The following is a 57671-nucleotide window of genomic DNA, read 5'->3' as shown; positions in this document are numbered from 1 at the left end:
CCTGCTGCAACAACGCCTGGCGATCATCCTGGACCTGGGGGCTGCCCAGGGCCGCCAGCAAGTCGGCCTGTTGCTCCAGGGCCACTGCGCGGTTGGGCGCGCTGCGCCGTGACAGCAGTTGCACCAGCGCGGCATTCGGCGCGGGCAGGCCTTCGGCGCCGGAGCTGGTCATGATCAGGGTCAGGCTTTCCACGCGCTGCGGCGCCATGGCCGCCAGGTGCTGGGCGATCATCCCGCCCATGCTGGCGCCCAGCACATGGAACTGGCGGATCTGTAGCGCATCCATCAACCCCAGGGCATCGTCGGCCATATCGGTCAGGGTGTAGGGCGCGGCCACCGGCAGGCCCAGTTTGTAGCGCAACACTTCAAAGGTCAGGTTGGCGCTGGCCGGGGCCTGGCGCCAGGTGGACAGACCGACGTCGCGGTTGTCGTAGCGAATCACCCGAAAACCTTGTTGGCACAGGGCGACCACCACTTCGTCCGGCCAATGGATCAACTGCCCGCCCAAGCCCATCACCAGCAGCAACGCCGGATCGGAAGCACGGCCAATGCTCTGGTACGCCAGGCTCACCGTGGCCAGGTCGACCCGCTCAGTCGGGACATTGACATCACATCGAGACGCCGCAAACGACGGCAGGCCGAACAAGAGAGCGGCCAGTAAAAACAACACGCGCATGGAAAACACCGAAACACAGAACCCCAGTAGAGCGCGAGTCTGATGAAGTTTGTTCAAGCGCGCTGCCACAGTTACGTGACAGTTTGATGAAGAGTGCCCAGCGGTCATGGTCGACAGCCCGCTCAACATGAGACAAACTCACGCTACCCGAACTTGTCACAAATTTTCTTCATGGAGAGCCCGTGCTCGAAATCCGCCACCTCAAGACCCTACACGCCCTGCGCGAAGCCGACAGCCTGGTAGAAGCCGCCGAGCGCCTGCACCTGACCCAGTCGGCGTTGTCCCACCAGTTCAAGGAGCTGGAAGAGCGCCTGGGCATGCCGCTGTTTGTGCGCAAGACCAAGCCGGTGCGCTTCACCAGCGCCGGCCTGCGCCTGCTGCAACTGGCGGATGCCACCCTGCCGCTGCTGCGCGGTGCCGAACGGGATATTGCGCGCCTGGCCGGGGGCACCGCCGGGCGCCTGCATATGGCGATCGAATGCCACAGCTGCTTCCAGTGGCTGATGCCAACCATCGACCAGTTCCGCGATGCCTGGCCGGAAGTCGAGCTGGACCTGGCCTCGGGGTTTGCCTTCGCCCCGCTGCCAGCCCTGGCCCGTGGCGACCTGGACCTGGTGGTGACCTCCGACCCGCTGGAGCTGGCGGGCATCACCTATGTGCCGTTGTTCACCTACGAAGCCATGCTCGCCGTGGCCAACCAGCACGCCCTGGCGCACAAGCCGTATATCGTGCCCGAGGATTTGCTCAGCGAAACCCTGATCACCTACCCGGTGGAGCGCGACCGCCTGGACATCTTCACCCGTTTCCTGGAACCGGCCGACGTCGAGCCGGCCCAGGTGCGCACCGCGGAACTGACGGTGATGATGATGCAGTTGGTGGCCAGCGGACGCGGCGTGTGTGGCATGCCCCACTGGGCGCTGCATGAGTACAGCTCGCGGGGTTATGTGAAGGCCAAGCGGCTGGGGGAGAAGGGGCTGTTCGCCACGCTGTACGCCGGGATCCGTGCGGATATGCTGGATGCGCCGTACATGCGTGACTTTTTGCTGACCGCCAAGGACACGTCGTTTTCCACCCTGGATGGGGTCAGCGCGGTCCGCTGAGTGTTTACGCGCTGCGCCGTTGCTCCAGCATCAGGCGCACCGCCAGGGCGGCCAGCACAAACCCCATGAAATAACGCTGCACCGCCAGCCACGTGGGGTTGTGGATAAACCAGGCGGCAATGCTCGCGGCGCCCAGCGAGATCAGCAGGTTGACCACAAAGCTGACACTGATCTGGGTAAAGCCCAGCATCAGGCTCTGGGTAAAGATCGAACCGTGTTCCGGGGTGATGAACTGCGGGAACACCGACAGGTAGAACACCGCGATTTTCGGGTTCAGCGCACTGGTCAAAAAGCCCATGGTCACCAGCTTGCGCGGCGAATCGGCAGGCAGTTGCTGGGCCTCGAACGGCGAACGGGCGCCTGGCTTCACCGCCTGCCAGGCCAGCCACAACAGGTACAGCGCGCCTGCCCATTTCAGCACTTCATAGGCCATCGGCACCGTAAGAAACACGGCGGTCAAACCCGCGGCGGCGGCGAACAAATGCACAAAGAACCCCGCGACCACACCCAACAGCGACGTCACCCCGGCCTTGCGGCCCTGGCAGATCGAACGGGAAATCAGGTAGATCATGTTCGGGCCGGGTGTGAGTACCAGCAATAGCGAGGCGGCGGCAAAAATCAGCAAGTCATTGAGGGGGATCACGGGTCAGTCCTTGGCGCCCGACAGCTCAGGCAGTAGTGGTCAGCGATGAGCGATAGAACGGCAGGATCAGGTCGCGTGTCAAGGGCGCCAATGCCAGGCCGCCGTCGCCCATCGGGTCGATCCAGCGCACTTCCTCGATCTCGGCGGCGGGGGTCACCGGCACGTCGATATGCACCTCAAACAGCTCGGCCGCCACGGTAAACCCCGGCTCATTGGCCGCCGGTGCCGAGAAGTGGCCAAGGTAGTGCGCCGCCGCCGGCTCGATACGCAACCCCAGCTCTTCGTACAGCTCGCGCGCCAGGGCCTGCGCCGGTTGCTCGCCCGCATCGATCTTGCCGCCCGGCTGCATGAAGGCCTGGGTGCCGCGCTTGCGCACCAGCAGGGTCTGGCCGTCGCTGCCGATCAACAGGGCAGCGGCGATACGGATGGTCTTGGACATGAAGTCAACGCCTTGGAGTAAAGGGCGCAAAGGATCACATGCCCCCGCACTGCGCCGCAATGCCCGCTGGCCCTATAGCGAGGGCGCGGGTTCCTCGGGCTCCTTGATGAACACGCTGTACTTGGCGCCCTCCATGGCTTCAAAGGCGATCAGCTTGTCCACCAGCGGCAGGTTAAGCACCTTGCCGGCGTTGAGCAGCAGCATGCCATTGTCGGCGTTGAGGTTGCGCGCCAGGACCATGCCGGCGGCCAGCTCACGGGTGCCCAGGACCTTGACGCTCGGGTCGCCCAGGGTCACGTCACTGAGGAACGCGGCACAGGCCTGGACAAAGTCTTCCACCATGTCCGGGTCATACAGGCGGCCCGCGTATTTGCGGATATACAGCAGCGCTTCGTCGCTGTTCATGTTGCGCTCAAGGATCAAGCCGCGCTGCAACTCGATAAAGTCCACCGCCAGCTTCAATAGCCGTGAGCCAAAGGGAATCCCGTCCCCCTTGAGGTGGTCGGGAAAGCCACTGCCGTCCCAGCGTTCCTGGTGGTGACGGATGATGCGCGCCGCATCTTTCATCGGTTCCAGGGTCATCAGCAGCGATTCGCTCTGGGTCGGGTAAGTGCGATACAGCTCGCGGTCGGTGCTGTGCAGCAGGTCAGAGGGGGCGATCATCATGCGGTCGGCCCAACTCAACTTGCCGACGTTGTAGAGCGCCGCAGCCATGGTCAGGTCGCGCACACTGGACTCATCCATCGACTGGGCCTTGCAGTAGACCCGGATCAGCTCGATCAGCGGGCGGTTGGTCTGCTTTTCCTTGGGCAGGCGCAGGTTGGCCAGCAGGGAAAACACCTCGGTGCCGGTCACATAGCTGCGCTTGAGCTCATCGTAGGCCAGGTCCAACATGTCAGCGGTCTGCTGCAGCTCGCTGGTGCGCGAGAGCACGCGTTTTTCCAGGGTGGCATTGAGCGCCTTGAGCTGATCGTTCTGTTCGCGGGTCAGGTGCTCCAGGCGCAGCCTTTCGCGCTCGGAAAACTGATGCTCCAGGGACTGGCGCAAAACCAGGAGCATCTCTTCATCGTTCCACGGCTTGCTGATGTAGCGGTGGATCTGCCCCTCGTTGATGGCCTTGATGATCATCGTCAGGTCGGCGTAGCCCGTCAGCAGGATGCGCGAGGTTGCCGGGTACAGGCGGTGGGTTTCGGCCAGCAACGTCGCACCGTCCATGGCGGGCATCCGGGCGTCGGTCATTACCAGGTCGATGGGCTGGGCCGCCATGATCTCCAGGGCCTGGGCACCGCTGCCGGCCAGCACCACCTCATAGGGCTGGCCGCGCAGCAGGCGGCGCAGGCTGTTGAGGATCGACTCTTCGTCATCGACCAGCAACACCGTGGGTTTATAGGCGGAAGGGGTAGCGAGTTGCTCATCCATGGCGACACCTGCTCAAACTTGAACTAGATTGAACCCCTGCACCTTGCCGTGGACTGCAGGCGGCGCTTGCCCAGGCAATCAGCGCACGAGGTCAAAGGGTGAACTGCGGCTGATTTGACGCCAACTGACCGACTATTTCAAGGGAGTAGGCTACCCTTGAAGATAAAGTAATTGGCTCACTCAACCCCGCCATTGAGGAAAGGACGCCTTATGTGCCCATCCATGCTGTTGCGCCTAAGTGAGTGGCAGTCATGAGCCCCCAGGGCGAACGTGCGAACCGCCGCATCCTGATCGTCGACGATACCGCGTCGATCCATCAGGACTTCCGCAAGATCCTCTGTGCCGAGACCATTGCCGACCAGACGCTGGAAAGCATCGAACAAAGCCTGTTCGGCACTTCGCCTACTCTGCACCAGAGCTATTCCCTGGATTCCGCCTACCAGGGCCAGGAAGCCCTGGCCCTGGTACACCAGGCGCTGGCCGACAACACGCCGTACGCCCTGGCCTTTATCGACATGCGCATGCCGCCGGGGTGGGATGGCCTGGAAACCATCGAACAGTTGTGGAACATCGACCCCAACCTGCAGATCGCCTTGTGTACGGCCTACTCTGACTACTCCTTTGAAGCGATTGAAGCGCGCCTGAAGTTCAACGATCAGTTGCTGATCCTGAAAAAGCCTTTCGACCACCTGGAAATCCGCCAGATGGCCAGTGCCCTGACCTGGAAATGGCAATTGGCACAGGATGCACTGCTCAAGGTGTTGAGCCTGGAGCGCACGATCGAGGAGCGGGTCCAGGAGCTCCTCAAGGTCTCGCACCTGCTGCAATACGATGCCCTCACCAGCCTGCCCAACAGCACACTGCTGGGCGACCGACTGACCCAGGCCATTGCCCTGGGCAGGCGCCACGATACGCAACTGGCCGTCATGTTCATTGGCCTGGACCGCTTCAAGCGCATCAACAATGCCTTGGGCCACCCGGTGGGCGACGAGGTGCTGCAACAGGTCAGCCAGGACCTGGTGGCCACGGTCCGTGCGTCCGACTCGGTGTTCCGCTACGGCTCGGATGAGTTCGTGATGATCCTCAACGACATTCATCACCCCCAGCAAACCCAGGGCATTGCCGAGAAAGTCCTCACGGCCGTGGGGCGTACCCGCCATATCGCCGGCCATGACCTGCGTGTCACCGCCAGCCTTGGCATCAGCATTTACCCCAATGACAGTTTCAACGCCGTGGACCTGATCAAGAAGGCGGAAACCGCCATGAACAACGTCAAGGAGCACGGGCCTGACAGCTTCAGCTTCTTTATCGAAGACATGAACCTGATCGCGCGCCAGCAACAAACCCTGGAGGCCGCGATTCGCCTGGCCCTGGAGCACGACGAGTTTGTCTTGCACTACCAGCCGAAACTGGACTTGAAAAGCGGGCGGATTGTCGGTGCCGAAGCCCTGATCCGCTGGTATCAACCTGACCATGGCTGGATCTACCCATCCGCCTTTATCCCGATGGCCGAAGACAGTGGCCTGATCGTGCCCTTGAGCCAGTGGGTATTGCGCCAGGCCTGCGCACAGGCCCGACGCTGGCAGGCCCAGGGCTTGGCGCCCATTTGTGTTTCGGTGAATATTTCGGCTATCGATTTCCGCCAGCGCGATTTTGTCCCCAACCTCGCCGCCACCCTTGAGCAGACGGGCCTGGCGCCCGCCCTGCTGGAGCTGGAGATCACCGAAAGCGTACTGATGCAGAACGTCGAGGAGACCGTGACAACCCTGCGCGAGATCAAAAAAATGGGCGTGCGGCTGGCCATCGATGACTTTGGCACCGGTTATTCCAGCCTCAGTTACCTGCGGCGCTTTCCCGTCGATGTGCTAAAAATCGATCAATCGTTTATTCGCGGCATGGCCGAGAGTTCCCAGGACCTGCAATTGATCAGTGCCATTATCAGCCTGGGCAAGAGCCTGGACCTGAATATCATTGCCGAAGGCGTGGAGACTCTGGAGCAGTTGGAGTTCCTCAAAACCAGGAACTGCGAGGAGGGCCAGGGCTACCTGTTCAGCAAAGCCGTGGCGGCCGAGGATTTTGCCCTGCTGCTGGAACCCGGCCGAAGTCATCTGATGCCGGATCAATAATCCTCTGCTCACAAGGAATTCAAGTTGAGCAATACACCATCGCGTTACCCGCTGGCATGGGGCACAAGCCTTGTGCTCGGCATCTGGCTGGGCAGCTCAGCGGCACTGGCCGCCCCCCTCGATGAGGCGCTCAAGCCCCTGCCCGAGGTGCCCGCACTGGACGCGGCGCAGGTCGAGTTGGGGCGTCGGCTGTTCAATGAAACGCGTCTTTCGATCAATAACACGCTGTCTTGCGCCAGTTGCCATCGCCTGGATAAAGGCGGCGCCGATGACAAACCCTTCTCCCTGGGCTTCGACGGCAAGCCCGTGGCCCTCAACACACCCACGGTGTTCAACGCCACCTTGAACTTCAAACAGTTCTGGAACGCCCGGGTGGACACCCTGGAGGCCCAGATCGAACAAGTGGTGATCAGCCCCGTGGAAATGGGCAACACCTGGCAAAACGTCGTCACAACCTTGGCCGCCGTGCCTGAATACCAGCACGCCTTCACCCAGGCCTATGCCGATGGCGTCACGGCCAGCAACGTGCAGAGCGCCCTGGCAACGTATGAGCGCTCCCTGCTCACACCCAACTCACGCTTCGACCAGTACCTGCTGGGCAATACCGATATCCTCAGCTACGACGAAAAACAGGGCTACCTGCGCTTCAAGGAATACGGTTGTATTGCCTGCCATCAAGGGGTCAACATCGGGGGCAACATGTACCAGAAGTTCGGCGTGATGGGGGACTACTTCAAGGACCGCGGCAACCCGGTGGAAGCTGACCTGGGGCGCTACCTCCTGACCCAGGATGAAGAGGACCGCCATGTGTTCAAGGTGCCGAGCCTGCGTAATGTCGCCGTCACCGCCCCGTACTTTCACGACGCCTCGGCCAAGACCCTGGAAGAGGCCGTTGCCGTGATGTTCAAGTATCAGTTGGGACGCATCCCCACCAGCGAGGACAAGACCCTGATCGTGCAGTTTCTCAAGACGTTGACCGGCGAGTGGGCAGGCAAACCGCTATGAAGCTGACCCGCCGCTCCAGCCTGGCCCTGCTGGGCGCCATCACCCTCGTGCTGGCCTCGATCCTGGTGTTCTTGTACGTCAAGTCTTCGTCGGACCTGAGCAGCAACTACACACAATCGCGCGACTTGATCCGCCATATCAAGCAATTGAACGCGCAATGGGACAGCGAGGTACTCAAGGCACGGATTGCCCTGACCCACAATTATGACCCGCTGGTTGCCCCCCTCAACGAAATGAACAGCCTCTGGGCCACCCTGACGCAGCAGGAGTCGCTGCACGCCCATGCCGACCCCACCCACTGGCAGGCGCTGCAAAGCACCTATCAGGCAGCGGTTCAGGAAAAGGCGCGGCTGGTGGACCAGTTCAAGGCCCATAACGCGGTTTTGCGCAACTCACTGGCCTTCCTGCCAAACGCCGAAGACGATATCCAGGCGCAATTCGGCCTGCTGGACGACCAACTTCGACTGCAGTTGCAAGACATTGCCACCGACACCTACGACCTGTTGCTCAGCAGTCTTGAGTTCGCCCTGGTAGCCAGTGATGACAAGGCAGCGGATATTCTGGTCGGGTTGAACAAACTGGCGGTCAACAAGGAACACCTGCCACCAGATTTCCAGGGCCCGATCGAAATTCTCAGCAGCCACATCTCCCTGATCATGCGCGAGCAGCCGGTGGTCAACAGTTTGCTGGAACGCATCGCCGTGATCCCGCTGGCCGAGCAGTTGGATGAGCTGACCACCCAACTCAACCAGGACCAACAGGCCGTCGACCTTATCGACCAGAAGTACCACCGCTACCTACTGGTCTTTTCGGCCTTGCTGATGCTGGTACTGGTGTACCTGGCCGTGCACCTGTTGCGCAGCTTCGCCGAGATCAACCGGGTCAACCGGGCCTTGCAGGCCTCCAACGAAAGCCTCGAACAACGGGTCGAAGCGCGTACCCGGGAACTCAAGGACGCCCAGAGCGAGCTGCTCGACAGCGCCCGCCAGGCCGGCATGGCGGAAATTGCCACCAACGTGCTGCACAACGTCGGCAACGTGCTCAACAGCGTGAACGTCTCCGCCGACCTGGTCACCCGCAAGCTGCGGGCCAGCAAGGCCCTGGGGCTGGGCAAGGCCATGCAGTTGATCAACGAGCACCCCCATGACCTGGGCACCTTCCTCACAGAAGATGACAAGGGCAAATTACTGCCGGGGTATTTGAATCAGTTGGTCGACGCCATTGCTATCGAGCAGCAAGGCCTGGCCGATGAACTGGGGCAACTGACCAAGAGCGTCGACCACATCAAGGAGATCGTGTCTACCCAGCAATCCTATGCCGGGGCCTCCAAGCTGCTGGAGCCGGTGCATATCAGCGCCCTGGTCGAAGACGCGCTGCGCATGAACTCCGGCGCCTTGAACCGCCACCACGTCACGGTGGTCAAGGACTTTCACCCGGTCCCCGAGGTCATGGCCGACAAACACCGCTTGCTGCTGATCCTGGTGAACCTGATCAGCAACGCCAAGTACGCCATGTCCAACCTCAGCGATCGGCCACGCCAGATAACCCTGACGGTCCAGGCCGTGGCAGACGACACCTTGCAGATCAGCGTCAAGGACGACGGCGAAGGCATCCCAGCAGAGAACATGACGCGGATCTTTACCCACGGTTTCACCACCCGCAAGGAAGGCCATGGCTTCGGCCTGCACAGCTGTGCCCTGGCGGCCATCGAAATGAATGGCCACCTGACCGTACACAGCGATGGGCCCGGCCTGGGCGCCGTGTTTACCCTGCAAATCCCTCTTGAGCGTGCCGAGACCTGACCATGAATCAACCCCCGAACCGGCGCATCCTGCTGATTGACGACACCCCCTCGATCCACGACGACTTTCGCAAGATCCTCATGCCGCCTATGGAACAGAACGCGGCACTGGACGACATGGAAAGCGCCCTGTTTGGCGAGGCCGCCAAACCCCAGGCCCCACCGTTTGAGCTGGACTCGGCCTATGGTGGCCAGGAGGGCCTGCAACAACTGTGTACCGCTATGGAACAAGCCCGGCCCTATGCCCTGGCCTTTGTCGACATGCGCATGCCCCAGGGCTGGGACGGCGCACAGACCATGGAAGAACTCTGGAAAGTCGACCCGGACCTGCAAGTGGTGGTGTGCACCGCCTACTCGGACTATTCCTGGGAAGAACTGCTGTCGCGCCTCAAGGGCCACGACCGGCTGCTGATCCTGAAAAAGCCCTTCGACAATATCGAAGTCCAACAGATGGCCAACACCCTGGCGGCCAAATGGGACATGGCCCGCCGCGCCCGCCTGAAAACCATCAACCTCGAACAGCTGGTCGAACAGCGCACCCAGGCACTGACCCTGGCCAGCCAGGCCCTGCAACTGGAAATCGACGAACGCAAGCAGCTGGAAAGCCAGTTGATCCAATCGGAAAAACTCGCCTCCCTGGGGCAGATGGCTGCCGGGGTGGCGCACGAAATCAATAACCCGGTCGGCTTCGTCACCTCCAACCTTGGCACGCTGGAGGGTTACTTCAAGCAATTGCAGTGCATGCTCGACGCCTATCAACAGGCTGAGGCGGCCCTGGCGCCCGGTGGCGGCCTTGAACAACTAAGCGCCTTGCGCAAAGAGTTGGACCTGGAGTTTCTCAAGGAAGATATCCCGATCCTGATCCGCGAATCCAAGGATGGCATCGGTCGGGTGACGCAGATCGTCAAGGACCTGAAGAACTTCTCCCGGGTCGATAACGACGAAAGCTGGCAATGGACGAACCTGCAGCAAGGGATCGACTCGACCCTGAACATCGTGGCCAGCGAGCTCAAACACAAGGCGGATGTGATCAAGCACTACCAGCCCTTGCCCGAAATCGAATGCCTGGCCTCGCAAATCAACCAGGTGGTGATGAACCTGGTGATCAACGCCGCCCAGGCCATGGGGCCGGAGCGCGGCACGATCACCCTGAGCAATGGGGTCGAGGGCGATCAGGTCTGGCTGGAGGTTTCAGACAACGGCTGCGGGATCGCCCCCCACAGCCTGCAGAAAATCTTCGACCCGTTTTTCACCACCAAGCCGGTGGGCGAAGGCACGGGCCTGGGGCTGTCGCTGTCCTATGGCATCGTCAAGAAACACCATGGGGATATTTCGGTGAGGAGTGAAGTGGGCAGCGGCACCACCTTCCGGGTGGTGCTGCCGATCCGCCAGACCGCAGCGTGACAGCCCTGGCGGTTCAGGCTTGAGCGGGCTTGGGACTGGAACCAAACGAGGCAAACCGTTTGTTGAACCCGGCAATCCGCCCTTCGACCTGGGTCTTGCGCTGCTGGCCGGTGTAGATCGGGTGGGAAGCGCTGGACACGTCCAGGGCCATGTAGGGGTAAGTGTTGCCATCGCTGTGTCGGTGGGTGCGGTCTGTGTCGACAGTGGAGCCGATCAGGAAAAACACATCGGCGGCAGTATCGTGGAACAGCACGGTGCGGTAGTCGGGATGGATACCAGCTTTCATGGGGCCTCCGGGGCGTTTTGGCAGAATCAATACGTTATACAGTAACGCAAATAATGCACCTAAACGAGAACGTATTGCAATACCCGTCGGGGCTTGGGCTCTATGCGGTTGCCCCGGCAAGGAACTCGCCCGTAAGCTTGGGCTCAGTGTGAACCGTGAACACCCTAAAGAAATAGAACCTTGTAGGAGCCGGCTCCTACAGGTCATAGAGAGTCCGAACCCAAGGAAACCGTATGAGCCTGTCGTTGCTTAGCCGTTATGCATTCTTTGCCGTGTGTGTCATTTTCACCCTCGCCAGCCTCCCCTTTATCCAACACGAATGGCTCTGGCCGATAACCCTGGTGACCGGCGTGCTCAGCCTGATCGGCGTGTTCGACCTGCTGCAAAGCCCCCACGCGGTGCGCCGCAACTACCCGATCCTGGGCAATATCCGCTACCTGGTGGAAGGCATCCGCCCGGAAATCCGCCAGTACCTGCTGGAGTCCGACAGCGACGCCCTGCCCTTCTCCCGGGCCCAGCGCTCGCTGGTGTATTCGCGGGCCAAGAATGAAAGCGCCGACAAACCCTTCGGCACCCTGATCGACGTGTACCAGTCCGGCTTCGAGTTTATCGGCCACTCCATGCGCCCGGCCCCGTTGAGCGACCCCAGCGCCTTTCGCGTGATGGTCGGCGGCCCGCAGTGCACCCAGCCGTATTCGGCGTCGGTGTTCAATATCTCGGCCATGAGTTTCGGCTCGTTGAGCGCCAATGCCATCCGCGCCCTCAACCAGGGCGCCAAGCTCGGCAACTTCGCCCACGACACCGGCGAAGGCAGCATCAGCGCCTACCACCGGGAACACGGCGGCGACCTGACCTGGGAGCTGGGCAGCGGCTACTTCGGCTGCCGCACCCGCGACGGCCGTTTCGACCCGCAACGCTTTGCGGTGCAGGCGCAAAATCCGCAAGTACGGATGATTGAAATCAAGATGAGCCAGGGCGCCAAGCCCGGCCACGGCGGGATCCTGCCCAAGCACAAGGTGACCCAGGAAATCGCCGAGACCCGCGGCATTCTGATGGGCGAAGATTGCATCTCGCCGTCACGCCACAGCGCGTTTTCCACGCCGATTGAACTGATGCAATTCATCGCGCAGCTGCGTGAACTGTCCGGTGGCAAACCGGTGGGCTTCAAGTTCTGCCTGGGCCATCCGTGGGAGTTCATGGGCATTGCCAAGGCCATGCTGGAAACCGGGATCCTGCCGGACTTTATTGTGGTCGACGGCAAGGAAGGTGGCACCGGCGCTGCGCCCGTGGAGTTCACCGACCATATCGGCGTGCCCCTGCGCGAAGGCCTGCTGTTTGTGCACAACACCCTGGTGGGCCTGAACCTGCGCGACAAGATCAAGCTCGGCGCCAGCGGCAAGATCGTCAGCGCCTTCGATATCGCCAGCGTGCTGGCCATCGGCGCCGACTGGGCCAACTCGGCCCGGGGCTTTATGTTCGCCATCGGCTGCATCCAGTCGCAAAGCTGCCACACCAACAAATGCCCGACCGGCGTGGCCACCCAGGACCCCTTGCGCCAACGCGCGCTGGTGGTGCCGGACAAAGCCCAGCGCGTGTTCAACTTCCACCGCAACACCCTCAAGGCCCTGGCGGAAATGCTCGCGGCGGCCGGCCTGGATCATCCATCGCAACTGTCGGCCAAACACCTGGTGCGGCGCATGTCGGCCACCGAGATCAAGCTGTTCTCGCAGTTGCATGTGTTCTTAAAGCCTGGGGAATTGTTGACCGGCGAAGTGAACGGCGAGTTCTATTCGCGCATGTGGCAGATGGCCCGGGCCGACAGTTTCGAGCCCCATGAAGTAGACGCCGCCTAAAAGGATCGCTGTGATGTTGAAGGTAATCGCTGAAGACTTTATCCAACCCGAACACCTGGACACCGTGCGCCCCTGGTACGCCGAGCTGGTGGAAAAAACCCGCCAGGAACCGCTGTGCATTGCCTACGATCTGTTTGTCGACCAGAAAGACCCGGGGCACTTTATCTTTATCGAGCAGTGGCCCGACCAGGCAGCGCTGGATGCACACTGCCAGACCGAGCACTTCACCCGGCTGGTGCCGCAGATAAACGCGCATCAGGCCAAGGCGTGTCGGGTGCTGTTGATGGATGGGTTTTAAACAATCCCCCGCTGCCGATTATTGATTCGGCAGCGGGTCTAGGGGATGTCATTGTAGTTTTCGGAGTCGCGTATTTCTTTCATGACAATGTATCCACCTTCGGGTGTCACATAAATCGAATAGAACTTACTGTCCACCACAGGCGAACCCACGCGATCTAAAACAACCAACTTATTGAAAATCTCACGCTTACCGCCAACGACATTATTAATTCCCAACCGAGGAAAAAAATGAGGATGCAGTAACACATTGGCAGTGCTTAAAATATACCTCAACGCTGGCATATAGTTCATAGCATCGTGCCCCCGAGGTAGCCAGTTACCTCCCGTCTGCGGGCCTACAAAATAAAACACAGGCATCATTTTCAATTCTTTTTCCGAGACAATGTCTTTTGCAATGTATTGAGCCATCGCCATTTCAAGTTCTTTCTTGGCGATAATCACCTGACCGTAGGCATAGCAAAAGGCAAACATGAACAACACCGGAATTACCAACACCCATCGAGCGACCAGCAAAATTCGCCCTAACATTTCATAATTCAAATATAAGACAAAAACCAAAACAGCAGAAAATCCAACATAACTTCTTGCATCCAGATTCGGCTCGACAAGAAACAGCATGATACCGGGGATACTCAACAGCAATATCGGAAGACCAAGAAAATACAGAATCAACGCTATAAACTTACTGATTACCCCACCTTTCATATCAAAGATATTTTTCATAAAAAAAATAAAAGCAAACGTTGCCACTACCAGTAAGAGAACAGTAAAAAAAACTGCCCCTGAGTTAATCAGCAAATAAACCTGTTCCAGAGCGAAGGACAGTTTTTTAGTCGCTACCTCAAACCATCGGGTATCAGAAACACTCAATTCTCCTCGCCCATCCACGGCCATCTGGTAAGCCGTGAGAGCATAGATCAGGCTCCCTCCGATCAGTTGTGCAACCCTTTGAAGGGTTAATGACAACGCCTCACGGGTAGATATCCTATTTTTCACCCCACAGACGTACTCAACAATACTCAAGCCAACAAACAGCGTCAGGGTAGGCTGATACAAACTCAATGAAACGGCTATCAACAATGCTGATGCAAGCCCCCGATACACAGCATGTTCAATACTACAAGTAATTGCATAGATAATCGCAACCACCGCCAACACCATGCCTGGACCATCAAATTGATAAGTCAGATTACCCAAAAAAAAAGGGTTACATAAAACTGGCAATACTACCAAGCAGCTTAAAACACAAGGCCGAGTAAAATACCACAGGGTCAACCGCGTCATTGCCAATGCAAGCGCAAACACTGATATCAGCAACGGCAAAGGAAATATATTGGTTGTACCGCCGGTAAACGTTAAAAATCTATGCAACACCTCAAGCAAGACTCTGCCTTGATTTCTCCACGCATCTTGCGCCTGATGCAATGCTCGCCAATTATCATCGACATAGGCATAATCCGCATGAACAATGGGGTATATATAAACAAAGGAAAGCACCACAAAAACCATTACTATCTCTTTTCGACTCAATTCCCTTTGATTCCACATCACACTTACCTCCGAGCCATGTTCCTGACAACATCTTTCACCACATACCTGGGCCTATGCTTGGCCTCCATATAAATCCGCCCCACATACTCCCCCAAAATACCGATCCCGATCAGTTGCACGCCGCCCAAAAACAGAATCGCCGTCATCAACGACGGATAGCCCGGCACATCATTGCCAAACAGCAACTTGTCGATGATCAAATACCCCGCATACCCCAGCGCCAGTAACGAAATGCAAGCACCGATATAACTCCATAGCCGCAGCGGCAAGGTACTGAACGACGTAATGCCCTCCAGCGCCAGGTTCCATAGTTTCCAGGCGTTGAACTTGCTCTGGCCGAGCACCCGCGATACCCGGTCATATTCGACGATGGCCACCGTGAACCCCGCCCACGACAGCACGCCTTTCATAAACAGTTGCTGCTCCGGCAACGCCTTGATCACGTCCACCACCTTGCGGTCCATCAGGCGGAAGTCGCCGACGTTTTCTTCGATATGGGTGTAGGCGATGCGATTGAGCAGGTGGTAGAACAGCGAGGCGCTGTGGCGTTTGAGGTAGCTGTCGCTGGAACGGTCGCGGCGCTTGGCCAGGACCACATCGGCGCCCTTGTGCCACTCATCAATCAAGCGGGCAACCACTGGCACCGGGTCTTGCAGGTCGACATCCATCGGCACCACCGCCTCGCCGCTGGCGTATTCCAGGCCGGCGAACAGCGCCGCCTCCTTGCCGAAGTTGCGGGAGAAGTTGATCAGCACCACGTTGTGATCGAGCAGGGCAATCTCCCTGGCGATAGCCTGCGTGCGGTCCGTGCTGCCATCGTTGATAAAGACGATCTCGACGTCATACGCCTGCAGCGACGGCTCGCTGTGTACGGCGCGGTAAAACGTCTCGATCGCCTGCTCTTCATTGAACAACGGCACGATCAGCGAGAGCCTCATGGTTCAGGCCTGCGAAACACCAGGTACTTGGCCAGCAAGAAGCCACACACCAGGCTGCTAAGGGAAAACACCACCACCGTGACGAGCCCGGGCAAACGCCAAGAGTCCCCCATCCAGCCCACCGCCAGGCTCAGGCTGCCCAGGCACAGCATGAACACCAGGTAACGGCCAACCGAAGCCGCTACGCCAAAGGTGAACGTGGCATTCACAAAAAACGAGAAGGTCGCGGCTACGCAAAAAGCCAGAAGGTTGCTGAGCGCCTGGCTGAGATCCAAGGCGGCCCTGAGCACGAAAAAGACCTGCCAGTGGATCACGGTGTTGGCGATGCCGATCACTGTGTAGCTGGAGAACCCCGTCCATAGCCTGCTCATGCCACCGTCACGCCTCATTATCCATTAGCCGATGGGCAAGCAAGCCATGCGCAAAACACCGCGTCTACTGTCAGAAATAACAGGTAGAGGCGGTTATACGACGAACGGCAGCAGCCCATCCCACAATTGAGACATTCAGTAATACCCAACCTTTGCAATTGCTTACAAATACCGCCAACCTGCGCCCGCCCGACGTGCGGCTCGACCACTGCCAAGCCCCACGGGTCACTATTTCACTCAATTGTTCAAGAGCCCGCAGCCATGCTTAACGGACGCGACCCACGCATCGATTTTTTTCGGGGCCTGGCGTTGATCTTCATTTTCTGGGATCACGTGCCCCACAACCCTCTCGGCCAGATCACCCTGCGTAACTTCGGTTTCAGCGATGCCGCCGAGGTCTTCGTGTTCCTCGCCGGCTACGCCTCGGTACTGGCCTACAGCAAGGTGTTGCAGCGCGAAGGCTACTGGATGGCCTGCCTGAAAATCCTGCGCCGCGCCTGGGTGTTGTATGTGGTGCATATCTTCTTGCTGGCGATGCTGATGGGCATCGTGTTCTTCGCCAACAGCAAGGTGGAAACCCGCGACCTGGTCCAGGAAATGGGCCTGACGCATTTCATCACCAACCCGCAACAAGCCCTGACCGATGAGTTGCTGCTGCGCTTCAAGCCCAACCTGATGGACCCGTTGCCGTTGTATATCGTGCTCTTGCTCGGCTTGCCGCTGGTGCTGCCGGTGCTGGTGCGCAAGCCCCTGGCGGTGGTGGCGGTGTCGTTGGTGGTGTACCTGCTGGCGCCAAGGCTGGGCTGGAACCTGGCGGCAATTGCCGATGGGGTGTGGTACTTCAACCCGGTGACCTGGCAGTTTCTGTTCGTACTCGGCGGCGCGGCGGCGATCCACGCCGGCCAGCCACGGGCGCCGCAAACCCGGGCCTTGCACCAGCAGCCCGTGTTTCTGGCCGCGGCGACCTACACACTGCTGGCTGGGGTGATCACCCTGTCCTGGCGTTGGCCCCAGATCCATGATGCCGTGATGCCCGCCGTGTTGAGCGAGCTGCTGTACCCCATCAGCAAGACCGACCTGTCCCCCGTACGTTTACTGCACTTCCTGGCCCTGGCCTATGTCACCGCCAAGCTGCTGCCCGGCCGTGGCTGGACGCACAACTGGCTGGCGCAACAAAGCTGTCGCATGGGCCGCTATTCCCTGGAAGTGTTCTGCCTGGGGGTGTTGCTCGCGCCACTGGCGGACATGCTCAACGCCCAGGTCAACGACGCCTGGCCGATGCAGATTTTCAGTGCCCTGCTGGGGCTGGTACTGATGGCCGGGTTGGCAGCGTGGCTGGAGTTCAACAAGCGCTTGAACCAGACCCCGCGCCGGGACGGCCACCCGTTAAATAGTTAGCCCCCCCGGCGGCATGCGCGGTGATTCCATCTGCCCTCCACTTATCGTGAAAGGTAGAGCGCATGCCGACTCATCAATTACTCAACGGCCTGTCCGGCAATCTGCAATCGAGTACCTCCTGGGCCCAGCAACAGGCGCTGGCGCTGATCCAGCGCAATGTGCTCCAGGCCCTGGAGAGCCTAGGCACCGAGGAAAAACAACGTTTCCTGCACCTGCAACGCCAGGCCCTCACGGCCCTGGCGGCCGTTGAAACCGAAAAGGAACGGCTTGTCCGCACCTTCAAGGCCGGCGGCCTGGCGCAGTTGCGTAACAGGATCGGTGGACGCGACCCGGAGCAGTATCGCTTCGAGACCACCTACCTGGAGAAGGTCGAGCAACCCTTGCCCTGGGAGCGACAGCCAGGCAGCCATATCAGGCTGCCCCGGCGCTCCGATCAGGATCTGCGCTACGTCGAACACATCAAGAGCCTGTCGTTGTGGGACGCGGCCTGTGTGAATTTCGGCTTCACTTCCGCCATTCGCCAGGACTCCGGCTATAGCCTGGTGGACGCCAGCACAGTGGTCGGCCCCGACGGCGATCGCAGCCTCGGCGCCCGGGAGTTCATCGCCATTGCCCGTGAGCTGGACCTGGGTCATCAATTGCAAGGGAAGATCAGGGCCGCCCTTGGCGAGAACGGCACGTTGCGCCGGTTGATGGGCGAGGCGGCGCTGGCCCTGTTGCACTTTGACGTGCTGGACGCCTGGCGCAACCGTGCGCAAAACGGCCTGACCCAGGTGGTGTACGACAGCCTCAGGGCATCGCTCGACGGCAGCGGCCCGCAACTGCCTGTCGACAGCCTGAGCTTGACCGGCGGCGTCACCCCCCTGATCGCCGTGCCCTTCGTACCCTGGGAAAGTGCGATTCCAGTGCCCTTGCTGCTGATCCGGGTGGCCAGCCTCGGGGTGCTGTCGTATTTCCCTTTCCGCCCCGGCGGCGCATTTCGCTACCACAGCGACGCCCGTTCGGCCGAGGCCGACTTCCGCCAGCAGTTGCTCGACAGTCACCAGCAAGGCGACCTGGGCTGGTTCTCCCGACAATTGCCGCTGGTGGGCCTGTCGGTGTTCAAGTCCTTACTGACCCAGGAACCACGTCCCGAGGGCATGAGCTGGCTGGGCGGGCTCCTGTATGACGGCTTTCACAAAGCCTTCCCGGAACAGACGCTCAACGATATTCGCTTCGCCACCGACCCACCCTCCGGCCCTGCCAAAACCATCCTGCAAGCCCTGACCTATCGCCAGATCCAACGCTGCCAGGCCGATATGGACACCCTGGCCAACACCCGCTCCGAAACCGACTGGCAAGCCGTCAAGGACGCTACCGCCGCCATCGCCTCCGAAGTCCTGCAACTGCTGCTCACCCCGCTGCCCGGCGGGGTCACAGGGATGAACCGGGGCATGCAACTGGCGGTGCTGGGCAGCATGACCTACAGCGTCAGCGTGGGCCTGAATGAAGCCGTCAAGGGCGACGCCAGCAGCTTCGCCCAGACCCTGACGGATGTCGCCGACCTGGCCGTCAGCGGGCGCTTGATCAGCGTCGCCGGCAGCGCCCATCGCCAGCGCATGCTGGAGCACCTGCGGCGGCTGGGCAACCCACGCAAAGTCACGCGCCCCGACGGCGTGGATGAATTGTGGAAACCCGACGCCCGCCCCTACGCCCACGACCAGCAATACCTGCTCGAAGGGCAAAACCCCGATGCCCTGTGCGTGTTCACGGTGCAAGGCAAGCAATACGTCAAGCTGCACCACGAGCACCAGACCCTGGTGGCAGAGGTCACCCACGACCAACACCATCAGCGCTACGTGCTCAAGAACAGTCGCAGCCCCTACAAGCCCCCAATTGTGCTGGATCCGGCGCTGCAGGCCTGGACCTTCGACCTGCATGACGCCCGGGCCCTGTCAGATACCCAGTTGCTGCAACGGATGCTGCCCAATGGTTCGTCGATCATCCCCGTGCTCGACCTGGAGCGCATGCTGCGCAGCACCGCCACCTCCCGCATCGCCCTGGAGAATGTCTGGCGCGGCGAACCGGCCCCCCTGAACCTGATCGAAGGCGTGCGGCGCCTACAGGCCGACCAGATGATCCAACAGATCATCGAGCACTTTGATCAAGCCGGCTACTTGCCGCCCTATGGCGAGAGTGTGGTGCTCTGCCTGCTGACCCAGTTGCCCGAATGGCCCGCCGCGACCCTGCTGAGCATCAGCGACCCACAACACAGCGTGATCGAAACCTTCGGCAAGAGCGTACCGCCGATGCCCGAGACCACGACCCTTACGATCATCCGTAACGAAGACGGCAGCTACCAGGCCGAACAGGATCGCAGCCCACCGCCCTATCGCGCCGACCCCTTGTTGGGCCTGGTCATCAGCCTGCAACCCGATACCTCGCAACTGGGTCTGGCGACCCAAGCCGATGCCACGCCCACACAGCGGATCATGGCGGTACGCCGTGCCATCGTAGACTTGGCGCGGCGTGAACGCCTGGCCCTGTTCGCCGCGCTGGTGAGTTACGCCGGTTATGAAAAAAGCGAGCAACTGCCACCGCCCAGCGTCAGGCGCTTCCTACCGGTCAAGGCATCGGAGTCGCCGGTCGCCGTCACGCCTTTTCTGAAAAAGCTGCGTGACCTCAACAGCCCACTGTCACCGGCCCTGCTAGTGCGGCTGCTGGAACAGCATCCGCTGACCCCGCGCCAACAGCAGGCCTACCTGCAAGAAGGGGTATTGCCGGTGGCCTTTTTTGAACGCTTGGATAACCACCGCACCGCCCTGCGCATCGACGCCGCCATCGACGCGCTGTATCACCCCCGACAGTTCAACAACGATGCCGATCAATGGGGCCGGGAGTTCGCCTCGGCGTTGATCCGCCGCCGCCTCAAGCGCCACTTCGTCATCACCGAAGTGCTCGCGGGGGCCATTGCCAAGCCTTATCGCTCCAGTGGCCCGGATGACCTCACCGTGGAACTGCGCCACTTCGGCGAGGGCGTCTATGAGGCCTATGACATGCGCAATGCCGGCACGATTGCCGTATCACCGGCAGTGGACAGTTTCTACCTGGCCATCGGTTCGGTCCTGCAACCCCATGAGCGACAACGCTTGGGCATGGCCAACGCAACCGACGCCATGGGCCTGCGCACCACCCTGGGCGACTACATGAGCCACCAGCGCGGCCCGGAAGGCTTTGTCAGGCTGGCCAGCGGTTCACTGGCACAATACGAGCACACCCTGGCCCTACCACAAAAGCTGCAGCCCGACGCCCTCGGCCTGTTCCCCCTTGAAGGCGACCATTACCTGCCCCTGTTCGGCTCCTGGTACCGGATTGTCTATGACAACCGGGCTTTCAAATGGCGGCTCAAGCACCCGCAAAAAATCGGCGTCGACACCCCGACCCTGGAGCACAACGGTCATGGGGCGTGGCGCCTGTCCAGCGAAAATCCCATGGGGTGGGACGATCACAGCCTGCTCTATCGCCTCGGGGGCGACCACTATGCGCTCCCCAAGAACACCGCCAAAACCATTCTGGCCCTGACCGACACCCCGCCCCATGTGTTGCGCCAGATACACCGAAGCGGCCGGCCGTCGCCGCCACTACTGGCCGATACCTGCAAGCGTTTGCGCCTCGACCAGGAAATCAACCGGTTTATCGAGGCGATGTATGAGCTGTCCACCCAGGCCCCCTTCGCCCACCCGAACCTGCTGTTGCTGGTGATCTCCAGCCTGCCCGGTTGGCCCGACAGCCACGTTCTGGAAGTTGCCGGCCGGGACACGCCCCTCAGATACCCCGCCCGGCATCGGCCCGACGCCCAGGTGGTGAGTGCCACCGACCAGGACCTGGAGAGCTCCGGGCTCCTGGACAAACTCGTCAGCGATGACGACCTGGCCCAGGCTCTGCTCGGTGAGCTGCCCAAGACCCAGGAACAGCGCCTGTTCCAGTTGATTACCCGGATCGTTGAATACACCGACCGGGAGCGCACGCAAATCCTGCAGTCCTTGTACCTGCGCAGCGAGTCCGACGGCACCGCGCAAGAACGCCGTTTCAAGGCCAAGCACCCGGAGTTGCCCAACAGTACGGTCAAGGCGATTCTCGGCCACGCCACGTCGCGCGAGCTCAAACAGTTGCATGAGAAAGACCAGTTGAGCCTGCGCCTTCATGAACAGGCGCGCCTGAGTGCCCACGACTTGCGCCTCAATCGTGCCTTTGAAGGCCTGTTTGTAGACGCCTGCGCCAATGCCGACAGCGACCGGATTACTCTGTACCTGCTCCGCTCCCTACCCGCATGGCCAAGCAACCTGCGTATCGATATCCGTGAACGGGACAACCAGGGGCGCTTGCTGGAAACGGCGGGGTCGTTGGTCGGTTCATCACGCAAGACCGTGGCCCGGACCAATCGCGGTTATCAAGCCTACGACCAGCAGGGTGCGCGCCTGGGCCAACCCTCGATCAGGTTGCTGCGGGTCATTCTCAGTACCTTGTCTACCGCCGAGCAGGTCAGCCTTGAGGTGGACACTGAAGCCGGCATCAGCGACCTGCACAACCAGCTCGCCGAACTGGCCTTCGCCCGCCGCGTGGAAATCAAGGGCCTGCTGGATATCCCGCACCTGCAACCCTGGATGCAACCGGCCATGGGCCTGGACCGCTCGTTCCTGGTGTATCCGCTCTGGCAGCGCATCTGGCCGTTTCGTGGGCCCCGGCCACCGGACCTGGTGGCCAAGACCCAGGAGCTCTATCCCCATTTCAATAATGATGACGCCCGGCGCTTCTTGCAGTCATTGAACATGACTGACCCGGAAAAACTGCTCGAGCTGGAACGCCGCCAGGCCGAGTATCAGGCCATGGATGTGGAGCTGTCGCGCTGGAGCGAAACCCTGACCCCAGCCGACAACGAACTCAACGACCCCCTGGGCATCAACCGCGGCAGACGCCGGCATATCGCCTACCAACTGCGCAGTGCATGGCGCCGCGAAAACGCCACGTTCTACATTGCCGGGCTGTTCAACGTGCCGTCCCTGGAGCTGCAACTGGACGACGAGGGCTTGCCGCCGGCCTCTTTCCTGGCGGGCACCAGCGGCTTCAATCACATTCAATACCTGCGTATTTCCGGTAATGCTTTCCCCGACTCGGGGCCGCAGTTCCTGGCCAAATTCACCCAGCTCAAGGCCCTGCGCCTCGATTGTCGCCTGGCCGAACTGCCCAGTGCGATCACCGAGATGACCAGCCTCACCCACCTTGACCTGAACGACAACGACCTGCGGTTGACCGCAGAGTCCGTGCAACGCCTGGCAGGCATGGTCAACCTGCAGAAACTGGACCTGAACGACAACCCGGACCTGAGCCTCGTGCCGGATGTCAGCCGGATGGTGCACTTGGATACGCTACGTCTGGCCAATACCGGCATCACGCAATGGCCCATCGGCGCCAGCGCACTGCCGCGCCTGGTGGAACTGCACTTGCAGGCCAATGCGATCACCACCATTCCCGACGAGGTCTTCACCAACCCCTGGTTGCAAACGGCCAATCGCAATACCCTGCTGCACGAAAACCCACTGTCCGCCGAGACCCTGGCCAGCATCGACGCCTACCGCCTCAGCACCGGTATTCGCCTGGGCGGGCAGTTGCAGACACCCGCCCACGCCCCGGCAATGGCCAATGATCTCGACACTTGGCTGACAGGCGTTGCGGCTGACGACGTGGCGGCACGTCGACAACTGTGGGAGCAGTTGAAAGCCAATGAAACAGCAAGTGCCGATGATGTGTTCCGGGTGCTGCGTGATTTGAAGAGGACCCATGCCTACCGCAACACCGCCTCCAGAATACGCCTGACCGAGCGGGTCTGGACCCTGCTGATCGCCATGGGCGAGTCAACGCAGTTGCGCAACACGGTCTGCCTCAACACCTACGGTTCCGGCAACTGTGGCGACAGTGTGCTGCTGGCCTTTACCAATATGGAGCTGCATCACCGTATCCATCAGGCCAAGCTACAGCCCAGGAGCTACCTGGCCGACCGCACCTTGCTGGAGCTGGCCAAGAGCTGCTTCTACCTCAATCAGCTGGATCACTTTGCCGACCAGTTCGTGCTTGCACGCGAGCGGGCCGGGCTGGAAGTCGATCCGGCCGAGGTCACCGTGTACCTGCGCAGCAAACTGGCCGGTGAATTCAACTTGCCGTTTTACCCACTGGATCTGCTGTACACCGTTGATGACTATGTCACCGACGAGGTGGTCGGTGACGCACGCAGAACCCTGCAGCGCCTCGGTCGATCAGCGGCCCTGCAGGAGGCGATCCTGATGACTGAGTTCTGGATCGAGTATCTGGCCAGCAGCGAGCCGGAGGCCTTTTTCACCGTCAAGGGCACCATCACCTACAAGGTCAATGTGCTGGATCAGGAAGTGTCAGACCACCGTTCGCAGGAGTATCTAGAGCGGCGCCAGTTGCTGGCCGATGAGGAAACGAACGAACACAACCGGCTGGTGCGCCAGTTGACCGAGGGCACGCAACGGACGTTGCTGCATGTCTGAGCCGGTGTTGGCCTGCCTGTCGCAAAACAGGCAGGCCAGGCGTCAAGAGGTTATGCCGAACGCTGGGAACCCTGGCCGGCCTGGGTCGGTTGCAGCTTGAACACGTAGAACAGCACGGTCAGGAACAGCAGGAACACCGGCCCGACATACAGCGCCACGCGGGTATCCGGGAAGTACGCCATCAGGCCCACCACCAGTACCAGGAATGCCAGGGCCAGGTACGAACTGACCGGGTACAGCCACATGCGGTACTTCAGGGCTTTCTGCTCGGCGGGGCTCAGGCTTTTGCGGAACTTGAGCTGGGCCAGCAGGATCATCACCCAGGTCCAGATCGCGCCGAAGGTGGCGATGGACGTGACCCACACAAAGACTTTGTCCGGCACCAGGTAGTTGAGCAGCACGCCCAACAGCAAGGCGAAGATCGACAACAGCAGCGCATTGCGCGGTACGCCGTTGCTGGAAGTGGTGCCGAAGGTCGCCGGGGCCTGGCCGTTCTGCGCCAGGCTGTAGAGCATGCGCCCGGTGCTGAAGATCCCGCCGTTGCACGACGACAACGCAGCGGTGATCACCACGAAGTTGATGATACCGGCGGCGGTCTTGATGCCCAGGCGCTCGAAGGTCATCACAAACGGGCTGCCCTGGGTGCCGATCTCATTCCACGGGTAGATCGACAGGATCACGAACAACGCACCGACGTAGAACAGCAGGATGCGCCAGAACACCGAGCCAATGGCATTGGGGATGGTCTTCTGTGGGTTCTTCGCTTCACCGGCGGTCAGGCCGATCATTTCCACGCCCAGGTAGGCGAACATCACCATTTGCAGGGACATCAACACCCCCTGCACACCATTGGGCATAAAGCCGCCATGGGTCCACAGGTTGGAAATCCCCAGCGCCACGCCGTCGTTGCCAAAGCCAAAGGCAATGATGCCGACGCCGCCGATGACCATGGCAATGATGGTGACGATCTTGATCAGGGCGAACCAGAACTCGAATTCACCAAAGGCCTTCACGGCGATCAGGTTGATGGTGCCCATGCTGAGCAGGGCGGCCAGGGCCCAGATCCAGCGTGGCGTATCGGGGAACCAGACGCCCATGTACACGGCCACCGCCGTGATTTCCGCCACACAGGTCACCAGCCACAGGAACCAGTAGTTCCAGCCGGTCAGAAAGCCCGCCAACGGGCCGAGGTAGTCCTGGGCGTAGCGGCTGAAGGAGCCGGCCACCGGGTTATGCACAGCCATCTCGCCAAGGGCGCGCATGATCACCAGGATCGCCAGGCCGCCGATGATGTACGACAGCATGATTGCCGGGCCGGCCATTTCGATGGCCTTGGCCGAGCCAAGGAACAGGCCGACACCGATACAGGCGCCGAGCGCCATCAAGCGAATATGCCGTTCGCCGAGTTCGCGTTTGAGCGGGCCGCCTGAAGCGGTCTCGCCGTGGGGCAGGTGGTTGCCAGCAGGCATAGGGGTACAACCTCATTTTGTTATTGGATTGAACCACCGAGTATCAGGCGTACCAGCGGGTGGGCTCGTACGCCTCGGTAACCGGACCTGCCTTATGGGCAGATCCGTCTGACAGGAAAAACCGGCCAGATCAGCGGGTATGCAGTATAAAAAGCCCGCTACAGAGCTTTTCACTCAATAAACGGCAATATTCAGCGAGAACTCTCGGCAAAAGCCGATATGACGGCGGCGCAATATCTGCCCGGATCGCCATTCTCCGCGGAAAACGGCGGCGAGTATTGCACAGCCATGGTGCAGCGTCATGCCCCTACCCTAGTCGCATTTACTCATCGCAAGGGCTCTAGAACGGTACTTCGCCGTCAACCCAGGCCGGTGCGTCGAAGAACAGCTTGCGCGCCATGCGCAAGTTGACTTCGCCACGGTGAATCGCCAGGGTCTGCGTCACGCGCCCGCCCTGCCCGGCCTGGAGGCTGGCAAATGCCTGGGCCTGGGCCTGGGCTTGAGACTGCTTGCCCAGCCGGTGCTGGGCCGGGGTCTTGAGGTGCGCGGCGGTAAAGTGATCGTCCGGCCCGCTCGGCCGTTCATAGTGAAAGTGCCCGTAGCACAACGCCTGGCGGGAGTGCACATCCAGCACCACATAGGCTTGCAGCCAGTCATTGGCGCGACCGGCCAGCGCGACCCGCGCGCCCTGTCGGAAAATCCGCACTTCATCATGCATGACCAGTACTTCCAACCCTCCCTGGGTCGGCGGGCGGGCCCTGATTGCGTTGAGCCGTGCCTGCAAGCCCTGCTCCGACAAACGGCTGGCGGCAGCCCGCAGCTCATCGGCCTCGGTCCTGGCCCGGGCTTTTTGTGTGGCCGCCAGCCGCTGCGGCTCACTGTGCAACAGGCGCTGCTGGATGGCGTCGGCACACCGGCGCAGCTTGTCGGCGCGTTGTTCGAGGATATCTTGCAGCGACTGTGGTTCATTGGCCTTGCCCGCCATCTTCAACACCTCGGCAATCGCCTTGTCCACCTGGGCCCGCAGTGCCTGCCCGTGCTCAAGCAAGCGGTTCAGGTTCGGCGCCGATGCGGTGCGTCGGGCCTGGGTTTTCTGCAGCGGCTCCCAGATGCCGTCGGCAGCCTGGACAAACGAGGCGATCACCTCGTCCCGCGCATCCGTGACCTGGGCCACTTCGACCGGCTGCTCACCAGCCATCACCTGGACCTGAGCCACATACATGTCCCGGTTGCGGGTGCGGATGATCTTTTTCTGCCGGGGCCGCGCCACAGTCGGTGCCGGGGTCGGTGCCGCCGGCGCCAGGGTGGCGGCCAGCTCGTGCTGGACCTGAAGATGCAATTGGGCGAACAGCTGCTGCAGTTTGTCCAGGTAACCGAGGTTGAATTGATCGGGCTCCATCGCCCGCCAGAACTCAATCCGGTCATCGGTCTGGGCATACACCCGGTCGAAGCTCTCCAATAATTCGAGACGCAATGGCGGGCTCTGGGGCGCCAACTCATCCAGTTGCGCCTGGGAACCGCTGGCCCAGCGGGCCCGATCAACCGTGTCGTTCAGGCTGTGCAAGAACTCCTCGTCCATCTGGGGGCCTTCGTTATTGATCGCCACCGCCCACAGTGCCGAGACCTGCAACGACTGCAACTCCAGGACACTGGGCCCCTCCCGCCGCCCCTGGTGCAAGGCCTCGACGGTGTCGCGGCCATATTTTGGAACGCGGCCGAGTTCATCCAGTGAGCCAAGCTCCAGGCTGCGCCAGCGGATGGCTTGCTCATTGCTGTCAGCCAGTTGCTGCAAGCCTTGCAGGATGGTGTGGTGGGCTTGTTGGTTGATCGTGGACTGGGCCTCTTCTTCACTCTCGTGCTCTACCAGGCGCAAGGCCGGCACCAGCCGGGCGTGAATCGCAACGGCCACCCCACGGGCGTGCTGGAGCAACTGCTGCAGGTTGAGGATTACCCCTTCGAGCAGGGTGCACAGCTCGCGCTCATAACCCGCACGGGACTTGATGGCCTGCAAGTCCTTGAGGCACTGAAGCTCAAGCAGCGAAGCCTGCAATTTGTTGTGCAGCTCCTGGCCGTAGCGCTCCTGTGCTGCAGCCCGCTGCTGCTCGGTGATACCCGTCGACTCGCGGGTGCTCAACTGCCGGGCGACCATCATGGCCCGGTTGGCCGCCTCCCGCCGCTGGGCGTAACGAGCATAATCCTGCTCCAGTTGCAGGCGGCGGGCCTCAGGGGCCAGCGGTTCCTGCGGGCTGTCGGGCTGGCCGCCCAGCAAGCGCAAACGCAGGTCCACATCCCAGGTGCCATCCCTGCCAGACTTAAGCAAGGGGCCGCGCACCGAGCCATCGGCGTTCGTCACCTCGACGCCGCTGCCGGTGACCTCGACCCGGTACAGATGGCCCCGGACCAGGGCCTGCCATTGCGGCGGGACCGACGTGGCATCCCGCACCAGGCCTTTCAAGCGCCCCGTGGTCTCAGCCCCAGGCAGGATGCGCGGCCATGGCGCGGCAAAGGCCTTCAGGCTCATGGCTTGCAGCCGTGCCTGCATGGGGCCGGTCATGGTTTCACGGGCATTGCACCAGCGGTAGGGCGAATCCAGCTGTACGCTTTCAGGGCCGCGCACCACCGCCGGCGCGGGCTTGACCAGGCGCGTGCGGGCAAAGGCCGGGTGCTGCCGGTCCAGGGGCGCCGGCCACTCATGGGGCGACGCGCGATAGGCAAGTACCATCACCAGATTCGTCAGCAGGTCCGTGACACCCTGGGCTTGAGCCGCCGGATCATCCTCGGCCAAGGCGAGCATATCCTGCTTGACACTGCCCAGCATCTGCACCAGCCAGCCCACCAGCAAGGCGGGCCCGCGAACAAAGGGCAGCAGCGTGTCAAACAGCAGCCACCCCGCCGTCTTCAGCGTGGCCCAGCGTTGCTCGCGGTTCGACACCGACTGCGCCTGGGCCAGGCTCACCAGGGCCTGGGCCGTGGAGGCAAACAACCGGGGCAGCGGATCGCCATCGGCCACCCGTTTGCTGAGCCGGGCCGGCGCAGGCCGCTCGGGCACACTGAACTCATCCCCCGCCAGAAAGCGTCGTATATGGGGCTCCAAAAACCCACCCTGGGCATACACCGCCTGGCGGTCCGGGGCCATCCAGGCCAGGATGCCGGCCTGCAGCTCGCCCGGCTCGCAAATGGCGTCCAGCAACTGCGCCAGGGACTCGAACTCATGCAGGCCCGGGCTGAACAGGGGGCGGTACAGCAGATGCGGCCCCTGTTCAGTGTCACGGGGGCCGATCACATACATATTGACCACTTCATCCGCCGTGGCCGTGGGCGTGGCCTTGAACGCCAAGGGCCAGATGGCCGCCGTGCGCTCAGCCGCGCCGGGCTGGAGCGCGCCCTTCACCAGTCGGTAACCGGCCTGGGTCAGGCCACCTTCGCCCTTGAGTTGCATTTCCAGCGCCAGTAACGGCAGTTGTGCTCGCAGTTGCCGGGTAAACAACGCTGCGCGCCAGGTACGTTCGGCCGGGTCGTTGATCAGTTTTTGCCGCAGCAGCTCCGGGTAAACCTGGCCGATGTCCACCTCGGTCACGCAGCCGGTGAGCAGTGCCGCAGTCAACCACCCGGGGGCCGTGGCCCCCTTGAGCCGGATCCGGGACGGCGTGTGGGGAAAGCCGCCGAGGTTTTCCAGGGCCAGGTCCGTCAGGCTCAAGTTCTGCGAATGCACATCGCCACTGGTAAAGCCGCCGGGCAACACGGCGGCCGTTACGAGGGTGTAGGTCAGCTCAATGTCATCCGGTGCAATCCCGTGGGCCCGGGAGTCTGTGCCGAGACAGCGCTTGAGCGCCTTGGCGGCAAAGGTGCGCAGTGGCTCGATCCCGTCAAGGAAGGTCTTGCCGGCCGCCTCGGCCTGTGCCTGGACCAGGGCCTGGAGCTCGCCTGCGTAGGCCAGGCTGTCCTGGGGCGAGGCGTGGGCCAGCCACAGCGGCAATTCGTCCTGCATGCGCAGTTGCAGCGGCGTCAGCACGGACTCGAACCAGCGGTTGGGGTCTGTCACATAATCGAGCAGTGCCTGGTACTGATCGGGCGTGCGCGGCACGGTGCGGTCGATGGCCAGCACTTCTGTGCACTGGCGCTCGGCATAACTGGCTGCCAGGGCATCGAACGGGTCGCCCACGGGCTCCTCGGCAAACCACTCCAGCGCCGCGCCAGCCAGGCGCGGGCCCACATAACCGGCCAGCAACGGCGCAACCTCCTCCAGCTGCGCCAACGGGTGGAGCCCCGTGGCCGGGCTGAACAGCAGCAGCGTGCGCAGCTCAGCCCCGAACATCCGGTGGTCAAGCACCAACAGCGGCAGCATCTGCGGCACTTGCGCGCTGCCTTGGCGCCGGACAAACAGGGCCTGCACCTTCAATGCAGTGCCCTGCACGCTCCACTGGCGGTCGGGGCGGCTGGCACGCAGCAAGGCACGGGGAAAGAGCCTGGAAAACTGCTGCTCATCCATGCCCGCAGGCTTCTGGCTGTCATACAGCAGCATCAGCAAATCATCGGACAGGTACGCCCAGCGGGTGGTGTCCACCGGCACCGTCTCGCGCCACCAGTCCTGCAACCGCACCAACCAGGCCTGCAACAGGTCCGGCCCGAGCTGATTGACCAGTTGCTCGATGTCGGCCAGCGCCGGCCCGCCTGGCCCATAGACCTCCCGCTGGCGCAGCAGCACCTGGTGGTGATCCTCGACATAGCGCAGCGGGCGGGCGCAGGCCAGGCGCATCAATACTTCGTCCGCCAGCCGGCTGTAGTGGTATTCGCCAGCCTGCCGGGGGGTGCCGATGGCAACGCGCTCGGCCAACAGATTGAGAGAGGGGTGGCGCTGATCCAGCGCCGCCTGCACTTGGCTGACAGCCACTTGCCGCAGGGTGGGGACGGCCGAAAACAGGCTGACGATCTGCTCGATATGAGCACGCCGCAATGAGGTCGCTTGAGGCATGGAATGGGGCTTCCTGGTGACGGACGCAGGGAAAAGGTCCGATTGGACCTGCACGATAGGCAGCGCCTGCCGGCCACGGTGGTAGTCGGTTATGGGCCGCCCGGGCCGTGGGCAGACAAATTCCTTGCGGGCGCCAATCAGCGGCTAAGCTTCAGGCAAGTCCGATCAATCTGCGTGAATGGATCAATCGACTATGGGCGCTCTCTGGCAAACCGATTCGACCCAGGCTGCGGTGCCAACCGACAGCACGGATGAACCGCCATTGCCCCAAAAGCCCCGCAAGCCGCGCTTTGCCTGGCGCCTGTTGTGGCTGTTGCTGCTGATGGGCGTGCTGGCACTGGCTTATGCCGCCTCCCGGGAAATGCGCACATCCACATGGCAGGCCCGTGAATTCAGCCGGCTTGCGGCCACCTTGACCTATCAGGTGCGGCCCGGCCCCAGCGACGCCATTGTCTACCCGGGCAACGGCCCCTTCGACAAACGCCTGGGCTACAGCGCACTGGGGGAGTTCCTGCCGCGCTTGCTCAAGCGCAATTACCGGGTCGAGCAGCAGGCGCAGTTCTCCACGGCCCTGCTCGACTACACCGGCCATGGCCTGTTCGTGCCCTATCGCGAGAAGATCCAGGCCGGCCTGTCGATCACCGATTGCCGCGCCCAGGCACTGTACCAATACCGTTACCCGCAGCAGTTTTATCCAAGCTTTGCCGCCATCCCGCCCGTGGTGGTCGACAGCCTGCTGTTTATCGAGAACCGCGACCTGCTGGACCCGGCCCAACCCCAGGCCAACCCCGCCGTGGACTGGCCACGTTTTGCCAAGGCAGCCTGGTCGCAACTGGCGCGCTGGCTGCACCTGCCGGGCCAGACAGCGGGCGGCAGTACCCTGGCCACCCAGCTGGAGAAGTATCGTCACTCCCCCGAGGGGCTGACGCTGTCCGGCGGCGAGAAAATCCGCCAGATGATTTCCGCCAGTGTGCGCACCTACCAGGGCGGCCCGCAGACGCTGGCGGCCCGGCAAGACATCGTGCGCGACTACCTCAATAGCGTGCCGCTGTCCGCCGTGCCCGGCCACGGCGAGGTGCACGGCCTGGCCGAGGGCCTGCGCGTGTGGTACGGCGCCGACTTCAACCAGACCAATACCTTGCTCAACGACCACACCGCCAACAACCTCGCGCTCAAAGGCTTGGCCCTGCGTGAGGTGTTGTCCCTGATGATTGCCCAGCGCCGGCCTTCCCACTATCTGTCCAAGGGCCGGGATGAACTGGCGAGCCTGACCGACAGCCATATCCGCCTGCTGGCGCAAAACACGGTAATCGACCCGGCGCTGGCCAAGGCTGCACTGGCCAGCACGGTAAATTACCGCGACTGGCAGCAGCAACCAACGCTGCAGCCAATCGAGACCAACAAGGGCATCAGCGTTGCCCGCAGCCGCCTGGCCGCCCTGCTCGATCGCCCGCTGTACGACCTCGACCGCCTCGACCTGGCCGCCACCAGCACCCTGCAAAGCGACCTGCAAACCCAGGCCACCGCCTACCTCAAGCACCTGGCCGACCCGGCCTTCGCCGGCCAGCTCGGGCTGCTCGGCCCACGCCTGTTGACCCCCGCCAGCACCGCGCAAGTACGCTACAGCTTCACCCTGTACGAGATGACCGCAGACGGCGCCCGGGTCCGGGTGCAGACCGACAACACCGACCAGCCATTCGACCTCAACGAGAGCAGCAAGCTGGAGCTGGGCTCCACCGCCAAGTTGCGGGTGCTGACCACTTACCTGCAAATCATCAGTGAACTGCACGGCCGCTACGCCGGGCAAACCCCCGCCGCCCTGCAAAAAACCCCCATCGACGAGCAGGACCGCCTGTCACGCTGGGCCCTGGATTACCTGGCGCAAAACCGCGACCAGGGCCTGCCCAAAATGCTCGATGCCGCCCTGGACCGGCATTACTCCGCCAGCCCCGGCGAAAGCTTCTTCACCGGCGGCGGCCTGCATCATTTCCATAATTTCCGCAATGAAGACAATGGCCGCAACCCGACCCTGCGCGAAGCCTTGCGCGAGTCGATCAACCTGCCGTTCATTCGCCTGATGCGCGACCTGGTGCGCTACAGCACCTACCAGGGCCCGCACAACAGCGCCGAGTTGCTCAAGGACGACAGCGACCCGCGCCGCCAGGAATACCTGGCCCGGTTCGCCGACCGCGAGGGCACCACGTTTCTCCTGCGTTTCTGGAAAAAATACCGCAACAAGGACACCCAGGCGCGGCTCGACACCTTCCTCGACAGCCTGCACCCCACTGCTATCCGCCTGGCCGCCGTGCACCGCTACCTGCTGCCCCAGGCCAGCCAGCAGAGCTTCAACCGCTTTGTGCGGGCCCACTTAGGTGGCGCCCAGACCCGCGAAAAGCTCAGCGACGAACGCCTCGCCACGCTGTACCAGGCCTATGGCCCCGGGGCCTATGACTTGCCGGACCAGGGCTATATCGCCAAGGTCCACCCCCTGGATTTATGGCTGCTCGGCTACCTGCTCCAGCACCCCGACGCCACCTTCACCCAGGCGGTAGCGGCCAGCCGGCACGAGCGCCAGGAAGTCTACAGCTGGCTGTTCAAAAGCCGGCACAAAAGTGCCCGGGACAGTCGCATCCGCACCATGCTAGAGGTCGAGGCCTTCCTCGATATCCACCAGCGCTGGCAACAGGTCGGCTACCCCTTCGACCATCTGGTGCCGTCTCTCGCCACGGCCATCGGCAGCTCGGGCGACCGCCCGGCCGCACTGGCGGAACTGGTGGGGATTATTCTCAACGACGGCATCCGTCAGCCGACGCTGCGGATCGACAGCCTGCATTTTGCCGCAGGCACACCCTATGAGACACGCCTGGTCAACGACCCCGCTCGCGGCAAGCGGGTGATGCCCAGCGCAGTCGCCCAGGCCCTGCGCGAGGCACTGTCCCAGGTGGTGGATGCCGGGACCGCCAAGCGCGTGGCCGGCAGTTTCAAGCTGGCCGACGGCACGCCACTGGCCATGGGCGGCAAGACCGGCACCGGTGACAACCGCCTCGAAGCCATCGGCGCCGGTGGCCGGGTCCTCAGTTCCAAGGCCATCAGCCGCACCGCGACCTTTGTGTTCTACATCGGCGAACGCCACTTTGGCACCCTGACCGCCTTCGTCCCCGGCAGCTCGGCGCAGAACTTCACCTTTACCTCGGCCCTGCCGGTGCAGGTCCTCAAGGGCATGGCGCCGGTGCTCACGCCCTTCCTGCAACCGGGCAGCCAGACCTTGTGCCGCGTGCAACGATAACGCGGGAAGCTTCGCGAGCACGCTCGCGCCGACATGGGTTTAGCCGTTGATCTCGATCACTTTCTCGCTACTGCCTTCCACCAGGAAGAACCGATAGATGCGCCCAGCCTGTTTATCGAAAGAAAACACCCGGCCCGGGAAGATGTGGTTCTTGGTGATCGGCGCACAGTCGCTGCGATCGCCCACGGCACAATCCTGGAACTCATCCACCACCACCACGGTGTTACCAGCATTGCGCAAGGTGTAGCGCCGGCCGCCGTTTTCGACGCGGGTGTCGAAACGGCTTTCGGTAGGCCGTACGAAGAACACCGTGCCGTAGCCGGACATCACCCGCACGCCCGCCGCCAGGGAGGCTTCATAGGCAGCACGGTCTTCGTCGTTGATGCCGAAGTCATCGTCCTTCTCCGGCGCCACCGGCAGGTAGCGCACGCGGAAGTAGCGTTCACGGTCGCGCTCGCCCATAAACAGGAAGCGCGTGCTCTGCATGGCATTGGCCGGCACGATCAGGCGCGCCGGGCTGGCCATCAGGCCATCGCGCACCACGCCATTGGCCTGGTCCTTGAGCGGCACTTCGTCATAGCTGCCATCGGGCTTGTAGAGCATTTCGGTGATATTGACCTTGACGAAGGCGGTGCTGGTCCCGCCATTGAACACGCGCTTGAGGTAGGTGTTTTTATCGGCGTTCATGTAGTCGTAGAAATCGCCGACATTGATGGCCGGGCCCGCCTGGACATTCAGGGACCACAGGCACAGGCCCAGTGCTGCATACAGGTATTTCATAAGCACCTCGTTGTTTACGGTAGCAACGCGTCGAAGATCAGATGCACGCTGCCAAAATAGTCGCCCGGGACATAGCCGTCCGGGGGCTCTACGGCGGCAATTTCCAACAGCACACGCTTGCCGGCCCGCGCTTCATCGGCGGGCACCACCAGGCTGTCCGCTAGGTCCAGCCATTGGCCGTTGAACGAGACATTCAGCAGGATCTGGCGCCGGCCGTTGGACAAGGTGGGCAGTTGGCCCAGGCGGGCGACAATCCCGCCGGCGCTGTTCTTCACGTCGAAGTGTTCGCGCAGGGGCTTGAGGGTCCTGGTCACCAGGTTCCAGGCCATTTCCTGCTCGCGCTCCAGAAACTGCGAGTTGATCGGCAATACATAAAAGTCGGCGGTCGGGATGGTGACCGACACGTCGAACACCTGCTCTTCACGGATCGCCAGGGCCTGGGCGCTGAGCAAGGCCGCACCGAGCAGCAACAACGTCCCCAGGATGAATTTGGACAACTTGCCCGACCGATAACGGGCAGCATGGGCCTTCTCACGGTTCATCAGCCTTTGACCTCATAGGGTTGTTTCTCGCGGCCCTCGACCAGGGTGAAGCGATAGGTTCGCCCGGCCTGCTTGGAAAAGCTGAAGGCACGCCCCGGCAGGATGTGGTTCTTGGTCACCGGCAGGCAGTCCTGGGCATCGCCGCTGGCGCAGTCCTTGAACTGATCCACCACCACCACGCTGTTACCGTCGTTGCGCAGCCCGTATTCACCGGCGCGCTCCTCTACCCGCGTGGCAAAGCGCGTGTCCTTGGGCCGCACAAAGAACACCGTGCCAAACCCCGCCAATACCGTGACCCCGGCCGACAGGCTGTTTTTGTAGGCTTCGCGCTCCTCACTGGAAACCACAAACTCATCCTCGGCCTCGGGCATCACCGGCACGAAGCGCAGGCGGAAATAGCGCTCCTTTTCCCGCGCGCCGAGATACAGCAAACGCGTGCCCTGCATGCCATTGGCCGGGACGATCATCCGCGCCGGCGTAGCCATCAGGCCATCGCGGGCGGTGTTCTCGGGGTTGCTCTTGAGCTCGACTTCTTCGGAGCTGCCATCGGCGTTGTAGAGGATTTCCATCACCGAGACCTTGATAAAGGCGGTGCTGTCACCGCCATTGAAGACCCGCTTGAGGTAGGTCGTCTTGTCGCCATCCAGATAGTCATAGAACACCCCCACATTGATATTGGGAGCGGCCGGGGCCGACAGCGGCAACCAGCACAGCGCACACAGCGCCAACAGATGTTTCATTGCCATAAACCTCATTTAGAGTTCCGAATCCCAGACCACCGTGACCTGGCCCGAGTAGGTACTGCCGCCCCGCTCCAGCATCTGGTCGGCGTAGTCTTTCTTGACCTCGAAATGCAGGGTGCCGGGCCGGCGGTTGACGTAGAACCCCGATTGAAACAACTCGGTGCCCACACCGCTCAACAGCAATGGCTGGCGACTCACTGCCCCTCCGTCGTCACGACTCAGGCCATGGGGCAGGCTGACGCTGACATCCACCGGCACTTCGTGACCGTCGGTGGTGTTTCTCAAGGCACAGGTGTCGCCGATGACCCGCTCGCAGGCCATCTGCATCTTGAAACGTGACGACGCGGAGATATTGAAGGTCTGGTCACGGAACAACCGCGCCGGCTTGCGGCCCCGGTTCAACCAGGCTTGCCAGCCGCCCTGGGGCACCAGTTCGACACGATTGCCGCCGGGGGGCACTTCCACCTGCAACTGGTGTTGCACCTCCAGGTTAAAGTTGAACGTGAGTTGGTTGTCGGTGGGGATGAGCACATCGCCAAAATCGTAATCCCCACCGGGCCCTATGGTGTATGTCAGGCTCCCGGTGTACTCGCCACTGGACATGCCCAATGGGTTGGGCGTCCTGAGTTCGTAGGCGTATTCCATGGTCCTCAAGCGCATGGTGGCAAGGTCCCGGGACGGCTTGCGGCTGCATGCACCCGCCCCTTCGGGGGCCAGCCAAAAATACGACGCAAATGACGTACCGGCGGCAAGGTGCCGGGTGGTTTGGCAAGGACCCGGTGCATTACGCCATTGGTTATCCCAACTGACACCCGGTTGTGCCCAGGCAGACACGCCAGGCGGGCGGGGAACAAACCATAGGTTGCCGACGCCAGCGATACGCATTTTTACCGTCTCGACCTCTCCCGTCCGGCTATGGGTAACCTGTACATCACGCCAGTCCGTGGGCAACTTGACCATAAAGCCCTGCCGCTCATTTTCATGGTTAGCCATAATCGGTGCGTTGGAATGCGCGGCGAAGTCTTCCACCCGGAGGCTGAAAATATTCAGCGCCTTGCATTGACTGGGAATGTGGGCTGCACAGATCGAGCTGATGGGGGTGGTATTGCGAAACTTGTTCTCAAACGGATTGGCCGGGTCCGGTGTAAACACCGCCGAAATGTCCTGGGTCAGAGCCGCTGCCGCTGAGCTGAACGCCAGGGCCGCGCCCACGACGCCCAGCCGGCTGATCAACGTATAGAGAGGTCGCATAGTGATCGCAAATCTCGTCATGGCACTCAACCTGCGGTCTGAGTGGTGAAGGTGGAATCGGCCAGGGTGTCCGGCGTACAACGCAGGTCGCCGATCATCAGCACATCGTTTTCATTGCGCGCCTGGGTGGTATCGAGGCGGAACTGGCACAGCAACTGGTTGTTGCGCCGCACTTCCAGGGTCGGCGAGCTGGCGTTCATTTCCAGGGAGAAGAACCCATCGACCTCGCTCACCCCACGGCTGGCGTGGTTGATGATGTGATGGCCCTTGAGCGGTTTGCCCTGGGGGTCCACCAGGCGACCGAGCACGGTGACGCTGCGCATCACGCTGATCTTGCGGTAATCCACACCGCCCTTGTTCAGGTGGTAGGCAGTACGCGGGGGCTGGATATTCGCCGCCGGGGCGTGGTTGCCGTCAAAGTCGAAGCTCACCGAACTGCCCTTGTAGGCGGTGATCGGGATAAAGTTGCGCCCGGCCCGCAGCAGGGTGCTGCCGCCGCTCAAGTCATCGGCGCGCAGGACGATGTCCTCCACATCGCTTTCAACATCGACAATCATCCCCGAGCCGCTGCCGGCGTACTGGCTGGTCAGCACCATCCGTTGCCCGCCGAGGGCGAAGGTGCTGTCCAGGTTCAGGCCACCGGTCAGGTCGTTGTTGAACGAGGAGCGCTGCACAAAGCCGTCACCATTGACCGCATCGGTCTGGAAGCTGGCCATGCCGGACAGGCCCACGCCGTAGGTGTCGGCCAGCACCGTGCCGGAGACGCTTTGCAGCACATGGTCTTGCAGGTCGCGGCGGTAGGTCAGCGAGCCGTTGTTGTCACGCGTGCCTTCGCGGGAGGTGCGGGTGCCGATGCTGGCGGACCACTGCTCGCCGGGGCTGCCGAGGGCCAGGCTGACACTCAGGTCGACCCCGCGGTTGCGCTTGTCGCCGGTGCTGGAGCTGGCCGGACGGTCGAACAGCGACAAGCGCCAGTTGGCATCGCTGCCGAACAGGTGGGTGCGTTCGGTCCAGCCCAGGTCCAGGCCAGTGCCTTGGGTATTGCCTTCGCTGTAGGACAGCCGCGCGCTGATGGAGCGCAGGTTGCTCAAGCGGTGGTTGACGGACAGCGCTGAGAGGCTGGTCTGGCCGACAAACACATCGCGCTGGCGAATGCGGATGCCGTCGGGCAGGACTTCGTAGGTGTTGCGGTTGTCCAGCCAGCTGCGGGTGTGGTTCAGCACCACGCTGCCCAGGCCGTAATTGTAGAGGCTGTTGAAGTCGACGCCGGTGCCGTAGTTATCGGTCTGGTAGACGTTGGCATAGAGGCTGGCATTGTTGGCCAGGGTCCAGTCGATGGACGTGCCGTACTGCATGTTGTCCTTGACCTGGCGCCCGGACAGCCCCAGCACCACCCGTGGGTGCGCCAGGTAGTTGATGGACGCGCCGGCGGTCAGGTCGCCACTGGGCTGTTCATCCCAGTTGCTCAGCAGCTTGCTTTCCTGCCCGGCAAACACGTTGTAGCGCCAACGGTTGTCGAGGTTGCGCCAGTTGTTGGGCTTGTACACCAATTCCTGGGTGGTGCTGGTGGTCTGGCCATCTTCCACCAGGCGCACTTCCACCTCATAAATGCCGCCCGGCAGGGGCCGCGTGTCCAGGCTTTGCAGGCCAGTGGCGACCGCCTGGGTGTTGATCAGCAGGCCATTGCGGTAGATCTCCACCGAACCCTGGCGGTTGGCGGTGACATAAATGGGGTAGATGCTCGGCTTGGGGTTGGCGATCATCAGGCTGTCGGAACTGCCGTACATCACGCCCACGGCGGTGTCCGGGCTGGCGCCGAAGGTGCGCAACTGGCGGGTCAGGCCTTCGGCATTGGGGGTGAAGTAGCCCAGGCGCAGGAACTCGCCGTGCATTTCACGCTGGCCATACAGGGAGTACACCGCATGGTTGAGGGCATCGTCGTCCGGCCCGCCCAGGCGCGAGAACTGCATGTTCAACACCTGGCTCCAGTTGCCCAGGCTGGCGTTGGCATCCAGCCCCAGGCGCCCGCCCAGGTCCTGGCCCTGGCCGCCGCTGATATTGAGTTGGTTACGCACGATCAGGCCGGTGCTGCCGCCGGTGGGCAGGGAGTAATACTGCGGCTCGAACCCTTCGCGCTCGGCGTTCTCGGTCAACAGGGTGACCAGGGACTTTTCCAGGTTGTAGTGGACCGCCAGCAGTTGCTCCGGGCAGTTGCCTTGGCAAGCGCCCAACGGCACGCCCTGCTTGAGGTAGTCACCCCAGCGGTCACGTTCGATATCCTTGATCACACTGCCTTCGTGATCGGTAAAATCCAGCAAAGTCAGGCGGTCGTCACGGGTCAGGACAATCATCGCCTCAGAGACGAACTCCTGGTCCAGTTCAACCCGCACCGCCAGCGGCACATCAAAAAAATGTTCTTCAAAATCCGCCGGTAAACCCTTGGCCTGGGACAGCAAACTTCTGGGGGTTGTGCCAGTTGCCGCGTCAGCTGCAAACGCTCCCGTACAAAACAACAAGGCAAGCGCTGCCGCGATGAAAATCATCGGGAACATGAACGGATACTCTGAATACGCACAGGAAATACTTGAATACCGATCAACCGACAGCGGCTGCCTGTCGATCGGTAGGTGCTAAGCAATAAGCCGATGCTTATTGGTCAACAGGTCACCTTTATGGGGTTACGCGCGGCTCATGGTCGAACACCACGGTGTAGTTGGTGGTGAACAGGCCCGCATCGGTGTCGGCCGGCTTGGCTGCCACCACCACCATGTCGGCCTGGGTGCCTGGGGTGGAACTGGCGTCATCCACGACTTCCAGCGGCGAACCGGTCAGGGTCACGCCGTTGAAGGTGGTGGTCAGGGGAATGGAAGAAGTGCCGTTGGTCAGGGAAGCCGGACCGCCTTCGATGTAGGCCTTGATCGAACCGTCGGTATTTTTCACCGCGTAGGTCGCACGGATGGGGCTCAACAGACCGGTAACGGTGTTGTAGGCCATGGTTTCATCCTTACCGAACTCTGGATCCAACGGCTGGGCATGGAACTGTTTGGTAGGAATCGTCGCCTTGATGTTGATGACGCTGGTGGCTTCACCAGCTGCAAACACGCTGGAAGAACCGATGGCCAACATCACCAGAGGCAGGACGAAAGCAGTCTTTTTCAGCATCATTAAATACCTGTTGTCACTAATTAAGTTAAAGGTTCGAGTTGATCGAAACTTCATTCCACGCCAAAGATCCAACTATCACTTTATGAGTTGAGTCTTAAGACGCGAGTAAATGATCAACCGAATTTAACTTCAGGTAAGCCAGCCAATTCCTTGTAACTCGTAGCTTCAAGTCCTTATGTTGCATGGAAAAAAACCTGGAACCCGAAAAAACCAATTACTGGCTGTAATACCTGGAGGACAACTATCACCAACTTAACCCACACCCAAAGAACAATGTTCCGTAAGAAAAGTAGCACACGGCCACCCACCACTAAGCATCGCTGCAATTAGAGCAAAGACTCCATGAGTTCATTTAAACCGACAATCTATTAATTGCCAGTGGATAAGCGCAGCGGCACCCTACCGTTCGTCGGCAAGCGTTGCTCCGCCATTAAGATATATCTTACGTTATGTCTTAGAAACCCACAGAGAGCATCCCAATGAGAGACCCTCATTCCCACCGTGAACCCGGTGACGGCCGCGACGGCTTCGAGAAACGCCCAGGCCGCGAGCGCGGTGGCCGAGGCCCGCGGGTCTTCGCCCCGGGCGACCTGAAAATCCTCCTGCCGGCGCTGATCGCCCAGCAGCCGTGCCATGGCTACGACCTGATCCGCCAGATCGAGGCCTTGTTCGACGGCGCCTACAGCCCCAGCCCCGGGGTGATCTACCCCACCCTGACCTTTCTGGAAGAGAGCGAATTGATCAGCGGCGACGCCGAGGGCGGGAAAAAACGCTACACAATCACCGACGCCGGACGTCTCTTCTTGAGCGAACAGAGCATTGCCCTGGACGGTGTGCGCATGCGCATCGACGTGAGCAAGCGTTCGCTGCGCGGCCATGACCGGCCACCGGAGATCCACGAGGCGGTGCATAACCTGCGCCATGCCTTGCAGCTGCATCACGGCCGCTGGAGCCCGGAAGAAATCACGCGTGTCGCGGGGCTGCTCAACAGCACCGCCCAAGCCATTGTGGATGGCCCGCCCGTCCAACCTGTACAGGGGAAAAGTGCATGAACAAGCCCGCCATCCACCGCGTTACCCACGAGATCAAACGCCGCTGCCTGGAGGTACTGCGGGTGGTCGATATCACCCCGCGCATGCGCCGCATCACCCTGGGTGGCGAGCAACTGGCCGGGTTTATCAGCCTGGGCAGCGATGACCATATCAAGCTGCTGTTCCCGCAGAACGCCGCCGAACTGGCCGCGCTGCAAAGCCCGACCTTCGCCATCAAGGGCGAGGGGCCCCAGCCGGCAATGCGCGACTACACGCCACGGCGCTTCGACCTGGCCATTGGCGAGTTGGATATCGACTTTGTGCTGCATGGCGATGGCCCGGCATCGACCTGGGCCGAGCAGGCAGCCGTCGGCCAACACCTGTACATCGGCGGGCCCCGGGGCTCGATGATCGTGCCGGATATCTTCGACAGCTACCTGCTGGTGGGCGACGAAACCGCGATCCCGGCCATTGCCCGGCGCCTGGAAGAACTGCCGGCCGGGCGCACGGTGCTGGCGGTGATTGAAATTGCCGATGTGCATGAAAAGCAGGCACTTGGCAGTGCGGCGGATGTCGAGGTGATCTGGGTGGTGCGCGGGGTCGATGACCTGCTGAGCACCGTGGAGAACCTGCAGCTACCGGGTGGATCGCTGTATGCCTGGGTCGCCACCGAGACCAGGCTGTCGCGCCAGGTGCGGCGGGTGCTGCTGGATAAGCACCGGCTTGACGATGAGTTCGTCAAGGCGGTGGGCTACTGGCGGGCCGAGGGCAGTAGCGAAGAATAGGACTTACTCGGTCAAAATGTGGGAGCGGGCTTGCCCGCGATTGCGCTGTATCAGTCGGCACATTTGCTACTGATCCACTGCAATCGCGGGCAAGCCCGCTCCCACATTAGTCCTTCGTTGCCTTGGGGAGCTTGTCCAGCCCCACTATCGCCAGCGCCACCAGCACAAACCCGAGCAATATCCCCCCGGCATTCATAAACACCTGTGGATAACCCAAGGTGCCGACATCAATAAACGGGTACTGATACTGCCCCAGCACATGCCCGCGCAGCAGCACATAAATGAAATACACCAACGGGTAAATCACCCAATACCCAATGTGCCGCAGGCGCAGCGTGCCCTTGGGGACGCACCACCACCAATAGCCGAGGAACAGCAGCGGCATCACATCGTGGAGTAATTCGTCGGCGATAAACTGCCAGCCCTCGGGGCTCCACAAATGCCGCAGCAGCAGGCTATAGGCCAGCCCTACGACCACGATGCTCACGGCGATCCCGCTGCTGACCGCAGGCTGTAGGAAAAAGCGGCGCCCAGCCGAAGGGCGATTCACCAGTGCATAACTCAGCACCGCCGCCGCCAGGGTGTTAGTCAGCACCGTGAAAAAGCTGAAAAAATTCACCAACCCACCCAACAGGCTGGCATCGGCCAGCCAGCGTGACGAAAGGATCAGGTATTGCTGGATCGCCAGGCCTGCCCAACCGGCCAGTGCCGCTGCCGCGACAAAGCGCTTCATGGGATCAGTCCAGCGGGCGTTTGGTGCGCATCAGCTTGACGTACAGGCCTTCGACCTTCTCCCGCGCCCACGGGGTCTTGCGCAGGAACGTGAGGCTGGACTTGATGCTCGGGTCGTTCTTGAAGCAGCGGATATCGATGCGCTCGGCCAGGCCTTCCCATTCGTAGTGCGCCACCAGTGCAGTGAGCACCTGTTCCAGGGTAACGCCGTGCAGGGGGTTGTTGTTCGATGCGGTCATGCCGGGCCTTTGCCAAGTAAATAAAGAAGAAGCCGCGCACCTTAGCCGAGAGGCCTGGCAGGCGGAAGCACCGTGTTCACTATAGCCGCTGAAAAGTTCCGCTTCCTGGAGCAAAAAGAGATGTTATATTGTAACTATAAATATCCACCCTCTCTGCTTTGCCAAGGAACCCCCGATGTCCCTCTCCCCTCTCTGGCGCCTGAGCCCGCTGGCCGCCGCCCTGCTGATCGGCACCCAGGCCCACGCCCTGGAACTGCAACCCCAAGTCATCACCGGCAACCCGCTGGGCAGCCAACAACTGGCCTCGCCAAGCACCGTGCTGGAAGGCGATGACCTGACCCTGCAACAAAAAGGCAGCCTGGGCGAAACCCTGAATAAGCAGCCTGGGGTGTCGTCGTCGTACTTCGGCCCTGGCGCCAGCCGCCCGATCATCCGCGGCCAGGATGGCGACCGCATTCGCATCCTGCGCAATGGCGTCGGCGCGCTGGATGCCTCGTCGCTGTCCTATGACCATGCGGTGCCGCTGGACCCGGTCAACGTCGAGCGCATCGAAATCGTCCGGGGCCCGGCCGCCCTGCTCTACGGCGGCAGCGCCATCGGCGGGGTGGTCAATACCTTCGACAACCGCATCCCCACCGAAGCCATCGAAGGCATCCACGGCGCGGGCGAGTTGCGCTACGGCGGCGCCGACACCACCCGCAGCAGCGCCGGCAAACTGGAAGCCGGCAACGGCAGCTTCGCCCTGCACCTGGATGCCAGCGCACGGCAATTCAACGACCTGAAAATCCCAGGTTACGCCCGCAGCCGCCACGCTGCGGAAAGCGAAAACGGCCCCGGCAAAAACGGCCGCCTGGGCAACAGCGACGGGCGCCAGGACAGCGGTGCCGTGGGCGGTTCCTACACGTGGGACGACGGTTACGCCGGGTTGTCCTACAGCAATTCCGACAGCAACTACGGCTCGCCCGCCGAACAGGACGTGCGCATCCGCATGCAACAGGAGCACTACGCCTTCGCCTCCGAGATCCGCAACCTGCAAGGCCCGTTTACCTCGGTCAAACTCGACGCCGGCTACACCGATTACGAACACCGGGAAATCGAAGGCGGCGAAACCGGCACCACCTTCAAGAACAAGGGCTATGAGGCGCGTATCGAAGCGCGGCACCAGGCGATGGGGCCTTTTGATGGCATCGTCGGTGCCCAGGTCAGCCGTAGCGAATTTTCCGCCTTGGGCGAGGAAGCCTTTGTACCGCAGACCGATACCAATGCCGGCGCGCTGTTTATCCTCGAAGAAATGCAGGCCACCGAGCGCCTGAAGCTGAGCCTGGGCGGGCGCCTGGAACACACCACCGTCGACCCGGATGGCAAAGGCAACGCGCGGTTTGCCAAGGCCAACCGCTCCAGTAGCTTCACCGCTGGCAGCCTGTCGTCGGGCGCGGTCTACACCCTGACCCCCATCTGGTCGCTGGCCGCGACCCTGGGCTACACCGAACGCGCCCCGACCTTCTACGAGCTGTATGCCAACGGCGCCCACGTCGCCACCGGTACTTATGAAGTGGGCGATGCCAAGCTGTCCAAGGAAAAAGCCGTGGCCAGCGACCTGGCGCTGCGTTTTGACAATGGTACGCACAAGGGCAGTGTTGGCGTGTTCTACAGCCACTTCTCCAACTACATCGGCCTGCTGAACAGCGGTCGCACCTTGAATGACGAAGGCGAAGAAGACGCCAGCGGCATCCCGGAATACACCTACTCAGGTGTGCGCGCACGTTTCGTCGGCTTTGAAGCTCAGGATCACTGGAAACTGGGTGAAAGTGCCTACGGCAAATTTGCCCTGGAACTGTCGGGCGACTACACCCGCGCCACCAACCTGGACACCGGCGAAGCCCTGCCCCGTATTGCCCCGCTGCGCCTGAACAGTGGCTTGCTGTGGGAACTGGACCGCTGGCAGGCGCGGATCGACGTCCAGCATGCTGCTGGCCAAGGCCGCGTCCCGGCCAATGAAAGCGGCACCGATGGCTACACCACCTTGGGCGCCAGTGCCGGCTATCGCTTCAACCTGGGTGGTAGCCAGTGGCTGGCGTTTGTTGATGGCGAGAACCTGACCAACCAGACCGTACGCTATGCCAGCTCAATCCTGCGCGATATCGCGCCGGCGCCGGGGCGCAGTGTGCAGGTGGGCTTGCGCACGACCTTCTAACAGACACTGATATTCACCTGTGGGAGCTGGCTTGCCTGCGATAGCGGTGGGTCAGTCACTGAAAATAGTGGCTGACCCACCGCTATCGCAGGCAAGCCAGCTCCCACACTGGTTTTGCGGTGCTTGCACGCACTGTTACCAAATCCGAAAGAATCCATCTTGCGATTAGCGCTTTCTCTCCCCGAGCCGGCGCTTTATCCTTGTCCGTAACAAACTGAAACGTTTCATCTTTCAGCCAGACCTGACGCGCGTCCACCCCCCGGCCGCCGTTTGCGTACCAAAAACCAAAACTATTAAGACCTGCCCTTGCCTATGCCTGCTTTCCCAACACTGCGCCAGTGCGCTGCGCTGCTGCCTTTGTGCCTGATCCCCTGTGCCCAGGCCGCGCCGGCCTTTGACCGTGAGTCACCGTGGATGCTGGGTGATTTCGGCGGTTCCCGGACAGCGCTGTCTGAACAAGGTTACGACTTCAAGATCGACTACACCGGCGAGATGGGCAGCAACCTGCACGGCGGCTCGGACCATGACCGCACGGCGCGCTACAGCGACCAATGGGCCTTCGGCAGTCACCTGGACCTGCAGAAGATCCTTGGCTGGCACAACGCCGAGTTCCAACTGACGATCACCGAGCGCAGTGGCAATAACATTACTAACGATCGCATCAACGACCCACGGGTCGGCGGTTTTACTTCGTCCCAGGAAGTCTGGGGCCGGGGCCAGACCTGGCGCCTGACGCAGATGTGGTACCAGCAGCAATTCTTCGACCAGACGCTCGACATCAAGGCCGGGCGCTTTGGCGAAGGCGAAGACTTCAACAGCTTCCCCTGCGACTTCCAGAACCTGGCGTTCTGCGGCTCCCAGGTGGGCAACTGGGTCGGTGGCATCTGGTACAACTGGCCGGTGAGCCAATGGGCGCTGCGGGTCAAATACCACCTGACACCCGAGTTGTACGCGCAAATCGGCGCCTATGAGCAGAACCCGTCCAACCTCGATCACGGCAATGGCTTCAAGCTCAGCGGCAGCGGCACCCAGGGCGCCCTGCTGCCGGTGGAGCTGGTGTGGACGCCAAAGGTCCACGGCCTGCCGGGCGAATACCGCGCCGGTTACTACTACAGCAGCGCCAAGGCCAGCGACGTGTACAAGGATCGCAACGACCAGCCCGCAGCCGTCAGTGGCGAGGCCTATCGCAGCGCCTCCAGCAAGCACGGCGTATGGCTGGGCGTGCAGCAGCAGGTCACCAGCCTGGCCAGTGACCACTCCCGTGGCTTGAGTGTGTTCGCCAACGCGACGATGCACGATAAGAAAACCAACGCTGTGGATAACTATGTGCAGGCCGGGGTGGTCTACAAAGGCCCCTTCGATGCCCGCGCCCGGGACGATATCGGCTTTGCCGTGGCCCGCGTGCACGTCAACCCGGCCTATCGCAAGAGCGCCCAGGCCAGCAACCAGGCCCGTGCGGTCTACGATTTTGACGCCGCCGCCTACCTGCCGGTGCAAGACACCGAATACAGCGCCGAGCTCTATTACGGCGTGCATGTCAGCAACTGGCTGACGGTGCGCCCGAACCTGCAATACATCCGTCATCCGGGGGCCGTCGCCCAGGTGGATGACGCGCTGGTCGGCGGGATCAAGCTGCAAGCGTCCTTCTGAATCTGAATAAACGCAATGAGACCTGAACCAAGCCTGCGCACAAACGTCATCTACAGTGAACAAGCGCGGGACTACCTTAAACGTCACGGAGAATCACACTATGAGCACTGATGGTGCTTCAAGTCCAAGCCGCCTGCTGCCCAGGTTGCTGGGGATCTTGCTGCTGATCATGGGCCTGGCCTTGTTGGCCGGGGGCATCAAGCTGAGCATGCTCGGCGGGTCGCTGTACTACCTGCTGGCGGGTATTGGCCTCACCTTGACCGGCATCCTGCTGCTGGCCACGCGCCGCGCGGCGCTGGGCTTGTACGCTGTGGTGCTGTTCGCCAGCACGGTGTGGGCCCTGTGGGAAGTCGGCCTGGACTGGTGGCAGTTGGTGCCGCGCCTGGCCCTGCTGTTCGGCCTGGGCATTGTCATGCTGCTGCCGTGGTTCCGCCGCCCCCTGCTGCGTGGCCAACCGGCCCCGCTGGGCACCGGCGCACTGAGCGTGGCCGTGGTGCTGGCCGGCGCCACCGCCGTGGCCAGCCAGTTCACCAACCCCGGTGAAATCAAAGGCCAACTGGACCGCGACGCGGTGCCGGGCATGACCAACGCCGCCCCGGCCCAGGCCGATGGCGACTGGAATTCCTATGGCCGCTCGGCCTTCGGTGACCGTTACTCGCCGCTGGCGCAGATCACCCCTGAGAACGCGCACAAGCTGGTGCCGGCCTGGACCTATCGCACCGGCGACCTGCCTGGCCCGGGCGATCCCGGTGAAACCACCGCGGAAAACACCCCGCTGAAAGTCAACGGCATGCTCTACGTGTGTACGCCGCACAGCCAGGTAATCGCCCTTGACCCGGACACCGGCAAGGAAATCTGGCGTTTCGACCCCAAGCTCTCGACGCAAAAAGCCGCGAACTTCAAGGGTTGGGCGCACATGACCTGCCGTGGCGTGACCTATCACGATGACGCCGCCTACGCCGCCACCGCGCAAAGCCCGGCCACCGGTGCCGCTGCGCCAGCGGCCAATGCCTGCCCGCGTCGCATCTTCCTGCCGACCGCCGACACCCGTCTGATCGCCCTGAACGCCGACACCGGCAAGATGTGCGAAGACTTCGGCGACAAAGGCCAGGTCGACCTGGGTGCCAATATCGGCACCTTCGCCCCCGGTGGCTACTACTCCACCTCGCCGCCGGCCGTGACCCAGAACCTGGTGGTGATTGGCGGTCACGTCACCGATAACGTCTCCACCGACGAGCCCAGCGGCGTGATCCGCGCGTTCGACGTGCACACCGGCAAGCTGGTGTGGAACTGGGACAGCGGCAACCCGGACGACACCACGCCGATTGCCGAAGGCAAGACCTATACCCGCAACTCGCCCAACATGTGGTCGATGTTCGCCGTCGATGAAAAACTCGGCATGCTCTACCTGCCCATGGGCAACCAAACCCCGGACCAGTTCGGTGGCTACCGCACACCGGCTTCCGAGCTGCATGCTGCCGGCCTGACGGCCCTGGATATCAACACCGGTAAAGTGCGCTGGCACTACCAGTTCACCCACCATGACCTGTGGGACATGGACGTGGGCGGCCAGCCAAGCCTGATCGACATCAAGACCGCCGCCGGCGTGAAGCAAGCCGTGATGGCCTCGACCAAGCAAGGCAGCATCTATGTGCTGGACCGTGCAACGGGCGAGCCGGTGGTGCCGATCAACGAAATCCCGGTGCCGCAAGGCGCGGTCGCGGGCGATCACACCTCGCCCACCCAACCCAAGTCCGACCTCAACTTCATGCCACCGCCCCTCAAGGAGCGTGACATGTGGGGCGTGACCCCGTTCGACCAACTGCTGTGCCGGATCGACTTCAAGTCCCTGCGCTACGACGGCCCGTTCACCCCGCCATCGCTGCAAGGCTCGATCGTCTACCCGGGCAACTTCGGCGTGTTCGACTGGGGCGGCATTTCGGTTGACCCGGTGCGCCAGATCGCCTTCGTCAACCCAAGCTACATGGCGTTCAAGTCAACCATGATCCCGGCAGAAAAAATTGCCGCCATGGGCCCGCGTGTCAGCGAGACCGAAGGCGTGCAGCCGAACAAAGGCACGCCGTATGGCGTGGTCCTGGAACCGATGCTCTCGCCCATGGGCCTACCGTGCCAGGCGCCGGCCTGGGGTTATGTGGCGGCCGTGGACTTGACCACCAACAAGACCATCTGGATGCACAAGAACGGCACCGTGCGTGACAGCTCGCCAGTACCGATCCCCCTGAGCATGGGCGTGCCCAGCCTGGGCGGGACCTTCACCACGGCCGGTGGCGTGTCCTTCCTCAGCGGCACCCTCGACCAGTACCTGCGTGCCTATGACGTGAAAAACGGCAAGCAACTGTGGGAAGGCCGCCTGCCTGCAGGCGCGCAAACCACCCCGATGACCTACACCGGCAAGGACGGCAAGCAGTACGTGCTGGTCGTGGCGGGCGGTCATGGTTCCCTGGGGACCAAGCAGGGTGACTATGTGATGGCGTTCAAGCTGGCGGATTAAGCGACAGCTGCAACAAAAAACCCCGGGATTCCGGGGTTTTTTATTTGAAATACCGTTCAAATGTGGGAGCTGGCTTGCCTGCTCCCACACAAGCCCTCTCCCACAGGCCCGTCACACCGTGCTGCGATCCCGGCGCATCCACATCTCAAACGCCCTGGCATTCAACGGCCGGCTGATCAGGTAGCCCTGGGCGGTGTCGCAATTCCATTGTTTGAGCAGTGCCAGGCTGGGCTCGAACTCCACCCCTTCGGCCACCACCTTGAGCCCCAGGTTGTGGCTCATCTCGATGGTCGAACGCACGATCACCGCGTCGCCGCTGGTGCTGTCGAGGTTGCGCACAAAGGACTGGTCGATCTTCAATTCCTGCACCGGCAGGCGCTGCAACTGGGCCAGGGACGAGTAGCCGGTGCCGAAGTCGTCCACCGACAGGCTGATGCCACAGCCGCGCAGTTGCTCAAGGATGCGCAAGGCCTGTTCCGGGTTGTGCATGATCGCGCTTTCGGTGATCTCGAAAATCAACTGCCCGGCCAGCACCCCATGCCGCTCCAGCAATTCGGTCACCCGTGGCGCCAGCCCTTCGTCGCCCAGGTCGTCCACCGAGATATTCAGCGACAGCTGCACCTCCAGCCCGCGCACGCTCCACTCGGCCAACTGGCGGATCGCCTCTTCGATCACCCAATGGGTCAGGCTGGCCATGCTGCCGGAGCGCTCGGCCAGGGGGATGAATTCGGCGGGCGACACCAGGCCCAGGGTCGGGTGCTGCCAGCGCAACAGCGCCTCGGCCTGGCGCACATAGCCATGGCGCAGGTCGAGCTTGGGCTGATAGCACAGGAACAGTTCGTCTTCGATGGCGGCGCGGCGCAGGTCGCGGATCAGGTTGATCTGGCGTTGATGGGCGAGGTCGCGGTCCTGTTGATAGATCTGCAAGTAGCCAGGCAACGCGGCCGCATCGTGGCGGGCAATGGCGGCGCGGCTGATCAGTTCTTCGACCTGCTGGCCATCTTCGGGGTAGGCGGCAATGCCCATGCTCACTTCGTGGCGCAGCTCGTCGCCACCGACCCGCTGCGGTTCGGTCAACAGGCTGTACAGGCGGTCGGCGCGGGCCACGGCGCTGTCGAGCTTGGTGTTTTCCAGCAACACGAGGAATTCACTGCCGGTAATGCGCGCCGCCGAATCCCCCGCCGCCAGGCTCGACAGCAGGCAGCGGCTGGCCTCACGCAGCATTTCCTCGACGCCCTGGGGGCCGAAGCCTTCGTTGATCACCCGGTAGTTTTCGATCCCCAGGTACAGCAACACCACCGGGCGCCGCGCACTGATCGCACTGCCCAGGCGCTCCATGGCCAGGGCGCGGTTGGGCAGGCCGGTCAATGCATCGTGCAGGGCGTTGTGTGCCAGTTGCCGTTCGCGCACGGCGATGCCGCTCTGCATCGCGTTGAAGGCCCGGGCCAACAGGCCGAACTCATCCTTGCCGCGCACCGCCACCGGCGTGCGGTAGTCACCGGCGCCGATGCGCTCGGCCGCCTGCACCAGGGCATCGAGCGGGCGCGACACCCGGCGCGCCATCAACAGTGCGCCCACCAGCGAGACCAGCAAGGCCGCCAGGGCAATGCCGAGAAATTGCCGGTCCAGCGGCGCGAAGGATTGCAGGGCCTGGTCCAGCGGGCTTTGCAGCAAGGCCATGACGTGCCCACCATCCCCGGTGTTGGCCAGGGGCAGCACCTGGCTGAGAAAGCGCTGGCCGTGCAGTTGGCTCATCTGCGCCAGTTCGGCGGGATTGGGGTCATACAGCGCCTGGATAATGGCCGGGCGGTCGGCCAGGGGCTGGGTGCTGAACAAGGTGCCCGGCTGGCCCTGGTCCACGCTCATGAACGACACTTCCAGGTTGCTCAACGAGCGCAACTCGGCGGCAAACGCCTCATCCATGGAAAAACCCATGACCACCCGGGCAATGGGCAGTGGATCCAGCACCTCTTCCTGCACCAGCAGGAACGGCTGGCCGGCCAGGGCCACAATCAGCATTTGCAAGGAGTTGCGCCGGGCGTAGCGCAGCGCCTGGGCATAGGGAAAGACTTGCTGCGCAGGCACGCCGGCCAGGGTGCTGACGATGACCTGCCCATCGAGCCCCAGCACAAACACCTCGCTGGCACGGATCCCGCTGCCATGATGGCGCAGGGCGGCAAGGATCTGTGCCGGCTCGCCCGCGGCGACTGCCCGGCGAAACTGCGCATCCACCGTCAGCCAGTCCAGGCCGTATTGCAGGCGCCGCCCGCGCAAGTCCAGCAACCGCTCGAACACTCGGCTGCCGGTCTCCAGTTGCACCTGGGCCTGATTCTCCACGGCATGGGTAGTGGCCACTTTCACGGCAAAGTACACCGCGCCTACCACCACCAGCAGCAATAACGCCAACACCCCGGCCAGCCGCGCCTGGAAGGCGTGGCGCCATTTCATCCGCTTGCCTCCTGGTAGCGTGCCCGCGCCCCAGCTCAAGCGTCCTTTTGTCATACGCATCCCTCGCGACTGCAGGCCCGGCGTCAAATAAATGCCCGTTCATTCAGAACATTTGGAAAACCCAGATTAGCCGTCGCAGGGCAGAAGTAAACCTAATAAATACGGGCGGTGGGCTGACATTATTTTGACGACAAATCACCGGCTACACGGCGCGGGCCCGCATAAAATCGCCCCAGCGGCGCACCAGGTAGTTGTGCTCGTCCATCACCGAGTTCCACACGGCGATATGCCCCATGCGCTGCTCATAGGAGCCGCCATCGCGCACCTCGCCGACCTCGATCAGCGGCAGGCCATCGCTGCCCGGCAGCTCTTCGCGGGCGGGCAGGCCGGCGTACCAGTAGTCCCACTCGGCACGGCTCAGGTGGTCACGGCTGCGCGCCGGGTTGCCGATGTAGTAACCCTGGCGGGCCATCACCGCGCCGGGCCAACCCGACAACCACCAGTTGAGGTAGGCGTAGGCGGCGTCCAGCACCGGACCTTTGGCGTGACGCGACAGCGACAGGCCGCCGAACCAGGCGCGGTAGCCTTCGCGGGGCACCGCCAGGCGGTATTTGACCCCGGCCCGATGCAGGCGCATCAAGGTCGGCGACCACAGGCTCTGGATATCGATGCTGGGGCTGAGCATCAAGTGCGCCGCTTCTTCATCGTCGGACCAGAACGCGGCGAAATGCCCTTCCTTCTGCTTGCGCACCAGGATCTCAGCCAGCACATCGATCTCTTCGATGCTCATATTGCCGATGTCGTTGAAGTGGGCCAGCCCCGCCCCCTGCACCGCCAACGCGGCATCCAGGGCGCCGATGGCCGCATCGCTTTGCAACGCGGTGCGTGCACGCCAGGCCGGGTCCAGCAGCCAGCCCCAGCTTTCGTTGCGGCGGCAAAAGCCTTCGGGCAAACGCTCGGGGCGGTAGGCAAAGCTGTCGGCGTTGTGGGTCAGGGGCAGCATGCTGATGCGCTCGGTAACGGCGCTGCCGAGGCTGCCGTCGTGCTGCACGAACAGGCGCTCGCTGGGCACGCTGCCGCTGCCCAGGCGGTCATTGGCACTCAGGCGCCCGCGCTTGGGCAGGTCGTTGATCTCGTGCCACAGGGCAATGCGCCGGGTGTCGATGGGCTGGATCGCCCGCGCCGGCCATACAAAATCGACGTTGTGAAACCACTGGTCGTAGAGGTCGTAGCTGTCGGGCTGCATCACCGCAATGCGCTGCGCCTGTGCTACATCGTGCACCTGGTACACCAGGCGGATGCCCAGCTCCTGTTCGGCGCGCACGCGCAACGCTTCGAGCAGGGTCACTGAAGTACCGAGGACACGTAGGGTAATCATGCTGCCAACCGCCGGGAGAACACCTCAAAGGAACGGCGCAACAACGCCGGGTCCAGGCCGCGCAGGATAAACACCAGGCGCGACTGGCGCTCCGTGCCCGGCCATGCAGGCAAATGAACCGGGGCATGCAGGCAATGCTGCACGCCATGAATGACGATGGGGGCCGAGCTTGCGTTCACGTTGAGCAGTCCTTTGACGCGAAGAATGCGTTCGCCATGGCATCTTAACAGCATCGACAACCAGACCCCGAAGCCCACCCAGTCCAGGGGTTGGTCGAAGGTCAGGCAACACACCTGCGCCGCACCGTGGGTAGAGGGCGTGGAAGACGCCTGATGCAGCCGCCAGCGCCCGACTTCCACGGCCGGCGTCGCGCTGCGCAGGCCCTCGCCCAGCAGCAGTTGATCGCCGCTATGCACCTCGCAGGCATTCAGGATCGGCGTGCCGGCGTTCAGCGCGGCCAGGTGCTGGCGCAGGCCATCGCAGTTATCCACCCGATCGATCTTGCTCAGCAGCAGGCGATCGGCCGCCGCCACCTGGGCCAGCCATTCCGGGTGCAGGCGCTCTTGCAGGGCGGCGTGGCTAGCATCGACCAGGGTCACCACCAGGCCGATATGAAAGCGCCCGCGCAGTTGCACGTCGTTGTTCAAGGTGGCTAGGATCGGCGCCGGGTCGGCGAGGCCGGTGGTTTCCAGGATCACCCGTTTGAACGCCGGGATTTCCCCGCGCTCGCGGCGTTGCAGCAGGCCCAGCAGCGCGTCTTTCAACTCGCCGCGAATGGAACAGCAGATACAGCCGCTGGGCAGCAGCACGGTGTCGGGCGCGACGGCTTCGACCAGCAGGTGATCGATGCCGACATCGCCGAACTCATTGATCAGCAGCGCAGTCTCGCCGAGGCTTTCGCCTTGTAGCAGGCGCTTGAGCAAGGTGGTCTTGCCACTGCCGAGGAAGCCGGTGATGACATTCAGTGCGATGCTCATATTTATACCTCCCGCTCCCACATTTGATCTTCGCTGCTTTGAGTATTCTGAACGGCACCCATATTTAAAGGCGTTGCGGGGTAGCTTCCAGGTGATCGAGCAGTTTGGGATCGAGGGGGTCCAGTGGGCGGCCGAGCATGCCTTCTGCCGCGCGCCACAACGCGTCCAGACCACTGGCCAATTCCTGCTTGCCGGTGGCGCCAAGCAGCAGGTAGGACGCGCCCTGGAAGTCTTCGACCTTGAGCCGGAACACCGCCAGCACCTGGTTGATCGCGGCAATCCGGCGCAGGCGTTCGCGGCGCCGGGGCAGTTCGTCGCCCAAAGGATCGCTCCAGTGCAGGTCTTCGCCCAGCAGTCCGCAGAGTCCGCACATGGTCAGGCCCCGGTCATGGCATGACATCGCCAGCGTTCGGCCCCAGCGTCTGGCCGACAAACAGGTTGCCGCCCGGTTCGCTGGCCAGCAGCACCGCCGTGGGCGCCACTTCAGCGGCCAGGCCGAACCGCCCCAGGGGCAGCTCGGCGGCCTTGGCGCGCTTCCAGGTGTCGCTGATGCCGCTCACCAGGGGCGTCTCGATGGGGCCGGGGGCGATGGCGTTGACCAGCACATTGTCCTTGGCCACTTCCAGGGCCAGGGACTTGGTAAAACCCATCACCCCGGCCTTGGCCGCCGCGTAATGGGTGAGTTCGGCGCCGCCCTTGATCCCCAGTTGCGAGGCGATATTGATAATCCGCCCCCAGCGCTGGGCGAGCATATGGGGCAAGGCGCGCTGGCTGGCGATAAACACACTGGTCAGATCCACGCGCAGCATATCGTTCCACTGCTCGATGGACAGGTCGACACAGCGCGCCTGGGTCAGCATGCCGGCGTTGTTGACCAGGATATCGATGCCGCCCCAATGCGCGACGCAGGCATCGACACTGGCCTGGGCACCGTCGACGCTGCCGACATCGGCCAGGCATTCAAATACCTCGGCGCCGAGGTTGCGGCAGGTGATGGCGGTTTCGGCCAGGCTCGCGGCATCGCGGTCGGCCAGCAGCAGGCGGGCGCCTTCGACGGCATAGGCGCGGGCGATGGCAGCGCCTATGCCGCTGCCGGCGCCGGTGATCACGGCGCGGCGGTTGCTGAGTTGAGGCATGCAGATTCTCCTGTTGTTGAGACGGGTGAGCTTCCCTGTGGGAGCGGGCTTGCCCGCGATAGCGGCGTGTCAGCCAGCAAATCTGTCACTGACATACCGCTATCGCGGGCAAGCCCGCTCCCACATTTGATCTACGCGGCTTTGAGCATTGCGTTCGCTTAACTGATCGGTATTAGGCCAAGCCTGCTCCCACATTTGGACTGCTTAGGGTTCAAGGGGGGTCAGTCGGGCCAGCGCACGGTCAGGCCACCATCAATCACGATGCTCTGCCCGGTCAGGTAGCTGGACGCCTCACTGGTCAAGAACTGCACCAGCGACGCCACTTCATCCGCCCGCCCGACCCGGCCCAACGGGATCGCCCGCGCGGCTTTTGCCAGGCCTTCGGGGCCGAGGGAGTTCTTGGCGTCCAGCGACTGCGGTGTCTCGATCAACCCCGGGATCACCGCGTTGCAGCGGATCCCCAACGGCGCCAGTTCCACCGCCAGCGAGCGGCACAAGCCCGGTACGCCAGCCTTGGCCGCGGCGTAATGGGCGTGCTCCTGCCACCCGTACACGCCACCGGCAATCGACGAGATCGCCACCAGCGCCCCGCCCTCTTTCATCTGCCCGGTTGCCGCGCGGAAGGTGCGCATCACCCCGGTCAGGTCGACGTTGAGCATCTCGTCCCACAGCGCGTCGGTCATCTCCAGCAAGGGCGCGCGGCGCAACAGGCCGGCGTTGGCCACGGCGTAGTCGAGGCGGCCAAAATGCTGGGTGGCCTGCGCCGCCAGGTTATCCACCGAGGCGCTATCCCCCACGTCCAGCGGCAACATCAGGCATTCGCCAGCGGCCGCTTGCACCAGGCCCACGGTGGCTTGCGGGTCATGGGGATCGGCCGGGTAGTACCCGCCCACCACCGCCACGCCGGCGCGGGCATAGGCCACGGCGAGGGCTTGGCCGATGCCGCTGGCGGCACCGGTAATCAAGGCGACTTTACGGTTCATCAAACACTCCTTACTGAACGGTTTCCGGGCGCACATGGCGGGCGGCAAACATCAGCGCGCCAGAGAGCAAGCACGGCAGCGCGCCGAAATACAGGGCGGCGGTCTGCCAATCGCTGCCTGAGGACAGCACCTGGGTCGCGCCAAAGCCGGCGACTACCGCGCCCAACGGGCCCATGGCATGGATGATCGCGCCGCCGGTGGCGCGGATGCTGGTGGGGAAACTTTCACTGATAAAGAACAGCGCCGCCGAGTACGGGCCGATCAAAAAGAACAGGCCCAGGCTGTACAGCCCGACCACCATGGGCATCGTGCTCGGGCCGTAGAGCATGCCGGCAAACGCCAGGCCGCCGAGCATCCAGCCCAGGCCGATGACATTGCGCCGGCCGATCTTGTCGCCCATCCAGCCGTGGCACAGGTAGCCGCAGTAGCCCACCAGGTTGGACAGCACCAGGATGATCAGCGAGTTCTCGAACGAGATCTGGTGCACGCTGATGATCACCGAGGTGCCCAGCACGCTGAACACCTGGATCGCCGCCCAGTTGAGCAGGATCGCCGCGCCGATCACCAGGGTTGCCCGGCGTGCCGGACCACGGAAGGCCGCCTTGAGGCCGGCCTTGCTGTGTTCGTCGTAGTCCACGCCGTAGGTCAGCGCGACGTTCTGCGCCTCGCTCACCGCGCCGCGCTTGCGCAATTGGGTGATGCGCTGGTGGATCTGGAACTGCGGGCTCTCCTTGAGCTTGCGCGCCATGACCGCAATGACGATGGCCGGGATTGCAGCGAAGATAAAGCAGCCCTGCCAGCCGATGATCGGCAACAGCAGCGCCGTCAGGCCCGCCGCGATCAGCGCGCCGACCGGCCAGCCGCCCTGTACCAGGCTGTAGATAAAGCCGCGACGCTTGGCCAGTTTCGGGTCGTCGGAAGCCGCATACAGCTCGCTCAGGTAGGTGGCGTTGACCGTTTCCTCGGCATAGCCCAGGCCACCCAGGGAGCGGATCAGAATCAGTGGCGACTTGCCCCACGCGCCGCCGATGGCGGTCAGCGCCGAGCACACGGCAGAGCCGGCGACGGTGAAGATAATCCCGGTGCGCCGCCCCAGCCTGTCCACCAGCGGGCCGATGGCCAGGGCGACGATCGCCGTCCCCACCGCCACCCAGGTCGCGATCTCGGCTTGCTCCACTTCACCCCAGCCAAAGTGCCGGCCGATTTCCGGCAACAGCGTGCCGAACAGGATGAAGTCATACACCGCGAACACCCAGGCAAAAAATGCAATCCAGGTGGCAAAGCGTACCTCCTTGGCCGTCAGTTGCCGGGGTTTCCAGCCAGTCAGGTCGAGCTTGTTGTAGATAGACATGGATCGCGCCTCGATGGGGGCAAAGGGTCAGGTACGGGGTTGGCGGCGGATAAAGTCGTCGGCGATTTCGTCGAAGGTGACGAAGCGCACGCCGGCATGGCCCTGGATGTGTTCGATCAAGCGTTCCAGCATCAACAGCACTTGCGGACGGCCCGACACATCGGGGTGGATGGTCATGGTGAACACGGC

41 protein-coding genes (2 of these 41 cut by a window edge) are annotated in these 57671 nt (G+C 62.4%); 15 read left to right on the top strand and 26 right to left on the bottom strand.

The window, feature by feature from the left end; translation table 11 throughout:
• Nucleotides 1-676, bottom strand: the 5' portion of a protein-coding gene (locus BLL38_RS09955; RefSeq protein WP_076962413.1) for an alpha/beta fold hydrolase. Its footprint begins 344 nt before the window's first position; the window shows 676 of its 1020 coding nt (coding positions 1-676); the start codon lies at nucleotides 674-676; its stop codon lies off the left edge, out of view.
• 182 nt (nucleotides 677-858) lie between these two features.
• On the opposite strand from BLL38_RS09955, the gene metR reads away from it, so the two are divergent.
• Nucleotides 859-1776 carry a transcriptional regulator MetR gene (metR, locus tag BLL38_RS09950; protein ID WP_076962412.1) on the top strand — a complete coding sequence of 306 codons (918 nt, stop codon included), beginning with the start codon at nucleotides 859-861 and terminating at the stop codon, nucleotides 1774-1776.
• Nucleotides 1777-1780: 4 nt separating this feature from the next.
• On the opposite strand, the gene BLL38_RS09945 is transcribed toward metR, so the two are convergent.
• The 3 genes from BLL38_RS09945 to nosR all read right to left on the bottom strand — a co-directional run bounded on the left by BLL38_RS09945 (nucleotide 1781) and on the right by nosR (nucleotide 4277).
• On the bottom strand, nucleotides 1781-2419 hold the full coding sequence (locus BLL38_RS09945) for a LysE family translocator (RefSeq protein WP_076962411.1): 639 nt from the start codon (nucleotides 2417-2419) through the stop codon (nucleotides 1781-1783).
• A gap of 25 nt (nucleotides 2420-2444) precedes the next feature.
• A complete protein-coding gene (locus BLL38_RS09940) occupies nucleotides 2445-2858 on the bottom strand; it encodes an NUDIX hydrolase (RefSeq protein WP_076962410.1) in 414 nt (137 codons plus the stop codon).
• Between the two features lie 72 nt (nucleotides 2859-2930).
• Nucleotides 2931-4277, bottom strand: coding sequence for a response regulator c-di-GMP phosphodiesterase, NosR family (gene nosR / locus BLL38_RS09935; RefSeq protein ID WP_076962409.1), 1347 nt, complete (start codon nucleotides 4275-4277; stop codon nucleotides 2931-2933).
• 251 nt (nucleotides 4278-4528) lie between these two features.
• Here nosR and BLL38_RS09930 point away from each other — a divergent pair, with 251 nt between their 5' ends.
• Genes BLL38_RS09930 through BLL38_RS09915 form a run of 4 tightly spaced genes read left to right on the top strand, consistent with a single transcriptional unit; the run spans nucleotide 4529 to nucleotide 10613 of the window.
• Nucleotides 4529-6403 (top strand): putative bifunctional diguanylate cyclase/phosphodiesterase, encoded by a 1875-nt coding sequence (locus BLL38_RS09930; RefSeq protein WP_076962408.1) that lies wholly within the window; start codon nucleotides 4529-4531, stop codon nucleotides 6401-6403.
• 51 nt (nucleotides 6404-6454) lie between these two features.
• Nucleotides 6455-7408 carry a cytochrome-c peroxidase gene (locus BLL38_RS09925; protein WP_090413070.1) on the top strand — a complete coding sequence of 318 codons (954 nt, stop codon included), beginning with the start codon at nucleotides 6455-6457 and terminating at the stop codon, nucleotides 7406-7408.
• Complete coding sequence (locus tag BLL38_RS09920) at nucleotides 7405-9210, top strand: DAHL domain-containing protein (protein ID WP_076962406.1); 1806 nt, start codon at nucleotides 7405-7407, stop codon at nucleotides 9208-9210. The genes BLL38_RS09925 and BLL38_RS09920 overlap by 4 nt, the downstream gene beginning before the upstream one ends.
• 2 nt (nucleotides 9211-9212) lie before the next feature.
• Entirely contained in the window at nucleotides 9213-10613 is a 1401-nt protein-coding gene (locus tag BLL38_RS09915) for an ATP-binding protein (protein WP_076962405.1), read from the top strand.
• 13 nt (nucleotides 10614-10626) lie between these two features.
• Here the strand turns inward: BLL38_RS09915 and BLL38_RS09910 are convergent, their stop codons facing one another.
• On the bottom strand, nucleotides 10627-10899 hold the full coding sequence (locus BLL38_RS09910; RefSeq protein WP_076962404.1) for a type B 50S ribosomal protein L31: 273 nt from the start codon (nucleotides 10897-10899) through the stop codon (nucleotides 10627-10629).
• 233 nt (nucleotides 10900-11132) lie between these two features.
• Here BLL38_RS09910 and BLL38_RS09905 point away from each other — a divergent pair, with 233 nt between their 5' ends.
• On the top strand, nucleotides 11133-12752 hold the full coding sequence (locus tag BLL38_RS09905) for an FMN-binding glutamate synthase family protein (RefSeq protein ID WP_076962403.1): 1620 nt from the start codon (nucleotides 11133-11135) through the stop codon (nucleotides 12750-12752).
• Between the two features lie 13 nt (nucleotides 12753-12765).
• Complete coding sequence (locus tag BLL38_RS09900; RefSeq protein WP_076962402.1) at nucleotides 12766-13050, top strand: putative quinol monooxygenase; 285 nt, start codon at nucleotides 12766-12768, stop codon at nucleotides 13048-13050.
• 38 nt (nucleotides 13051-13088) lie between these two features.
• On the opposite strand, the gene BLL38_RS09895 is transcribed toward BLL38_RS09900, so the two are convergent.
• The 3 genes from BLL38_RS09895 to BLL38_RS09885 are packed head-to-tail and all read right to left on the bottom strand — an operon-like array spanning nucleotide 13089 to nucleotide 15912.
• The gene (locus tag BLL38_RS09895; protein ID WP_165448671.1) at nucleotides 13089-14561 is read right to left on the bottom strand and encodes a glucosyltransferase domain-containing protein; all 1473 of its coding nucleotides are present in this window, start codon (nucleotides 14559-14561) and stop codon (nucleotides 13089-13091) included.
• 44 nt (nucleotides 14562-14605) lie between these two features.
• On the bottom strand, nucleotides 14606-15541 hold the full coding sequence (locus BLL38_RS09890; RefSeq protein WP_076962400.1) for a glycosyltransferase family 2 protein: 936 nt from the start codon (nucleotides 15539-15541) through the stop codon (nucleotides 14606-14608).
• On the bottom strand, nucleotides 15538-15912 hold the full coding sequence (locus BLL38_RS09885) for a GtrA family protein (protein WP_076962399.1): 375 nt from the start codon (nucleotides 15910-15912) through the stop codon (nucleotides 15538-15540). The genes BLL38_RS09890 and BLL38_RS09885 overlap by 4 nt, the downstream gene beginning before the upstream one ends.
• A gap of 261 nt (nucleotides 15913-16173) precedes the next feature.
• On the opposite strand from BLL38_RS09885, the gene BLL38_RS09880 reads away from it, so the two are divergent.
• Both BLL38_RS09880 and BLL38_RS09875 read left to right on the top strand, forming a co-directional pair.
• Nucleotides 16174-17310 (top strand): OpgC family protein, encoded by a 1137-nt coding sequence (locus tag BLL38_RS09880; protein ID WP_076962398.1) that lies wholly within the window; start codon nucleotides 16174-16176, stop codon nucleotides 17308-17310.
• Nucleotides 17311-17372: 62 nt separating this feature from the next.
• A complete protein-coding gene (locus tag BLL38_RS09875; protein ID WP_076962397.1) occupies nucleotides 17373-23858 on the top strand; it encodes an NEL-type E3 ubiquitin ligase domain-containing protein in 6486 nt (2161 codons plus the stop codon).
• Between the two features lie 50 nt (nucleotides 23859-23908).
• Here the strand turns inward: BLL38_RS09875 and BLL38_RS09870 are convergent, their stop codons facing one another.
• Together BLL38_RS09870 and BLL38_RS09865 are read right to left on the bottom strand one after the other, a co-directional pair.
• Nucleotides 23909-25327, bottom strand: a complete 1419-nt coding sequence (locus BLL38_RS09870; protein ID WP_076962396.1) for an amino acid permease — start codon at nucleotides 25325-25327, stop codon at nucleotides 23909-23911.
• 340 nt (nucleotides 25328-25667) lie between these two features.
• Nucleotides 25668-30299 (bottom strand): hypothetical protein, encoded by a 4632-nt coding sequence (locus tag BLL38_RS09865; protein ID WP_076962395.1) that lies wholly within the window; start codon nucleotides 30297-30299, stop codon nucleotides 25668-25670.
• Between the two features lie 193 nt (nucleotides 30300-30492).
• On the opposite strand from BLL38_RS09865, the gene BLL38_RS09860 reads away from it, so the two are divergent.
• The gene (locus BLL38_RS09860) at nucleotides 30493-33585 is read left to right on the top strand and encodes a transglycosylase domain-containing protein (RefSeq protein ID WP_076962394.1); all 3093 of its coding nucleotides are present in this window, start codon (nucleotides 30493-30495) and stop codon (nucleotides 33583-33585) included.
• Between the two features lie 39 nt (nucleotides 33586-33624).
• Here the strand turns inward: BLL38_RS09860 and BLL38_RS09855 are convergent, their stop codons facing one another.
• From BLL38_RS09855 to BLL38_RS09830, 6 genes are all read right to left on the bottom strand, one after another.
• Nucleotides 33625-34365: a pilus assembly protein gene (locus BLL38_RS09855; protein WP_076962393.1), complete on the bottom strand. Its 741-nt coding sequence runs from the start codon at nucleotides 34363-34365 to the stop codon at nucleotides 33625-33627.
• Between the two features lie 14 nt (nucleotides 34366-34379).
• On the bottom strand, nucleotides 34380-34907 hold the full coding sequence (locus tag BLL38_RS09850) for a CS1 type fimbrial major subunit (protein WP_130898210.1): 528 nt from the start codon (nucleotides 34905-34907) through the stop codon (nucleotides 34380-34382).
• The gene (locus BLL38_RS09845; protein ID WP_076962392.1) at nucleotides 34907-35647 is read right to left on the bottom strand and encodes a pilus assembly protein; all 741 of its coding nucleotides are present in this window, start codon (nucleotides 35645-35647) and stop codon (nucleotides 34907-34909) included. The genes BLL38_RS09850 and BLL38_RS09845 overlap by 1 nt, the downstream gene beginning before the upstream one ends.
• A gap of 15 nt (nucleotides 35648-35662) precedes the next feature.
• Nucleotides 35663-36922 (bottom strand): hypothetical protein, encoded by a 1260-nt coding sequence (locus tag BLL38_RS09840; protein WP_242627608.1) that lies wholly within the window; start codon nucleotides 36920-36922, stop codon nucleotides 35663-35665.
• Nucleotides 36923-36927: 5 nt separating this feature from the next.
• On the bottom strand, nucleotides 36928-39453 hold the full coding sequence (locus BLL38_RS09835) for a CS1-pili formation C-terminal domain-containing protein (RefSeq protein ID WP_076962390.1): 2526 nt from the start codon (nucleotides 39451-39453) through the stop codon (nucleotides 36928-36930).
• Between the two features lie 118 nt (nucleotides 39454-39571).
• Nucleotides 39572-40063 carry a CS1 type fimbrial major subunit gene (locus BLL38_RS09830; RefSeq protein WP_076962389.1) on the bottom strand — a complete coding sequence of 164 codons (492 nt, stop codon included), beginning with the start codon at nucleotides 40061-40063 and terminating at the stop codon, nucleotides 39572-39574.
• Between the two features lie 482 nt (nucleotides 40064-40545).
• Between BLL38_RS09830 and BLL38_RS09825 the strand changes: the two genes are divergently transcribed.
• Nucleotides 40546-41118: a PadR family transcriptional regulator gene (locus BLL38_RS09825; RefSeq protein ID WP_076962388.1), complete on the top strand. Its 573-nt coding sequence runs from the start codon at nucleotides 40546-40548 to the stop codon at nucleotides 41116-41118.
• The gene (locus tag BLL38_RS09820; protein ID WP_076962387.1) at nucleotides 41115-41882 is read left to right on the top strand and encodes a siderophore-interacting protein; all 768 of its coding nucleotides are present in this window, start codon (nucleotides 41115-41117) and stop codon (nucleotides 41880-41882) included. Before BLL38_RS09825 ends, BLL38_RS09820 begins: the two co-directional genes overlap by 4 nt.
• Before the next feature lie 106 nt (nucleotides 41883-41988).
• Here the strand turns inward: BLL38_RS09820 and BLL38_RS09815 are convergent, their stop codons facing one another.
• Together BLL38_RS09815 and BLL38_RS09810 are read right to left on the bottom strand one after the other, a co-directional pair.
• Nucleotides 41989-42615 carry a Pr6Pr family membrane protein gene (locus tag BLL38_RS09815; protein WP_076962386.1) on the bottom strand — a complete coding sequence of 209 codons (627 nt, stop codon included), beginning with the start codon at nucleotides 42613-42615 and terminating at the stop codon, nucleotides 41989-41991.
• A gap of 4 nt (nucleotides 42616-42619) precedes the next feature.
• The gene (locus BLL38_RS09810; protein WP_057438302.1) at nucleotides 42620-42853 is read right to left on the bottom strand and encodes a VF530 family protein; all 234 of its coding nucleotides are present in this window, start codon (nucleotides 42851-42853) and stop codon (nucleotides 42620-42622) included.
• 175 nt (nucleotides 42854-43028) lie between these two features.
• Between BLL38_RS09810 and BLL38_RS09805 the strand changes: the two genes are divergently transcribed.
• The 3 genes from BLL38_RS09805 to BLL38_RS09795 all read left to right on the top strand — a co-directional run bounded on the left by BLL38_RS09805 (nucleotide 43029) and on the right by BLL38_RS09795 (nucleotide 49209).
• Complete coding sequence (locus BLL38_RS09805; RefSeq protein ID WP_076962385.1) at nucleotides 43029-45047, top strand: TonB-dependent receptor; 2019 nt, start codon at nucleotides 43029-43031, stop codon at nucleotides 45045-45047.
• 312 nt (nucleotides 45048-45359) lie between these two features.
• The gene (locus BLL38_RS09800) at nucleotides 45360-46697 is read left to right on the top strand and encodes a carbohydrate porin (RefSeq protein ID WP_076962384.1); all 1338 of its coding nucleotides are present in this window, start codon (nucleotides 45360-45362) and stop codon (nucleotides 46695-46697) included.
• A 100-nt stretch (nucleotides 46698-46797) separates the two neighbouring features.
• On the top strand, nucleotides 46798-49209 hold the full coding sequence (locus tag BLL38_RS09795; protein WP_076962383.1) for a glucose/quinate/shikimate family membrane-bound PQQ-dependent dehydrogenase: 2412 nt from the start codon (nucleotides 46798-46800) through the stop codon (nucleotides 49207-49209).
• A gap of 111 nt (nucleotides 49210-49320) precedes the next feature.
• On the opposite strand, the gene BLL38_RS09790 is transcribed toward BLL38_RS09795, so the two are convergent.
• From BLL38_RS09790 to BLL38_RS09755, 8 genes are all read right to left on the bottom strand, one after another.
• Nucleotides 49321-51657, bottom strand: coding sequence for a putative bifunctional diguanylate cyclase/phosphodiesterase (locus BLL38_RS09790; RefSeq protein ID WP_076962382.1), 2337 nt, complete (start codon nucleotides 51655-51657; stop codon nucleotides 49321-49323).
• A gap of 202 nt (nucleotides 51658-51859) precedes the next feature.
• Nucleotides 51860-53035 (bottom strand): ABC transporter substrate-binding protein, encoded by a 1176-nt coding sequence (locus BLL38_RS09785; protein ID WP_076962381.1) that lies wholly within the window; start codon nucleotides 53033-53035, stop codon nucleotides 51860-51862.
• Complete coding sequence (locus BLL38_RS09780) at nucleotides 53032-54012, bottom strand: CobW family GTP-binding protein (protein WP_076962380.1); 981 nt, start codon at nucleotides 54010-54012, stop codon at nucleotides 53032-53034. The genes BLL38_RS09785 and BLL38_RS09780 overlap by 4 nt, the downstream gene beginning before the upstream one ends.
• Before the next feature lie 64 nt (nucleotides 54013-54076).
• Complete coding sequence (locus tag BLL38_RS09775) at nucleotides 54077-54385, bottom strand: hypothetical protein (RefSeq protein ID WP_076962379.1); 309 nt, start codon at nucleotides 54383-54385, stop codon at nucleotides 54077-54079.
• A 13-nt stretch (nucleotides 54386-54398) separates the two neighbouring features.
• The gene (locus BLL38_RS09770) at nucleotides 54399-55148 is read right to left on the bottom strand and encodes an SDR family NAD(P)-dependent oxidoreductase (protein ID WP_076962378.1); all 750 of its coding nucleotides are present in this window, start codon (nucleotides 55146-55148) and stop codon (nucleotides 54399-54401) included.
• 221 nt (nucleotides 55149-55369) lie between these two features.
• Nucleotides 55370-56131 (bottom strand): SDR family NAD(P)-dependent oxidoreductase, encoded by a 762-nt coding sequence (locus BLL38_RS09765; RefSeq protein ID WP_076962377.1) that lies wholly within the window; start codon nucleotides 56129-56131, stop codon nucleotides 55370-55372.
• A 10-nt stretch (nucleotides 56132-56141) separates the two neighbouring features.
• Nucleotides 56142-57482 carry an MFS transporter gene (locus tag BLL38_RS09760; RefSeq protein ID WP_076962376.1) on the bottom strand — a complete coding sequence of 447 codons (1341 nt, stop codon included), beginning with the start codon at nucleotides 57480-57482 and terminating at the stop codon, nucleotides 56142-56144.
• 27 nt (nucleotides 57483-57509) lie between these two features.
• On the bottom strand, nucleotides 57510-57671 hold the end of the coding sequence (locus BLL38_RS09755) for a polysaccharide deacetylase family protein (RefSeq protein WP_076962375.1). 717 nt of this gene lie beyond the right edge of the window; the window shows 162 of its 879 coding nt (coding positions 718-879); its start codon lies beyond the right edge, outside the window; its stop codon occupies nucleotides 57510-57512.

The organism is Pseudomonas gessardii (assembly GCF_001983165.1).
Classification (GTDB): domain Bacteria; phylum Pseudomonadota; class Gammaproteobacteria; order Pseudomonadales; family Pseudomonadaceae; genus Aquipseudomonas; species Aquipseudomonas gessardii.
Note: the sequence above shows the minus strand (reverse complement) of the source record. Positions and strands in the feature narration are given on the sequence as shown.

Coding starts and splice junctions, on each gene's coding strand:
- BLL38_RS09895 (WP_165448671.1), bottom strand. CDS start 14,561: ATGGTTTTTGTGGTGCTTTCCTTTGTTTATATATACCCCATTGTTCAT.
- BLL38_RS09885 (WP_076962399.1), bottom strand. CDS start 15,912: ATGAGCAGGCTATGGACGGGGTTCTCCAGCTACACAGTGATCGGCATC.
- BLL38_RS09860 (WP_076962394.1), top strand. CDS start 30,493: ATGGGCGCTCTCTGGCAAACCGATTCGACCCAGGCTGCGGTGCCAACC.
- BLL38_RS09865 (WP_076962395.1), bottom strand. CDS start 30,299: ATGCCTCAAGCGACCTCATTGCGGCGTGCTCATATCGAGCAGATCGTC.
- BLL38_RS09800 (WP_076962384.1), top strand. CDS start 45,360: ATGCCTGCTTTCCCAACACTGCGCCAGTGCGCTGCGCTGCTGCCTTTG.
- BLL38_RS09840 (WP_242627608.1), bottom strand. CDS start 36,922: ATGACGAGATTTGCGATCACTATGCGACCTCTCTATACGTTGATCAGC.
- BLL38_RS09940 (WP_076962410.1), bottom strand. CDS start 2,858: ATGTCCAAGACCATCCGTATCGCCGCTGCCCTGTTGATCGGCAGCGAC.
- BLL38_RS09905 (WP_076962403.1), top strand. CDS start 11,133: ATGAGCCTGTCGTTGCTTAGCCGTTATGCATTCTTTGCCGTGTGTGTC.
- BLL38_RS09790 (WP_076962382.1), bottom strand. CDS start 51,657: ATGAAATGGCGCCACGCCTTCCAGGCGCGGCTGGCCGGGGTGTTGGCG.
- BLL38_RS09915 (WP_076962405.1), top strand. CDS start 9,213: ATGAATCAACCCCCGAACCGGCGCATCCTGCTGATTGACGACACCCCC.
- BLL38_RS09795 (WP_076962383.1), top strand. CDS start 46,798: ATGAGCACTGATGGTGCTTCAAGTCCAAGCCGCCTGCTGCCCAGGTTG.
- BLL38_RS09890 (WP_076962400.1), bottom strand. CDS start 15,541: ATGAGGCTCTCGCTGATCGTGCCGTTGTTCAATGAAGAGCAGGCGATC.
- BLL38_RS09900 (WP_076962402.1), top strand. CDS start 12,766: ATGTTGAAGGTAATCGCTGAAGACTTTATCCAACCCGAACACCTGGAC.
- BLL38_RS09910 (WP_076962404.1), bottom strand. CDS start 10,899: ATGAAAGCTGGTATCCATCCCGACTACCGCACCGTGCTGTTCCACGAT.
- BLL38_RS09920 (WP_076962406.1), top strand. CDS start 7,405: ATGAAGCTGACCCGCCGCTCCAGCCTGGCCCTGCTGGGCGCCATCACC.
- BLL38_RS09780 (WP_076962380.1), bottom strand. CDS start 54,012: ATGAGCATCGCACTGAATGTCATCACCGGCTTCCTCGGCAGTGGCAAG.
- BLL38_RS09805 (WP_076962385.1), top strand. CDS start 43,029: ATGTCCCTCTCCCCTCTCTGGCGCCTGAGCCCGCTGGCCGCCGCCCTG.
- BLL38_RS09870 (WP_076962396.1), bottom strand. CDS start 25,327: ATGCCTGCTGGCAACCACCTGCCCCACGGCGAGACCGCTTCAGGCGGC.
- BLL38_RS09820 (WP_076962387.1), top strand. CDS start 41,115: ATGAACAAGCCCGCCATCCACCGCGTTACCCACGAGATCAAACGCCGC.
- BLL38_RS09850 (WP_130898210.1), bottom strand. CDS start 34,907: ATGAACCGTGAGAAGGCCCATGCTGCCCGTTATCGGTCGGGCAAGTTG.
- BLL38_RS09830 (WP_076962389.1), bottom strand. CDS start 40,063: ATGCTGAAAAAGACTGCTTTCGTCCTGCCTCTGGTGATGTTGGCCATC.
- BLL38_RS09845 (WP_076962392.1), bottom strand. CDS start 35,647: ATGAAACATCTGTTGGCGCTGTGTGCGCTGTGCTGGTTGCCGCTGTCG.
- BLL38_RS09785 (WP_076962381.1), bottom strand. CDS start 53,035: ATGATTACCCTACGTGTCCTCGGTACTTCAGTGACCCTGCTCGAAGCG.
- BLL38_RS09765 (WP_076962377.1), bottom strand. CDS start 56,131: ATGAACCGTAAAGTCGCCTTGATTACCGGTGCCGCCAGCGGCATCGGC.
- BLL38_RS09855 (WP_076962393.1), bottom strand. CDS start 34,365: ATGAAATACCTGTATGCAGCACTGGGCCTGTGCCTGTGGTCCCTGAAT.
- BLL38_RS09930 (WP_076962408.1), top strand. CDS start 4,529: ATGAGCCCCCAGGGCGAACGTGCGAACCGCCGCATCCTGATCGTCGAC.
- BLL38_RS09815 (WP_076962386.1), bottom strand. CDS start 42,615: ATGAAGCGCTTTGTCGCGGCAGCGGCACTGGCCGGTTGGGCAGGCCTG.
- BLL38_RS09770 (WP_076962378.1), bottom strand. CDS start 55,148: ATGCCTCAACTCAGCAACCGCCGCGCCGTGATCACCGGCGCCGGCAGC.
- BLL38_RS09880 (WP_076962398.1), top strand. CDS start 16,174: ATGCTTAACGGACGCGACCCACGCATCGATTTTTTTCGGGGCCTGGCG.
- BLL38_RS09810 (WP_057438302.1), bottom strand. CDS start 42,853: ATGACCGCATCGAACAACAACCCCCTGCACGGCGTTACCCTGGAACAG.
- BLL38_RS09875 (WP_076962397.1), top strand. CDS start 17,373: ATGCCGACTCATCAATTACTCAACGGCCTGTCCGGCAATCTGCAATCG.
- BLL38_RS09835 (WP_076962390.1), bottom strand. CDS start 39,453: ATGTTCCCGATGATTTTCATCGCGGCAGCGCTTGCCTTGTTGTTTTGT.
- BLL38_RS09825 (WP_076962388.1), top strand. CDS start 40,546: ATGAGAGACCCTCATTCCCACCGTGAACCCGGTGACGGCCGCGACGGC.
- BLL38_RS09775 (WP_076962379.1), bottom strand. CDS start 54,385: ATGTGCGGACTCTGCGGACTGCTGGGCGAAGACCTGCACTGGAGCGAT.
- BLL38_RS09760 (WP_076962376.1), bottom strand. CDS start 57,482: ATGTCTATCTACAACAAGCTCGACCTGACTGGCTGGAAACCCCGGCAA.
- nosR (WP_076962409.1), bottom strand. CDS start 4,277: ATGGATGAGCAACTCGCTACCCCTTCCGCCTATAAACCCACGGTGTTG.